Below are 56431 nucleotides of genomic sequence, written 5' to 3'. Positions count from 1 at the left end.
TCGTCAACATGACCGTGGTGCCGCCGCTGGTCATCGTGTCGTCCTCGGTGGTCGAGGACGCGATCGCCGTCGACCCGGCGGGCGAGCGCTTCCACGACGAGGCGGGCCCCTACGAGGAACGGGTCGAGCGGCTGCGGGCGCTGCCCGGGCGCCGGGCCTGGTACGTCGTCGACAGCACGGTGGCGCGGGAGAAGGAGACCCTGATCGGGCAGATGCCCGAGCCACCCGTGCAGGCCCCGACCCTCGCCGCGCTCGCCGGGCTCATCGGCGTCCCCGCGACCGCGCTGGAGGACACGGTGCGGCGCTGGAACGCCTTCCTCGACGGCGGGGCGGACGCGGACCCGGACTTCGGCCGGGTGGTGCTGCCCCCGGGCCGCCGTCGCTGCGAGACCGGGCCGTTCACGGCCGTCCCGATGACCGAGGGCATCAACTTCTGCTGTGGCGGCTTCCGCATCACCACCGAGCAGCGCGTGATCGACGTGTTCGGGCGGACCGTGCCGGGCCTGTTCGCGGTGGGCGACTGCGTGGGCGGCCTCAACCCGGTGTCGGATCTCGGGGGGATCCACATCTGCGGCGCGCTGACGTTCGGCCGGTTGGCCGGGCAGGCGGCGGCTCTCGGCGGCAGCGACAGTGCCGAGCACGGGTCGGTGCTCCACGCCGGGCTGCCCTCGATGCTGGGTACGCGCGTCGCACTCGTCCATCTCGACGGCCGGCTCGACGCGGACACGCGGAGCTGACCCCCACGGCGCCGGCCGCCCGGCCGTGCGCCGACGCCTCCCCGAGGAGACATCGTGTCCGTCGGAGTGCTGTTCACCCAGGGCCTGGTCACCGGCGAGCCCCGCCGCGTCCTCGCCGAGATCCTCGAGCAGGCCGAGGTCGCGGACCGGGCCGGGTTCGCGGCCGCGCTGACCACCGAGCACAAGTACTCCGACGAGTACTTCGGCTCACCGCTGCCGCTCTCGTTCGCGATCGCCGCCCGGACCGAACGCGTGCGGGTCGGCACCGCCATCGCCATCGCGCCGCTCTACAACCCGATCGAGCTCGCCCAGGACGCGGCGATGCTGGACCAGCTCTCCGGCGGCCGCGCCTGGCTCGGTCTCGGCGCCGGATACATGCCGGTCGACTACTCCACGGTGGGGGTGCCGTGGGAGGACCGGGCCCGGCGGTTCGACGAGACCGTCCGGATCCTGCGGGCCGCCCACGGCGCCGAGCGCTTCTCGTTCGCCGGGGACCTCTACTCCTTCGACGACGTCGCCGTGATCCCGCGCCCGGTGGCCGCCGACGGCATCCCGCTGCACCTCGCCGCCTGGACCCCGGGCGGTCTGCGCCGCGCCGGCCGGCTGGGTGACGGCTGGATCACCAACGCGCTGATGTCGTTGCCGACGATGACCGCGATGGCCGACACCTACCGCGCCGCGGCGGCGGACGCCGGCCGCAGCCCGCACGTCACCGCCGTCCGCTTCTGCTGGCCGTACACGTCCCGGGAGGCCGCGCTGGAGAAGTTCGGGGACACCGCGCTGGCGATGGCCCGCACGCTGTTCGACTACGGGGCGATCACCGACCTGCCCGGCGTCGGCTCGTCCGCCGAGATCACGCTGGAGGAGTTCGTCCGGGACCGGTTCGTCTTCGGCACCCCCGACGAGTGTGTGGAGACGATCCGCCGGTTCTCCGACGACGCGGGCGTCGACGACTTCCTGATGGTCTTCCGGTATCCGACCGGCCCGCACCACGCCGCCGTGGTGGAGGCGATGGAGCTGTTCGCGGGCGAGGTCATGCCGCACGTGTCGGCGCCGGCGGTCCCGGCGTGACGGCGCTGCGGATCGGGGTCGTCGGCGTCAACTACGCAGAGGTGACGCACCTGCCGGCGTACCGGACGCTCGCGGCCGAGGGGCTGGTGGAGCTGGTCGCGCTGGCCACGGCGCACCCGGGGACGGCGCGGGAGGCGGCCGCCCGGCACGGTGTGCCCCGCGCCCACGTCGGGTACGAGGAGCTCTGTGTCGACCCCGAGGTCGACCTGGTCGACATCGTGACCCGCCCCAGCCTGCACCTGGACATGGCCCGCTCGGCGCTGGCAGCGGGCAAGCGGGTGCTCTGCGAGGCCCCGCTCGCCCCGACGGTCGCCGCGGGGGAAGAGCTCGCGACGCTCGCGTGCGGCCGCGGGTTCGTCGACATGCAGTCCCGCTTCCAGCCGGGACTGGCCGAGCTGCGCCGGCGGGTGCGCGACGGCTACGTCGGCCGGGTCGACAACGTGGCGGTCACCGCGTTCTACCCGACCTTCACGACCGAGGCGGCGGTCGCCGGGTCGGGCTGGTGCGCCGAGGCGGCGCACGGCGCGAGCTCGCTGCGCGTGCACGGCCTGCACACCGCGGACCTGCTGCGCTGGACCTTCGGCGAGCTGAGCGACGTCCGGGGCAGCGCGACGACCCGGCAGCCCGCCTGGCTCGGCCGGGTCCCCGCCGACAGCGTCGACTCCGCGGCCTGGACCGCACGGACCGCCGAAGGCGCGGTGTGCTCGGTGCACACCTCGTGGGTGGCGCCGCTCGGCGCCGGCTTCCGGATGGTGGTGCACGGCTCCGAGGGCGTGCTGCGGGCCGAGGCCGACGGGCACACCGGTCACTTCCCGGTCCGGCTCGCCGGAGCGCGGAGCGGCGACGGGGCGGTGCGCGACCTGGTGCCGGCGAGCGGGGGACCGGCGAGCGCCTTCGAAGCGCTGGCCCGCGCGCTGGCGGCCGGGGACACCGCGCACGTCCCGACCTTCGACGACGGGCTGGCCGCGCTGCGGGTCGCTTCCGCGGTCGAGGACGGCGACACGGCCTGACCCGGCGGCGACGACGAGCGTCGGACGGTCGGAATGCCGCCACGCGGCCGCGTCATGCCGGGCCGGGGCCGGCCGCCGCCGCGAGCCCGTCCAGGTAGTGCCCGAGAGCGAGCTCGAACGCGGCGTCGAGACCCTCGAGGCCGGAGGCTCCGGCGGCGAGGGCGTCGATCTCGCGCAGCCGGGGGAAGCCGGCACCGCGGAGGAGGTCGGACGCCTCGGTCTCGACCGTGTCCCACCACTGCTCGTTCCGCAGGTGTGTCTCCTGCTCGGCACGGACCTCGTGGAGGGCAGCGAGAGCGAGCCCGTGCACCAGGGCCGGGAGGGCGAGCCCGACCCCGGCCCGGGCCGGCGGATCGAGGGGGAGGGCGGTCAGCGCCTCGAACGTCCACTCGCTGTGCAGCATCGCCTCCGGCGCCAGTGGCGGACGCGTCGTCAGCGTCAGCTCCGCCAGCCACGGGTGTGATCGGTACAGCCGCCACTGCAGCCGGTACACGGTTTCGAGGCGCTCCCTCCATCCAGCGGGCATCGGCCGCGGAAGCGGATTCCCCCGGAAGACGGCGCGCACCATGAGGATCTCCAGCTCGTCCCGCCCCGCGACGTGCCGGTAGAGCGACATGGGTGCCACCTTCAGTGCACCGGCCAGCCGGCGCATGGTGAGTGCCGCCAGCCCCTCGCGATCGGCGATGCGGACGGCGACGGCGAGGACGCGGTCCCGGGTCAGCGTCGTGCTGCCCGGTCCGCGCCTGCCGGTCACCACCGTCCCCGAACCCGTCCGGGTGGCCACCAGGCCCTCGTCCCGGAGCAGCGCCAGGGCACGGCTCGCCGTGGCCATGGCCACGCCCCAGTCCCGGACGAGCTGACGCGTGGAGGGAACCCGGTCACCGGGTGCGAGATCGCCGTGGGCGATCCGCTCCCGAATCGCTGCGGCGATGCGGTGCGACGGTAGATCACCGGTGTCGGACACGGGGGAAGCGTACTAGTGCACCAGATCGGTCGTCACGTCGTCGACCTGAAACTCCCGCTGGACAACGAGCGGAAAGGGGGAAAGTGCACTGCAACGGCGAGGGTGGTACGTCCGACGGTGCATACGTTGTACGCATGATGCAGCCCAGCACGCGTGCCTACGTCGGCGTCACGGTGATCGACCCGACCGGCCTCCCGCCCCGACCGGACCAGACGGTGATCGTCACCGGCAGCACGATCACAGCGGTGGGACCTGCCGCGCAGGTCCCGGTACCGGCCGACTCCCTGCGCCATGACCTCAGCGGCAAGTTCGTCATCCCGGGCCTGGTCGACATGCACGTGCACAGCGAGGCGGAGACCGACGATCCCCGGCACTTCGCCGGTCTGTACATCGCCAACGGTGTGACGGCGGTCCGCGAGATGTGGGGCAGGCCCGCGCTGCACGAGATCCGCCGGAGGATCGAGTCCGGGGAACTGATCGGCCCGCGGATGACCATCGCCAGTCCGCTCCTCGACGGCAGTCCCGCTCTCTGGTCCGACGTCCCCGACGCCCCGGTCGTGCCGGTCACCTCCCCGGACCGGGCTCGTCGGGCGGTCTCCGAGGCGATCGACGGCGGAGCCGATTTCATCAAGGTCTACTCGCGACTCTCGCCGGAGGCCTATCGGGCCGTGATCGCGGAGGCGGGCAGGAGGAACGTCGTCGTCGCCGGTCACCGATCGGACAACGTACCGTTCCTCGACCAGATCGAGTCGGGGCAGCGCTCGTTCGAGCACCTGTTCGGCGGAATCTGGCCTGCCGCGTCCGCGGACGTCGAGCGGCTCGAGGCGGCGATGGCCTCGATCCGGACGTCGCCGGAGTTCCATCTCGGTAGCTGGTTGAAGCAGGTCGCCCAGGTGGAGTGGGACGCGGTCACCTCGTACGACCGCAGGAGGGCGAGCTCGGTGTTCGACCGGCTCGTCGCCGCCGATGTCGCCTACACCCCGACGCTGGCGGTGCACGCGGTCATCGACCGGCCGGAGTCGATCCGTCTCGACGACCGGCGGATGGACTACCTGGTCCCCGGCACCCCGGAGTCGTGGGATTTCCTGCGAGCGCAGATCTACTGCGGTGGGGGCCGGTCGGACGAGGAAGCCTCCCGGCACCGTGATCTGCTCGACCGGCGACGGGCGACCGTGGCCGCCATGGACCAGGCGGGCGTACGGCTGCTCGCCGGCACGGACTCGGTCGGGCCCGGCCTCTTCCCCGGAGCCAGCCTGCACCTCGAGCTCGAACAGCTGGTCGCCGCCGGCCTGACCCCGCTACGAGCCCTCCGGTGCGCCACCGTCGAGCCGGCCCGGTTCCTCGGCCGCGGCGGGTGGGCCGGCACGGTCGAGGCCGACCGGGTCGCCGACCTCGTCGTCCTGGATGCCGATCCGCTCGCCGACATCCGCAACACCCGGCGGATCCATGCGGTCGTCGTCGACGGCCGGTACATCGGGCCCGACGAGCGCGACGGTCTGCTGACCACGGCGCAGCGGATCGCCGGAGGCAACCGGTGACCGACGTGGTGCCCCGGGCCCGCGCGACCGCTCGTGACCGGCTCGGCGTGGTGGTGCTGGCACTCCCGGCGCTGCTGACCTCGATGGACCTGTCGGTCCTGTTCCTGGCGTCGCCGTGGATCAGTGCCGATCTGGGTCCCACGTCCGGCCAGCTCCTGTGGGCCATGGACATCTACGGCTTCATGATGGCGGGCCTGCTCATCACGATGGGCACCGTCGGCGACCGGATCGGCCGGCGAAAGCTGCTCCTGATCGGCGCCCTCGCTTTCGGGGGCGCATCACTGCTGGCCGCGTTCGCCACCAGCGCCGAGATGCTCATCGTCGCGCGGGCTCTCCTCGGCGTCGCCGGCGCGACACTCGCGCCGTCGACGCTGTCGCTGATCCGCGGCATGTTCGACGACGAGGACCAGCGCCGCACCGCGGTCGGGGTCTGGACCGGTGCGTTCCTCGGGGGCGTCACGATCGGCCCGATCGTCGGCGGGCTGCTCCTGGAGCACTTCTGGTGGGGCTCGGTGTTCCTGATCAACGTGCCGGTCATGGCCGTCCTGCTGATCGCCGCCCCGATCGTCGTCGACGAGTCCCGTGATCCGGACCCCGGCCGGTTCGACGTGCTCGACGCCGCACTCTCGCTCGGGGCCGTCCTGCCCGTCGTCCACGGTGTCATGACGATCGCCGAGGACGGTGTGCGGTGGACGTCGGTCGCCGGCATCGCCGTCGGGACCGGTCTCGCCGCGGTCTTCGTCGCCCGCCAGCTGCGAAGTGCGAGCCCGATGATCGACATGCGCCTGTTCGCCCGGCCTGCGTTCAGCGCTGCGGTCCTGTCCAACGGCGTCATCGTCTTCGCCTCCGCGGGCATGGGGCTGCTCGCCGCGACCTACATCCAGACGGTCCTCGGACATGCACCGTTCGTGGCGGCGCTGTGGATGCTGCCCACCGTCGCCGGGACGGTGGTCGGTGTCGCCATCGCCTCGCGGGCGGCACGAACCGTCTCCTCCACGTTGCTCGTCCCGCTGGGGCTGCTGATCTCCGCGAGCGGATTCGTCGCCTTCTGCCTCGTCACCCCGGACTCGCACATCGGCGTGCTGATCACCGCCTACAGTGCGCTGACCCTCGGTGTCGGCGTGACCGCCACCCTGGTGACCTCCCTCGTCCTGGCTGCGGCCCCACCGGAGAAGGCCGGTGCGGCCTCGGCTCTCGCCGAGGCCACCGGTGAGTTCGGCGGAGCCCTGGGGATCGCGGTCCTGGGTACCCTCGCCGGAACGATCTACCGCAACAGGACGGACACCGACACCCTCGGACATGCCGTCGCCGCCGCCCGGGAGCTCCCGGACGAGGCCGCCGACCTGCTGATCGAGCGAGCCTTCGACGCCTACACGAGCGGGTTCACCGCGGCCGCGGTCGTGGGCGCCGTCCTCCTCACCGCCTCGGCGGTCGCGGCGGGACCGCTGCTGCGCGCGGGGGCGACTCCGCGCAGCACCGGGACCCGACGACAGCCGCAGTGACCGGCACGGTTCCGGCCCGTCCGGGAGGTCGCGGCCGCCTACCCCATCTTCTGCGCGGCGCTCTCGATCGCCTGCCGGATGCGGAAGTAGGTGCCGCACCGGCAGACGTTCTCGATCGCCCGGATGTCCTCGTCGGTCGGCGACGAGGTGCGCTTGAGCAGGTCGACCGCCGCCATGATCTGGCCCGGCTGGCAGTACCCGCACTGCGGGACGTCCTGCTCCAGCCAGGCCTCCTGCACCGGGTGCAGGGTGTCGCCGTCGGCGAGCCCCTCGATCGTGGTGACCTCCCGGCCCTCGGCCGTGGAGACCTTCACCGAGCAGGGCCGGACGGCCTCGCCGTCGAGCAGGCTGGTGCAGGCCTTGCAGACGTCGATGCCGCACCCGTACTTCGGGCCGGTGACGCCGAGCTTGTCGCGCAGCGCCCACAGCAGCGGCAGGTCCTCCGGCGCGTCGACCGTGACGTCGGTGCCGTTGAGCGTGAATCCGTACACGGGCATGGGGTCACCCCTCGGGGAAGGCCGGCGGCGGGAGCAGGCCGGGCGGGACCGGGTCGAAGTCGACCGGGTGGTTGATGGGGAACGTGTGCGGCCGGATGCCGGTCGCGCGGGTGTAGGCGTTCGCGATGGCGCCGGTCGGCGCGGCCATCCCGACCTCGCCCGCGCCGCCCATCGGGTCCCCGGCGGGCGGCATGATGATGATCTCCAGGTCGTCCGGGAAGTCCTTCTGGCGGGCGAAGTGGTACTGGCTGTAGCTGCCCTCCAGCGGCAGCCCGTCGACCACGTGCAGCCCGGCCTTCAGGGTCAGCGAGATCGCCTCGGCGAGCCCGCCCTGCATCTGGGCCTCCAGGCCGAGCGGGTTGATCACCCGGCCGACGTCGACGGCCATCACCGCCCTGGTGACCTGCGGGTTGCGCGGGTCGCGGCAGTCGAGCTCGATCAGCGCCGCGGTGTGGGAACGGCTCTCCACGTGCACCCCGATGCCCTGCGCGCATCCCTCGGGCATCCGTCGGCCCCAGTCACCGGCCTCGACCACCGCGTCGAGCACGGCGCGGGTCCGTTCCGAGCGCAGCGTGGAGTGCCGGAACTCGACCGGGTCGACGCCCAGCCGCTCGGCGACCTCGTCGACGAACATCTCCTCGCTGCCCCGCGCCGGCTGGTTGGGGACACTGCGGTAGCTGCTGGTCGGGATGCCGAGCGGCAGCTCGAGCAGCTTCTTGTCATAGACCCCGAAGTGGTACGGCGACGAGACGAAGGTCAGGAACACGGCCTGGCCGAACGCGTCGTTGACCAGCGCCTGCTGGGCGCCCTCGGGCAGGCTGGTCGCGGTGGCGCTGAAGATCTCGCCGAGGCCGTGCCGGAAGTCGGTGGACACCCCGGTGACGCGTTGCTCCAGCGTGGCGACCTCCCCGGCGACGATCGTGGCCCGGAAGCGCTGGACGCTGGCCGGGCGGCACCGGCCGTGCCGCATGTCGTCGGCGCGGTGCCACATCAGCTTGATCGGGTGCCCGACCTGCTGGGAGATCAGCGCGGCCTCCAGGGCCGTGTCGAAGAAGACCCGGCGCCCGAAGCCGCCGCCGCACGGCACGACGTGCGCGGTCACCGACTCCTGCGGCAGGCCCAGCTCGACGGCGATCTTCTGCTGGGCGACGATCGGGGCCTGGAACCCGCTCCAGATCTCGGCCCCGTCCGGCCGGACGTCGGCCACCGCGCACTCGGTCTCGAGGAACGCGTGCGCCGCCGCGGGCCACTCGTAGGTCGACTCGACCGTCACCGCCCCGATCGGGGGCGCGAGGAAGGGCAGCGACGTCGCACGGAGCTTCTCCATGATCGACTCGTTGTCCTCGTGCGGCACCGGACCCGGGGTGAAGGAGGCGTCGACCTCGCACACCGCGGCCCGGGCCTGCTCGAAGGTCTCCGCGGCGACCGCGACCCCGCTGGAGATCGTCGTGACCGCGACGACCCCCGGCATCGCCTCGATGTCGGCGCGGTTGGCCAGCGAGACGAACTCGCCGTTCCAGGTCGGTGCCCGGCGGACCATCGTCGGCAGCGCACCGGGCACGTCCAGGTCCATCGTGAACTTCTTGGCACCGGTGACGATGTCGCGCCCGTCCACCCGGGGGACCGGGGTCCCGATCAGCCGGTGGTCGGCCTCGGGCTTCGGGACGACCTCGCCGACGTCGAGCCCCGGGTCGGCGGCCGCCGCCGACAGCGCGCCGAAGCCGGCCGAGCGGCCGTCGTCGGCGGTCACGGTGCCGCCGGAGGTCGTGAGCACCGACACCGGCAGGCCCCACTGCGCGGCGGCGGCCGCGAGCATCCGCGCCCGCGCGGTCGCGGCCAGGACCCGGACCGGGTCGTAGAACGCGCGCAGCGTCGACGACCCGGCGGTCATCTGGTTGAGCAGCAGCTCCGGGCGGGCGTCGGCGCAGGTCACGACGACCCGCTCCAGGGGCAGGTCGAGCTCCTCGGCGATCAGCATCGCGACCGAGGTGGTGATGCCCTGGCCCATCTCGATGCGCGGCAGCTCCATCCGGGCGACGCCGTCCTCGCCGATCTCCAGCGTGACCAGCGGCATCGTCGGCGCGGACGCCACGACGAGCGCCTCGCCGATGTCGAACATCTCCTCCACGCTCGGCGGGGAGGGGAGCGCGGCGGCGGCCGGTTCACCGGCCAGCGAGTCGTAGGTGATGTGGGTGGCGACGGCGAGCGCCGGCACACCCAGGAGATAGGTCAGGAACCGCCGCCGTCCCATGTCGACCTCGAGCAGGCGAGGCCGTTCCGGGGTCGTGGCGGGTGGTCCGTCGTGTCGAGTCATCAGATCGCTGTTCCTCCGGGTGGGGAGCCGAGAGCCCGTGCCGCACGCAGCGCGTGGCGGACCGGCTCCGAGTGACGACCCCGCGACCTCGGGACTGTGGGCCGCGGCGTCCGGATGGTCACTCGCTGTGAGGAACGTCTCAGGGAGGCTGAACGGCGTCAAACAGCTAGCGACGAACGTTTCGGTGAGGTCGTCACGGGACAGTGGCTCGCGAACAGGGGCGGGTTCACGCTCGTCACCCACCCGGGCGTACGTCGCGCCTGCTTCGTGGCGCAGTGCTGATCAGAAGCGGCGCCGGTGGGCGACCGAGGTCATCGGATCTGCACGAATCCACCCGAACGGATGCTCGTGTCGCGGCGTCGGCGGGCGGTCGCGGCCCGCCGTCGAGCGGTCGCCGCGACGGCCGCCCGCGCGACGATGGACCACGTCCGCGTGACGGCGTACCGTAGTTAAGAACTGAACGCCGACCCCTGGCGTCGATGCCGGGGCATGGAGGAGGCACGCGTGGCCGAGAAGTGGGCGGTCGTGACGGGCGCGGGCAGCGGCATCGGCGCGGTCGTGGCGGGGGCGGCGGTCAAGAACGGCTACCGCGTCGCGGCGTGGGACCTGAATCGCGAGGGCCTCGAGGCGCTCGCCGCCGGGATCGGGGACGGCTGCGAGACCCGGGTCTGCGACATCACCGACGAGGCGGCGGTCGAGGCCGCCGTCGCCGCGCTGCCGGGCGCCCCGGCCGTGCTGGTCAACTGCGCCGGCGTGGTGCGGTTCGGGCCGTTGCTGGAGCTCCCGCTGGAGAAGTGGGAGCTCGCGCTGCGGGTGAACCTCACCGGAACCTTCCTGGTCGGCCGCACGGTCGCGCGGCGGATGGCGGCCGCCGGCCGGGGCAGCATCATCAACATCGCCTCGATCAACGGCATCGCGGCGGCCCCGCACGCGGGCGGCTACACGGCGTCGAAGGCCGGGGTCGTCCGGCTGTCCGAGCAGCAGGCCATGGAGTGGGCGTCGCTCGGGATCCGGGTCAACACGGTCGCGCCCGGGCTGATCGACGCCGGGATGTCGGACGCCATCTACGCCGACGCGGAGGTCCGGCGGGTCCGGGAGGGCGCGGTGCCGCTGCGGCGCCTGGGCACCTCCGACGACATCGCCGACACGGTGCTCTTCCTCGCCTCCGAACAGGCCTCCTACATCACCGGCCAGTGCCTCACCGTCGACGGCGGGCTCACCAAGTCGACCCTGGCGAACCTGCCGCGCCCGGCCGCGGTGGACGCCGTCGGCCCGGACGCCACCTGACGTGGAGCGCGTCGCCCGGCGTGGCGCCGCGGCCGGGTGGGAGCATGACGGGGTGTCTGCGCAGACGGTCATCGACGAGCTCCAGCGCCTCGGCATGACGGGGTACGAGGCCAAGGCGTACGCAGCCCTGGTCGCGGCCGGCGGCCCGCTCAGCGGCTACGAGGTCGCGAAGCGTTCCGGGGTGCCGCGGAGCACCGTCTACGAGACGATCGCGAAGCTCGCCGGGCGCGGCGCCGCGTACGAGGTGCGGGCGGGCGAGGACAACGTCAGCTACATCGCGCTGCCACCGAACGCCCTGCTCGACCGGATGAGCCGCGAGTTCGACGCCTCGGTCGACTCCCTGCGTGAGGCGCTGCCCCAGCTGGCGGCACCCGCGCAGGTCCGGATGATGCACGACCTGCCCGACCGCGGGTCGCTGCTGGCCCGTGCGGAGGACGTCGTCGGCGCGGCCCGCAACGACCTGTTCGTCTCCGGCTACCCGGAGGAGGTCGAGGAGCTCAAGCCGCTGATCCGCAAGGCCGAGCAGGAGGGCGTCGAGGTCACCGCCGTCGTGTTCGGCGAGGACGACGACCCGGTCGGCAACACCTTCACCCACCGGTTCTCCTCCCCCGAGGTGGTGCTGGAGAACCTCGGCTGCCGGCTGCTGGTGCTCGTGGCGGACCGGGAGCAGGCCGTCATCGGCGGCGCCGTGGAGGGCGAGGGCTGGGGCGCGTTCACCGACGACCCGGCGGTCGTGCTGGTCGCGGTCGAGTACGTCCGGCACGACATCGCCATGCACCTGATCGCGGAGCGGTTCGCGACGGCCGACGAGTTCGACTCGTTCTGGCGCAGCGACCCGACGCTGCGCCGGTTCCGTTCCGACCACGGTGCGCCGGGGGCGCTGCTCAAACGGATCGGCGTCGGCGGGTCGCAGCCGCGCGCGGTGCGCGGGCGGCGCCGGCGCGAGCCGCGGATCTCCTGACCCGCGGTCCCGCGCCGCGACCCCACCCGGGGCGGGCCCGGGTGCGGTGACGCTCCCCGCCGGCAGGGTCCCGGCCCAGGTCGGCGGGTCGAGCCGAGTCGGGCGTGACGCCGCAGCCCGTCCACGATCGCGTGCAGCTCCACGGCCGGAGGCCGGCGGCATCCTCATCCGGGTACCTGATTCGTGGCCCGGGACAGACGGGCACGGTCGGTCATGAGGCAGGAGCGTGGTAACCGGTCGACCTCGGTGGCACCCTGTTGCAATGGGTACGTTGCGGCGAATGGCCCGGGGCGTGGGCACTGTGGTCGAGGTCGTGGGCCGCACCGTGGATGTGATCGTCGGGTTCGGTGGCGTCCGGTCCCGTGGAGCCAATGCCCGCGCGCGGAAGCGCCGGGATGCCGGGCTCGAAGAACTGACACGGCTGCACGCGTCCGGCCGGATCGGCACCCAGGAGTTCCAGCACAGGAAGCGTCGACTTCCCGGATGATGCACAGGTCTGAGGACGCCCGAGGTGCGGAGCCCTGCCGGCACTGCCGGTGAACGCGTCGCTGCCGACCTCGGCGTGTCGTGGACGACATGACCAGCACGCTCATCGGTCGGCAGGGCCAGGGCGAGCAGTAGCTCCTCGGCATCACCGCAGCCGTTTCCGGCGCGCCGGAAACGGCCGTGACGAACCACGGGATCATCGCGAGCGTGCACGTCCCGGAACGGAACGGAACGGGACCGGTCCGGTGCACCGGGTTCAGGCCTGGGTCACGCCGAGGCCGAGCCCGCCGTCGATCGTCAGCACCGAGCCGGTGTACCACTCGGCGCCGAGCACGTACTCCACGGCCTCGGCCACCTCGTCGACCGTGCCCGGCCGGCCCAGCGCGTGTGCCGGGCCGAGGCTCGTCATCCGCTCGGCCGCGGTCGCGTCGTCCATCAGGCCGGCCCGCTGGTTGATCTCGGTGAGCACGCCGCCGGGCCGGATGCAGCTCACCCGCACGCCCTGCGGGCCGAGCTCGGCGGCGAGCACACCGGTCAGCGTCTCGAGCGCGCCCTTGGTGGCGGCGTACGGCGAGGCCCCGGGGAACGCCCGCTGGGTGTGCACCGAGCCGAAGAACACCACCGACCCGCCGGTCTCGCGCAGGTGCGGCAGCGCCAGGCCGGTGAGCAGCATCGGCGCGACCGTGTTCGAGGCGAAGACCTCGGTCAGCCCCTCCTCGGTCAGCTCCTCCAGGGCACCGCGGTACATGTTCCCGGCCGCGTGCACGACGGCGTCGAGCCGGCCGCCGTGCGCGACCGCCTCCTGCACCAGGGTCGCCCGGTCGGCGGCGTCGGTGATGTCCGCGGGCACCGCGTGCGCACGGGGGCCCGCCTGCCCGGCGACCGCGCGGACCCGGTCGGCCCGGCGGCCGGCGAGCGTCACCGCGGCGCCGTGGCCGGCGAGCCGGTGGGCCACGGCGGCGCCGATGCCGGAGCCCGCCCCGGTCACCAGCACGGACATCTCCTCGAGGGAACGGCTCATGGACAGGCCTCTCGTCGCAGAAGTAGGGCGAAGGCTAGCGACGCCACGGAACATGCGGCAACATGCAAGGCCTTCGTGTGGTTTCTCGGGCCGGACTCTAGTCGGTATATTCCTTACCACTACCGGTGACGCAAAGGAGCGGGCCATGGATCGTGCGGCGGCATCCGCCGACACCGACGCCGACGCCGGCACGGACACGGGCGCCGGCACGGACACCGACGCCGTCGTCGTGCTGGACACCTACGACGAGGTCCGGGAGGCGCTGCGGCAGCGGGACCTGAAGCAGGCGCTCTACGACGCCGGGGGAGCGGTGATGGCCGACTCCCTCATCACCCTGCACGGCGAGGCGCACAAGCGCCGCCGCCGGGCGGAGAACCGGCTGTTCCGGCGGGGCACCTTCCGCTGGTGGGAGCTGAACCTGGTGCCGGGCACCATCGAGGAGGGCTACGCTGCAGCACTCGCCCGCGGCCGCACCGACCTCGTCCACCTCGGCCGGCGGACGATCATGTACCTGACCGCGCTGGTCGCCGGGATCGACCCGCCGTCCGACGACGCGGCCGCGGACCGGCTCGAGGACCTCGCCCGGGTGTTCAGCGCCGGCGCCACCGCGGTGCACTCCACGCGCGACCCGGGCGAGCTGCGCGCCGAGGTCGAGCAGGCGATGGCGGCGTTCGAGGAGGAGTTCCTCGCCCCGGCCCGGCGGCGCCGCGAGGACCTGCTCGCCCGGCTCGCCGCCGGGGACGCGGCCGAGGAGGACCTGCCCCGCGACGTCCTCACCGCGGTGCTGCGCAACCGCGACGAGCTGGGGATGACCGACGCCCAGATCCGCCGCGAGGTGGCGTTCTACCTGCAGGCCGGCTCGCACAGCACCGCCAACCTGTTCACCCACTCCGTGCACCGGATCTTCAGCGAGTGGGACGACCCGGCCTTCGCCGCCCGCCTGACCGACCGCCGGTTCGTGCAGCGCTGCGTGCTGGAGACGCTGCGGCTCAACCCGGCCTCGCCGGTCGCCTGGCGCCGGGCCCAGGCCCCGATCACGCTGCGCAGCGGCCGGACGATCCCCGAGGGGGCGCTCGTCGAGCTGGACCTGCGCGCCGCCAACGCGGACCCGGCCGTGTTCGGCCCGGACGCCGCCTCCTTCGATCCGGACCGGGACCTGCCCGACGGCGTGCAGCCGTGGGGACACTCCTTCGGCGGCGGGACGCACGCCTGCATCGGCATGGAGCTCGACGGCGGCGTCCACTCCGGATCCGCCGACGACCAGGAGCACGTCTACGGCACGGTGACGCTGATGGTCGTCGCCCTGCTCGAGGCGGGCGTCCGGCCCGACCCGGACGAGTCGCCGACCGAGGACCGCGCCTCGAGCCGTCCCAACTTCGAGCGCTACCCCGTCGTCTTCGACCCTGCCGCGCGCACCGCCCACGAGGAGGTTCCGGTATGACCACCACCGAGCAGCTCACCGAACCGGTCGTCGTGACCCGTTACGACGAGGCGAAGGAGGTCTACCGGCAGAAGGACCTGCGTCAGTCGCTCTACGACGAGGGCGAGGTCGTGATGGCCGACGTCCTGGTCAACCTGCACGGCCAGGACCACCGCGCCCGGCGGCGGGTGGAGAACCGCATGTTCCGCCGCGACGTGTTCGAACGCTACGAGCGCGAGCTGTTCCCGCAGGTCATCGAGCGCACGCTGACCCCGTACCGGGCGGCGGGACGGGTCGACCTGGTGGCCCTGGGCCACGAGCTGCTGCTCAACCTCGCCGCCCTGACCGCGGGCATCGACCGGCCGCGCGGGACGGCCGAGGAGACCCACCACCTCTACGCGTACACGATGCTGTTCATCGAGGGCGCCACCCTCGCGCACGCGACCGGGGACAAGGAGGAGCTGCGCGCCCGCATCCGGTCCGGTCTCGAGGAGTGGGACGCGGAGTTCCTGCAGCCCTCGATCGAGCGCCGGCGTGCGCTGCTGGCCCGGGCCGCCGCGGGCGAGGAGGTCGACCCGCCCCGCGACGTGCTGTACACGCTGCTGGAGAACTGGGACGAGCTCGGCCTGACCCACGAGGTGCTGCGCCGCGAGATCGCGTTCTTCCTGCTCGCCGGCGCCCACACCACCGCCACCGCCTTCACCCGCTCCATCGACCACATCCTGGGCTGGCTGGAGCACCACCCCGAGGACGCGGCCGCGGTGCGCGACGACCCGATGTTCGTCCAGCGCTGCATCCACGAGACGCTGCGGCTCAACCCGTCGAGCCCGATCGGCCGCCGCCGCGCGCTGGCCCCGCTCGAGCTGCGCTCGGGGGTGAGCGTGGCCGAGGGGCAGCTGGTCGTGCTGGACCTGCAGCAGGTCAACCGGGACCCGGAGGTGTTCGGGGCGGACGCCGCCGAGTTCAACCCGCGCCGCGAGCTGCCCGCGGGGATCGCGCCGTTCGGCCTGAGCTTCGGCGCGGGCATCCACGTGTGCATCGGGCAGGACCTCGCGGCGGGGGTGATCCCGCGGGAGGGCGCCGACCCGGCGGGGCACCTGTTCGGGCTGCTCACCGGGTCGGTGCAGTGCATGCTCTCCGCCGGGGTCCGCCGGGACCCGGACAACCCGCCGGAGCGCGACCGCAACACGCAGCGCCCGTACTGGGGGAGCTACCCGGTCCTGCTGGGGAACTGACGCGCCGGGCGCCGGGGCGGGATCACCGCTCCGGCGGCCTGCGCCGCACCCACACCCAGTCGATCTCCGGCCGGTTCTCGACGAGTGCCGCCTCGACCCGGCGCTCGGCGAGGGCCCACCGGTCGCCGTCCCGGCACAGCACGTCGACGTAGCGCAGGTGGGCCCGCCACACCCGGCCGTCCCACTCCTCGTGCGTGGCCGTGACGTAGGTGGTGCCGCGCGCGCGGCCGGGGTCCTGCGGATCGAAGGCGATCCGGCTCTGCCCGAGCTGGTGGTGGGTGCGGCGGAACGCGGCCTGACCGGCGGCGATCCGGTCCCGGACGGCGGAGCGGCCGGTCACCCGGCCACCGCGGCCGGGGCCGTAGTCGGTGACGCAGTCGGCGGTGAACAGGGCGGCGACGGCGTCGATGTCGTACTCGTCGACGCGCTCGCAGTACTCCGCCATCAGGTCGGCGATCACCGCCCGGTCGGCGGTCCGGGCGGCGTCGTGCGGGGGCGGGACGGGACTCACGGCGGACCCCTTTCCGGGGCGGGTGCGGGGAAGCGGCACGATCGGCCTGGAACCGGCCGTCGTCACAAGGCTAGCGTCGGGTCAGGGAGTCGGGGGCTCCCGGATCGTCGCAGCATCGAGGAAGGACGTGGGAATGGATCTGGGGATCCGGGGCAGGCGGGCCGCCGTGGCGGCCGCCGGGGGCGGTCTGGGCTACGCCTGCGCGGAGGCGCTCGTGGCCGAGGGCGCCGCCGTGGTCGTCTGCGACGTGTCGTCCGAGCGCGCGGCCGCGGCCGCCGAACGGCTCGGCGGCGGGACCCGCTGGCTGGTCGCCGACCTCACCGACCCCGAGGCCGCGGGCCGGTTCGTCGAGCAGGCGGCCGACGCGCTGGGCGGGCTCGACATCCTGCTGGTCAACGGGCCGGGCCCGCCGCCGGGCACCGTGCTGGAGACCCCGGCCGAGGCCTACCAGGCTGCGCTCGACCGGAGCCTGCTGGCCGTGGTCCGGATGTGCCTGGCCGCCGTGCCCCGGATGCGCGAGGGCGGGTGGGGCCGCATCGTCGCGATCACCTCCCTCGGGGTGCGCCAGCCCTACCCGAACCTCGCGCTGTCGAACACCGCGCGAGCCGGTGCGACCGGCTTCCTGCGGACCCTGGCCCGCGAGATCGCCGCTGACGGGATCACCGTCAACTCGGTGCAGCCCGGACTGCACGCCACCGACCGCGTGCAGTCGGTCTACGGCGACGGCGAGCTGCTCACCGAGACGCTCGCGACGATCCCGGCCGGCCGGCTCGGCGTACCGGAGGACCTCGGCGCCCTGGTCGCGTTCCTCTGCTCGGACCGGGCCGGTTACGTGACCGGCGCGGCCGTCCCGGTCGACGGCGGCGCCTACCAGGCGCTGCTGTGACCGCTGCTGCGGGCGCTGCGGCGAACGCCGGCCCGGGCCCGCGGCTCGACCTCGGTGTACTGATGATGGAGCCGCTCACCGGGGCGGCGCAGTGGCGCGAGCGGGTCCGCCGGGTCGAGGACGCCGGGGCGACGACCCTGCAGGTCTCCGACCACTTCGACCGCTCGCCGGTGAGCCCGCTGGTCGCGCTCGCCGCCGCGGCCCAGCACACCGACCGGCTCCGGCTCGGCACCCTGGTGCTCAACAACGACTTCCGGCGCCCAGCCGTGCTCGCCAAGGAGGCCGCGTCGGTCCAGGCGCTCTGCGACGGGCGTCTCGAGCTGGGCCTGGGCGCCGGCTGGATGACCGACGACTACACCGTCTCCGGCATCGTCCGCGAGCCCGCGGGCCGCCGGATCGACCGGCTCGCCGACACGCTGGCCCTGCTGCACGCGTTGCGCGACAGCGCGGGCGGGCCGGTGGACCTGGAGCGGGGCTCGGTCGGGGTCGCGGCGTTGCGGGACGTCCCGGCCGTGCCGCGCCCGCCCACCCTGCTGGTCGGCGGCGGCGGGCCGCGGGTGCTGGGGCTCGCCGCGACGACCGCGGACGTCGTCGGGATCAACTTCGACGTCCGGGAGGGGCACGTCGGCGGCCGGGCCGCCCGGTCCGCGTCGGCCGCGGCGACCGACGAGAAGGTCGCGCTGGTGCGCCGGGCCGCCGGTGACCGGCGGCCGGTCCTGCACCTGATGCTGTACTGGGCGGCGGTGACCGAGCAGCCCGAGGAGGAGGCGGCCCGGCGGATCGCCGCGGCCGGCCTCGAGCTCGAGCCCGCCGAGCTGCTGGCGTCGCCGCACTGCCTGATCGGACCGCGCTCGGTGCTGCGCGAGCGGCTCTGCGAGCTGCGCGAACGCTGGGGGTTCGGCTACGTGAGCTGTTACGAGGCGGACGCCGGCGTGGTGGCGCCGCTGGTCACCGCGGGGTGACCGGCGCGCGCCGGTGCGCCAGCCGCGGGAGGACGTCGCGGCCGAGCGTGCGGATCCGGGCGAGCTGCACCGCGGGGTCGGGTTCGGGGAACAGCACGCGCAGGATCACGTGCACCCGGGCCCACCCCGACAGCCGCTCGAACACGGCGTCGATGCCGCGCACGACCTCGTCGGCGGAGCCGGCGACCTGGACGTATTCGTCGACCGACCCGAGCAGCAGGCCGCCCCCGGCGCCGTCCCCGTCCTCGCCGCCGCCCCCGGTGCCGGTTCCGGTCAGGCCGGAGTAGACGTTCCGGCCGTCCTGGATGGACTCGTACATGCGCTGCTGGGCGGCGAACGCGGACCGGGCCGACGCGGCGCCGCCACCGGGCTCGTCGAGTACCACCGTCACGATCACCGCGCGGGTGAAGCCGGGGTCGGCGGGGTCGCGCACCGCGCCGAGGTGGGTCGTGGCGTCGTCGATCACGCCCGGTTCCCCGCGGCCGACGAGGTGGCCGTCGGCGAGGCGGCCCGCCCGGTCGACGGCCCGCGGCGCGTAGCCGCCCAGCCAGACCGGGATCCGCCCGGCGGGCGTGGGCGTGACCCGCACGTCGTGCAGGCCCAGCCCGGGGGCGGAGAACGGCTCGCCGGTCCAGGCCTGCCGCAGCATGCCCAGCAGGCTCTCGAGCCGGTCGCCGCGACCCGCCGCCGGGACGCCGAAGGCCCGGTACTCGTGCTCGGCGTAGCCCAGGCCGAGGCCGAGGACCAGCCGCCCGCCGCTGAGCCGGTCGACGACGGCGGCGTCCTCGGCGATCCGCAGCGGATGGTGCAGCGGGGCGAGCAGCAGGCCGGTGCCCAGGCGGATCCGGCTGGTCGCGCCGGCCAGCGCGGCGAGCAGCACCAGGGGTGCGGGCAGGCACCCGTCGGGGATGCCGTGGTGCTCGCTGACCCAGAAGGAGTCGAAGCCGGCCTCCTCGGCGGCGGCCGCGAGCGCGGGGGCGTCCCGCAGGTCGCCGGCCTGGCCGGTGTAGAGGGCCACGCCGACCTCGTGCCGCGCGGTCGCCGGAACAGCACAGCCGTGTCGATCCACACCCGGAGTGTAGCGGCTAGCGGCGACCGTTCCCGGTCTCGTGATCGCAGGGTGTGCACGTCGTCACTGGCCACGCCAGTTCGCGGAGTGATACGGCTCCCGGCGGTTGACTAGTAGTAGTCATGTTTATAGCGTCGCAGAAGTGGCGTCCGCCACGACAACGCCGTCGGTCCCCCCTGGAGTGCGCAATGAACCCTGTCGACGCCCCGGTGGGGGGTGACACCGACCGCGCCGTGCGCCGCACCGTGCTCGGCGGTGTCGTCGGCTCGTTCGTCGAGTTCTACGAGTTCTCGGTCTACGCGGCACTGGCCACGACGCTGGCGGTGGTGTTCTTCCCGACCGCGGCGCCGTCCACCGCGCTGCTGTCCACGCTCGCGATCTTCGCGGTGGCGTTCTTCGCCCGGCCACTGGGTGGCTTCGTCTGGGGCGCGGTCGGCGACCGGATCGGCCGCAAGCGCACGCTCGCGCTGACCGTGCTGATGATGTCGCTGGCGACCGCGCTGATGGGCGTGCTGCCGGGCTACGCGACGCTCGGCGTGCTCGCCCCGATCCTGCTCATCACGCTGCGCTTCCTGCAGGGCTTCTCGGCAGGTGGCGAGATCTCCGGCGCGGTGTCGTTCGTCGCCGAGCACTCCCCGGACGAGCGCCGGGGGTTCCTGGTCGGGCTGATCCCGGTCGGCGCCGTGTTCGGCACCCTGCTCGGCAGCGTGCTGCCGGCCGTCATGCTGCTGAACCTCAGCCCGGAGCAGATGCAGTCCTGGGGCTGGCGGATCCCGCTGCTGCTGGCGCTGCCGATGGGCATCATCGGCCTCTACGTGCGGAGCAAGCTCGACGAGACCCCGCACTTCCAGGCCCTGCGGGCCGAACGGGCGCGTTCGGCGAACCCGGTCGCCGCGGTGCTCAGCGGGAGCGAGCAGCGCCGGCTGCTGCTGCGCGCGTTCCTGGTCATCGCGGTGAACGCGTCGTCGTTCTACATGATCGTCGGGTACCTGCCGAGCTTCGCCACCAGCAGCCTCGGGCTGTCGGGCTGGCAGGCGTTCGCACCGTCGGTGATCGCGCTGACCGCGTGCGTCGTGGCGCAGATCGCCGCCGCCCGCGCCTCGGACAGCCTCGGCCGGCGCCCGGTGCTCGCGGGCAGTGCCGTGGCGCTGTTGGTGCTGTCCTACCCGGCCTTCGCGCTGATCACGTCGGGCTCGTTCGGGCTGATCGTGATCGGTCTGGTGATCTTCGGGGCGTCCGCGGGCGCGTGCGCGTCGGTGATCAACCCGACGGTGATCGAGATGTTCCCGACCCGGGTGCGGGTCAGCGGGCACGGCATCACCTACAACCTGTCCGTCGCCCTGTTCGGCGGGTCGGCGCCGTACGTGCTGACCTGGCTCGGCGGGGTGACCGGCAGCTCGATGGTCGGTGCCTTCTACGTCATGGTGCTCGCGCTGGTCTCGCTGCCGGCGATCCTCGGGCTGACCGAGACGGCCCGCCGCCCGCTGCGCGCCACCTGAGACACGCCGTCGCGACCCGGCCCGGCCCGCACCCGAGGGGATGCGGGCCGGGCCGGGCGCGTCAGACCGCGTGCGCGCGGAAGCTGCGCAGCCGCAGGCTGTTGGTGACCACGCAGACCGAGCTGAACGCCATCGCCGCGCCCGCGATCATCGGGTTGAGCAGGCCGAGGGCGGCGAGCGGGATCGCGGCGGTGTTGTAGGCGAACGCCCAGAACAGGTTCGTCCGGATCGTGCGCAGGGTCCGCCGCGAGAGCCGGACCGCGTCCGCGGCGGCGCGGAGGTCGCCGCGGACCAGCGTGATGTCGGAGGCCTCGATGGCGACGTCGGTGCCGGTGCCCATGGCCAGGCCGAGGTCGGCCCGGGCGAGCGCGGCCGCGTCGTTGACCCCGTCGCCGACCATCGCGACCGTCCGGCCCTGCTCCTGCAGCCGCTCGATCACCGCCAGCTTGTCGGCGGGCAGCACGTCGGCGATCACGGTGTCCGGCCCCGGCTCGATCCCGACCTCGGCGGCGACCGCCTCGGCGGCGGCCCGGTTGTCGCCGGTGAGCAGGATCGGCGTCAGGCCCAGGCGGCGGAACTCGGCGACGGCCTCGGCCGAGGTCTGCTTGACGGTGTCGGCGACGACGAGCACCGCGCGGGCCCGGCCGTCCCAGGCGACGGCGACCGTGGTCGCGCCGCGCGCCGCCTGCTCCTCGGCGGTGCGGGCGAGCCCGGGGCCGAGCGGCACCGACCACTGCTCGAGCAGCCGGGGCCGCCCGACGAGCACGGTGTGGCCCTCGACGGTGCCGGAGACCCCGAGGCCCTCGTGGTTGGCGAAGTCGTGCACCGCAGGCAGGTCGTGCACACCGGGCAGGCCCGCACCGCCCTCGGCGGCGGCCGCGGCGATCGCGGCGGCCACCGGGTGCTCGGAGGCCTTCTCCAGCGCCCCGGCCAGCCGCAGCGCCTCGGCCGGGTCGACGCCGTCGTCGGGGTGGACCCCGGTCAGCGACATCCGCCCGGTGGTGACGGTGCCGGTCTTGTCGAGGACGACGGTGTCGACCGTGCGGGTGGACTCCAGGACCTCGGGACCCTTGATGAGGATGCCCAGCTGCGCGCCGCGCCCGGTCCCGACCAGCAGTGCGGTCGGGGTGGCGAGGCCGAGCGCGCACGGGCAGGCGATGATCAGGACGGCGACGGCGGCGGTGAACGCCGCGGTGGCCCCGGCGCCCGCGCCGAGCCAGAACCCGAGCGTCACCACCGCGATGACGATGACGACGGGCACGAACACGGCCGAGATGCGGTCGGCGAGGCGCTGGACGGCGGCCTTGCCGTTCTGGGCGTTCTCGACCAGCGCCGCCATCTGGGCGAGCTGGGTGTCCGAACCGACCCGCGAGGCCCGCACGACGAGCCGCCCGCCGGCGTTGACGCACGCGCCGACCACCGTGTCGCCCACGGTCACCTCGACCGGCACCGACTCCCCGGTCAGCATCGAGGTGTCCACCGCCGAGCGGCCCTCGACCACCTCGCCGTCGGTCGCGATCTTCTCCCCGGGCCGGACGACGAAGCGGTCGCCGACCGCGAGCTCACCGACCGGGACGCGGCGCTCGGCGCCGCCGGCGTCGAGCACCGCGACGTCCTTGGCGCCCAGCTCCAGCAGCGCCCGCAGCGCGGCCCCGGCACGGCGCTTGGAGCGCAGCTCGAACCAGCGCCCGGCCAGCACGAACGTGATCACCCCGGCGACGACCTCGAGGTAGATGTTGCCCGCGCCGTCGCCGGGGGAGACCGACAGCTCGAACGGGTGGGTCATGCCGGGGATCCCGGCCGTGCCGAGGAACAGCGCATAGGTCGACCAGGCCATGGCGGCCGTGGTCCCCAGCGAGACCAGGGTGTCCATGGTGGCCGCGCCGTGACGCAGGTTGGTCCAGGCGGCCCGGTGGAACGGCGCCCCGGACCACGACCAGATCGGCACGGTCAGCACGAACGCCGCCCACTGCCAGTTCACGAACTGCCACGCCGGCACCATCGACAGCGCGATCACCGGCACGGCCAGGACGGCGGCGATGACGAGCCGGTCCCGCAGCAGCAGTGCGGCGGCGTCCCCCTCCTCGGCCGCGGCGGCGTCACCGGTGCCGGCGTCCGGCGGAGCCGGCGGTGTCGCGGTGTAGCCGGCGGCCTCGATGGTGGAGATCAGCGTGCCGGTCGCCACGCCGCCGGGCGCGGTGACCTTCGCCTTCTCGGTGGCGTAGTTGACGGTCGCGGTGACGCCGTCGAGCTTGTTGAGCTTGCGCTCGACCCGGTTCGCACAGGAGGCACAGGTCATCCCGCCGACGGCGAGCTCGATCTCCTGCACCGTGCCTGCGGTGCCGCCCGCGCCGGAGGGCTGCGGGATCGTCGTGGCCATCAGTGGCCTCCCTCGGCGTGCTCGTGGCCGGGCGCCTCGGGGGCGGGCGCCTCCGGGGCGGGCACGGTAGCGGGCGCACCGCCGGTGGGGTGACCGGCAGCGGTGGGGACGGTGAACTGCACGGTGCGGACCTCGTCATCGTGCCGGAAGTCCAGGAACAGCCGGTAGCTGCCTGCCGAGGGGACCTCGGCGTGGAAGGTGATCGCCGGGCCCGGCGCGGTGCGGCCGTCGCCGGGGGCGCCGTCCGGGTGGACGTGCAGGTACCCCAGGTCCCCGCCGCGCAGTGCGACCAGGTGGCCGAAGGCACCGAGGTAGGGCTGCAGGTCGGTGACCGGGGCGCCGTTGCGGGTGACGGTGAGCGTGACGTCGCCCGGCCGCCCCGGGACCAGCTCGCCGTCGAGGGTGACCTCGTAGCCGCCCGGTGCGGTGGCCCTCCGGTTCGGCTGCGGGTCGACCGGGCTGAACTCGCCCGGGACGAACAGGTCGACGCCGAGCGTGGTCGGGGTGCCCCCGGTGGGCGCGATGTCGGCGAAGGCCCGGTAGGTGCCGGCGCCGGCCAGGGTCACCGGGGTGCGCCACGTCCCGTCCGCCGACATCGTCGGGTGCAGGTGCTGGAAGCCGGCGGTGTCGCGCCGGACCAGGATCAGGTGCAGCCGCTTCTCGTGGGCGACGTCGAACGCGGTGACGGGGCGCCCGTCCGGGCCGTTGACGTGGAACGCCAGCTCGGTCGGGGTCCCGGCGGGCAGCGTCGTCGTCGCGGGGACGAGCGTGTACCCGTTCTCGCTGGTGGCGAGCCCGCCCGGGGTCTCGGCCGGGACCGGGGGCGGCGCCGGCGGGGGACCGGTGTCGGCGGCCGCGGGACGCAGGTGCCCGGTGGGGGCACCGAGGGTGGCGCCGGCGACGAACGCGACGGCCCCGAGCAGGACGACGACCGCGCCGTACGCGGACAGTCGTGCGGCTGTGCTCATGGCAGGAGGTCCTTCTCCTCGGACCCGGCGCGGGTGGACGGGCTCGCACAGCGGGCTCGTGGAACACCGTGACCCGTGCCGGGTGGAACGGACGGGCGGGGCTCAGGCCCCGGCGGTGACCTCGTACCCGGCTTCCTCGACGGCCGCGCGGACGGCCTCGGGGGCGACGTCGCCGTCGCTGGTGACGGTGACGGCACCGGTGGGCAGGTCGACGGCGACACCGGTGACGCCGGCGATCTCGCCGACCTCCTCGGTGACGGAGGCGACGCAGTGCTCGCAGGTCATGCCGGTGACGGTGTAGGTGGCGGTGCTCATGGGGTGCGTACCTCCTGTGATGGGTCTGCGGTGTGCCGGCCCGCGGTGCGGGCGGTTCCTCCCGGCCGGGACGGTCAGGACCGGACCAGGCGCGCGATGGCGGCGCTGGCCTCCTCGATCTTCTGGTCGGCGACGGCCCCGCCCTCGGCGGCGGCATCGGCGACGCAGTGCTTGAGGTGCTCGTCGAGCAGGCCGAGCGCGACGGCCTCGAGCGCCTTGTTGACCGCGGAGACCTGGGTGAGGATGTCGATGCAGTACTTGTCCGACTCGATCATCTTGCTGATCCCGCGGACCTGGCCCTCGATCCGGCGCATCCGCTTGACGTGCGCTTCCTTGTTGTCGGCGTATCCGTGCATCGCCCACCTCCTCGATCGAGGCCCACTATACCCCTAGGGGGTAGCCGTATCCACACGGGCGCCGTCGAGCAGTGACCGGGCATGGGTTGCGGCCCGGTCGAGCGCGTCCGGGGTGCCGTCGAGTCCCCGCTGGAACGTCGCGCCCTCCAGGAGCAGGGCGAGGTGGTCGGCGAGCCCGGCGCGGTCCCCGCCGAGGTCCTCGACCAGCAGGCGCTCGATCTCCGCCCGCACAGCCGCCTTGTGGGCGACGATCACGGCCCGGCCCGGGTGGTCCCCGGCCAGCTCGGCGGCGCCGCGCTGGAACGCGCAGCCGAGCTCGAGCGGAAGCTCGCCGTGGTCGCGGTAGGCCGCGAACACGGCCAGTGCCCGGGGTGCCGGCGCCGCGTCGACCCGCTCCTGCAGTGCTGCCCACCAGGCGCGGTGTCGCTCGGCCAGATACGTCGCGACCAGCGCGGACTTCGAGCCGTAGCAGTCGTAGAGGGTCTTCTTGGTGACCCCGGCGGCGGTGGCGATCCCGGCGACGCCGACCGCGGTGATCCCGTGGCGGTAGAAGAGCTCGGCCGCCGCGGTGAGCAGCCGGCGTCCGGCGTCGGTGGTCGGGGCGGGGACGTCCAGCACGCCATCGACTATACCGACCGGTGGGTTGACCTCGCGGCCGGTGTCTGCTGTGCTCGTCCATGTATACCGATCGGTTTACTTCGAGGAGGACGACATGGCCGGGTTCCGTGCACTGACCTTCGACGTGGTCGGCACGTTGATCGACTTCGAGACCGGGATCCTCGACGGGGTCCGCGCGCAGGGGGTGACCACGCCGGACGAGCAGGTCCTGGCGGGGTTCGCGGCCGCCGAGGACCTCCAGCAGCAGCTCACCCCGGAGCTGCCGTTCACCCAGATGCTCGACCCGATCTCGCGGCGGATGGGACTGCCGGAGCCGGCGGCGCTGCGGGCGTCGATCACGACGTGGCCGGCGTTCCCGGACGCGCCCGGCGCGCTGGCCCGGCTGCACCGCGGGCACCGGCTGGTCGCGTTCACCAACGCCGACCGGGCCGCCACCGCCGCGTTCGCGCGGACCCTGGGCGACCCGTTCGACGACGTCGTCACCGTCGACGACGTCCGCGTCAACAAGCCGGACCCGCAGTTCTTCGCCTGGGGGCTGGCCCGGCTCGACGCCGCCGGGATCGGCCGGGAGGAGGTCCTGCACGTCGCCCAGAGCCGCTACCACGACATCGGCACCGCACACCGGCTCGGCCTCGCGACCTGCTGGGTGGAACGGCGCCGCGGCCGGGCCGGCACCGGGGCGACCCCGGCACCGGCCGCGGCGGTGGAGCCGGACCTGCACGTCGCGGACCTGGCCGAGCTCACCGGGCTGCTCGGCGTCCCGGCATGACACCTCGGCTCAGTCGAACGAGATGTGCACGTGGTCCATGTGGTTGGCGGTCGCGCCGCCGCGGTCCTCCTGCATCTCCCAGCCGTCGCCGGTGTTGATGCGCTGCTCCCAGATCACGTACTTCACGCCGAGCGCGTCGGCGTTGGCCAGCGCGTACTCGGCGAGCCGGTCGCCGGTGGCCGAGTCGACCATGAAGTCGAGCGCCTTGCCGCTGGGGTGGTCGGAGGTGCCGCCGCGGCTGCCGATACCCAGGACGGTGTCCACGCCGAACATGCACCGCAGCGTCTCGCCGGCCTCGGCGACGTTCGACGCGACGCCCTCCATGCCCTCGGTGCCGGCCGCGCAGCTGCTCGGCCCGGTGCCACCGCCTCCGTCTGTGCTGTCGCCGCCGCCGGAGCCGGAGGGGGCCGAACCCGAGTCCTCGTCGTCGTCCGGCCCGCCGGCCTGCGCGGCGGCTGCGGCCGCCGCCTCGGCGGCCCGGCGTTGCTCCTCGCGGGCCTGCAGCGCGTCGTCGACCGCGCCGGTGGCGGCGCCGACGATCTCGTCGACGTCCACCGGGGGCGGGGGCTCGGCGAGCGCCCGCAGTGCCCCCGCCGATGCGGTGGGGGCGGCAGTCGCCGCGCCCTCCGGTGCGGGGGCCTCGGGCACGGAGAACGACTGCAGCGCGAGCTGGTCGACCTCCGGCGCGGTGACGCCGGTGAGGAGCGGGCCGGCGGCCAGCCCGCCACCGGCGAGCGCGGAGGTCAGGACGCCGACGGCACCGGTCCGCCTGCGGCGGGTGGGAGCGGGGCCGTGGACGTCACGGGTCACGACAGCGCGGGACGGCTGCGGCCGGCTCGGGGAGCGCCGGACGCGTGCCGTGCCGCCGGGGGTATGCCTCGGCACAGGTGTGTCCTTCCTCGGTCGGAAGCGGCCGCGCCCGGAGCGGGGAGCGAGGGCGCGAGGCGTTGCTGGGGATCAACGCCGTTACCGTTCCGAGACCGACCGTACGGCCGCGTCCGTCCGCGGTTGACCCCTCCGACGGCCGCTCGCGGTCACCGGACGCCGGCCCGCTGTGAGCGGTCCGCCGCCCCGATCGTGCTGCGCCGGAAGGATCAACGCGGCTGGGCCGGACGGCTCACCCCTGCGGCGCGTCGGCGATGTGCCGGCAGGAGAGGACTCCTCGCGCCGGGTGTCACGCAGATGCAGCGTCCCGAGCACCTGCGTGACACTCGGTGGGCTCAGCCCTTGGCGGCCGCCACGAACGCCGCGATGCGGGCGTGGTCCTTGCGGCCGCGTTCGGACTCGACGCCGCTGGAGACGTCCACCCCCCAGGGGCGCACCCGGTCCACCGAGGCGGCGACGTTGTCCGGGTCGAGCCCCCCGGCCAGCAGCCAGTTCCCGTCCGGGCGCCGGTCGAGGGCCTCGGCGTCCCAGGTCTCGCCGGACCCGGCGCGCGGGGAGTCGAGCAGCAGCACGTCCTCGCCGTAGCGCCCGACGTGCAGGTCGGGGTCGTGCGCGAGCGAGGTCGCCCGCCACAGCCGGATCCCCTCGCGGGCGGCGACCGCGAAGTCGTCGGCGGTGTAGCGCCCGTGCAGCTGCAGCACGTCCGCGCCGATCTCCCGGGTGATCCGCGCGGCATCGGCCGCGGTGTGGTCGGCGACCACGACGACCGAGAGCACCGGTGGCGGCACCAGGGCGACGAGCGCGCGGGCGGCCTCCGGCTCGAGGTGCCGGGGACTCGGCGGGTAGATCACGAACCCGACCGCGTCGGCCCCCGCCGAGCAGGCCACGGCGACGTCGTCGGCCGTCCGCAGGCCGCACACCTTCACGAACACCGTCGTGACCCTACGGGTGCCGGTGTTCCGGATCGGAACACCACCGGCGGTGCGACGGCGGTCACAGTCGTGATCGGCAGCAGCACGATCCCGGACCGACACGAAGGAGTGTGGGGATGAGCGAGTCGCCTTCCGCGGGGGCGGAGACCCTGCGGGCGCTGTACGCGGACTGGAGCGCCGTGATGACCGCCCGGCCGGACCTCGACATCCGGCTGCTGCGCAGCCTGTTCGACGAGTGGCACCAGGCCACGACCGAGCCCGTCGACGTCAGCTACGCCGAGGACGTCGTCGGCGGGGTGCCGGGGATCTGGGCACTGCCGGCCGGGGCCGACCGCGGCCAGGTCGTGCTCTACACCCACGGTGGCGGGTTCGCGGTGGGCTCGGCGGCCAGCCACCGCAAGCTCGCCGGGCACCTCGCGGCGGCCCTCGGGGCGACCGCGTTCGTGCTCGACTACCGGCGCGCACCCGAGCACCCGCACCCCGCGCAGGTCGACGACGGGGTGGCCGCGTTCCGCGGCCTGCTGGAGCGGGGGATCGCGGCAGCCGACGTCACCACCGCGGGCGACTCCGCCGGCGGCAACCTGGCGATCGCGATCCCGCTCGCCCTGCGCGAGCGCGGCGGCCCGCTGCCCGGCCGCGTCGTCGCGTTCTCGCCGTGGCTGGACATGACCAACTCCGGCAAGACGCTGGAGGCCAACGCCGACAGCGACGCCCTGATCACCGTCCCGCTGCTCGAGGGGATGATCGCCGGGGTGCTGGGCGACACCGGTGCCGGCCCCGCCGTCGACCCGACGACGCCGCTGGCCAACCCGCTGCACGCCGATCTCGCCGGGTTCCCGCCGGTGTACCTCGACGCGGGCGGGGCCGAGGCCCTGCTCGACGACGCCGTCCGGTTCGCCGAGCGGGCGCGGGTGGCCGGGGTCGACACCACCCTGTCCGTGGTCGACGGCCTGCAGCACGTGTTCCCGTTCGCGGCCGGGCGCGGTGGCGAGGCCGACGCCGAGCTCGCCGCGATCGCCGACTGGTACCGCGCCCGTCGCGCCGGATGAGGAGGGATCCCGTGTCCGAGAACGAGATCGTCACCCCGGACGTCGACGCCGTCGTGATCGGCGCCGGGTTCGGCGGCATCTACATGCTCAAGAAGCTGCGCGACGAGGTCGGCCTGTCCGTGCTGTGCGTGGACCGGGCCGGCGGGGTCGGCGGCACCTGGTACTGGAACCGCTACCCCGGGGCCATGTCCGACACCGAGAGCTTCGTGTACCGGTACTCCTTCGACGAGCAGCTGCTCCAGGAGTGGGGGTACCCCCGGCGCTACCTGGACCAGCCGGAGATCCTGCGCTACCTCGAGGCCGTCGTCGAACGGCACGACCTCGGCCGCGACATCCGGCTGCACACCGGGGTCGAGGCGATGCACTTCGACGAGGCCACCGAGCTGTGGACGCTGCACACCGGCACCGGCGAGCGGATCGTCGCCCGCTACGTCGTCACCGCGCTCGGGCTGCTCTCGCGGATCAACACCCCGGACATCCCCGGGATCGACACGTTCGCGGGCACGCTCGCGCACACCGGCGCCTGGCCCGAGGACCTCGAGATCGACGGACGGCGGGTCGGGGTGATCGGCACGGGGTCGACCGGGACGCAGTTCATCTGCGCCGCCGCACCCCGGGTGGAGCACCTGACGGTGTTCCAGCGCAGCCCGCAGTACAGCGTCCCGTCCGGCAACGGGCCGGTCGACCAGGCCTATCTGGACGACGTCCGCTCCCGCTACGACGCGATCTGGGACCAGGTCCGCAACTCGGTCGTCGCGTTCGGGTTCGAGGAGAGCGCCGTCCCGGCGATGAGCGTGTCGGCCGCCGAGCGGGAGCGGGTGTTCCAGGAGAACTGGGACATCGGCAACGGCTTCCGGTTCATGTTCGGCACGTTCTGCGACATCGCCACCGATGCGCAGGCCAACGAGGAGGCGGCCCGGTTCATCCGGGGCAAGATCGCCGAGATCGTCGACGACCCGGAGACGGCCCGGTTGCTCACCCCGACCGACCTCTACGCCAAGCGGCCGCTGTGCAACAGCGGCTACTACGAGACCTACAACCGGGAGAACGTGACGCTGCACAGCGTCAAGGAGAACCCGGTCGCCGCGGTCGAGCCGGGCGGGGTGCGGCTGGCCGACGGCACGTTCTGCGAGCTCGACGTGCTGGTGCTCGCGACCGGGTTCGACGCCGTCGACGGCAACTACGTGCGGATGGACATCCGTGGCCGGGGTGGACGGTCCATCCAGGACCACTGGGCCGACGGTCCGGCGAGCTACCTGGGCGTGACCACGGCCGGGTTCCCGAACATGTTCATGATCCTCGGACCGAACGGCCCGTTCACCAACCTCCCGCCGAGCATCGAGTCCCAGGTGGAGTGGATCGCCGGGCTCGTCGCGGACGCCCGCGGCCGCGGGGCCCCGACGATCGAGCCGACCGCGGAGGCGGAGCAGGCGTGGAGCCGGACCTGCGGCGAGATCGCCGACGCCACGCTGTTCCCGAAGGCCGACTCGTGGATCTTCGGGGCGAACATCCCGGGCAAACGGCGGGCGGTGATGTTCTACATGGCGGGCATCGGCGCCTACCGCGGCGAGCTGGCGAGCGAGCGGGCCGAGGGCTATCCGGGGTTCGCCCTGAGCGGCGCCTGACCCGGCGGTCCCGGTGCCCGCGCCGGGCGGGCACCGGGATCACCGCTTCCCCCGCGGGCGGGCCGTGCGGCACGGTGGGACGGGCACACGGCCGGCAGGGACACGGTGGACGCGGCGGCCCGGGGCGCGGGTGCCGCGGGCCGCCCGCGGAGCGACGGGGCGACCGACCGACGGAGCGACGATGCGTGCAGACGGAGACCGACCGGCACCGGGCGGGGCCGCGGGCCGGCCGCCGGTGCTCGACCCCGCGCAGCGGGACCGGACACGGCGCAGCCGCGAGGCCCTGCTCGACGGCGGCCTGCTGGTGGTGCCGCCGGGTGCCGCCGGCGTGCCGCAGCTGATCGAACGCAGCTGGCGGCGCTGCGTGGGCGAGCAGGTCCCGGTCGGTCCGGCGACCATCGCCTACCGCGAGCCCGAGGACGTGTCGCCCGCCCTGTTCCGGGCGGCCGAGCCGGTGCTGGCGCGGCTGCGCGACAGCTTCGCCGACGTGCCGGTGGCGATGGTGCTCTCCGACGCGACCGGGCGGATCGTCGTGCGCCACGTCGAGGTGCGCCGCCAGCGCGACGCCATGGACCGGGCGTACGCGGCCGAGGGGTTCGACTTCTCCGAGCAGTCGATCGGCACCAACGGGCTCGGGACAGTGCTGGTGGAACGCCGCCCGGTGCTCGTCCGCGGCCCCGAGCACTACCACCCGCTGCTGGAGGACCTGACCTGCGCCGGGACCCCGATCGTCGAACCGGGGACCGGGCGGCTGCTGGGCTCGTTCTCGCTGGCCTGCTCGGTCCGCGACGTGCACCCGCTGATGACCGTGCTGGCCGGCGACATCGGGCGCCAGATCGAGGCGCGGGTCGCCGAGGAGGGCGGGCAGCGGCGGCGCCGCCTGGTCGACGCCTACCTCGCCGTCGAGCGGGCCGGGACTGCGGCGCTCGTCGTCGACGAGGACACCGTGCTGGCCAACGGCGCCGGGCTGGCCCACAGCGGTCCCGAGCTGCACCCCGTCCTCTGGCCCTTCCTCGCCGAGCACGCACGCCCCGGCGTCGCGCGGATGCGGGTGCCGCTGGCGGACGGCCCGCACGACGCCGTCGTCGAGCGGCTCGACGACGGCGGGCCGCCGGCGTACTGCGTGCGGCTGCTGCCCGGACGGCGCCCGGCCGACGACCCGGCGCCGGCCCGCGTCCTCACCGGTCCGGTGCCCGCGCCCCTGCACCCCGATCCGGCGGTCGCCGGCGCGCTGCACACCGCGCTGGACCTGGGCGAGCGGGTCGTGGTCGCCGGCGCCGCCGGTACCGGGAAGGCGCACACCGCCCGCCGGGTGCTCGCCCGGCTGGGAGCCGGGGAGCCGCTGGTGCTCGACGCCGGGACGGACCCGGACTGGACCGGCGCGCGCGGTGCGCTCGCGCAGGGCCGCGGGCTGCTGGTGCGCCGGCTGCAGCAGCTGCCCGCGGCCGCGTTGCCGCAGGTCCGGCGGCTGGCCGAGACGCCGGGGCCGCTCGCGTTCACCGTGGACCCGGCCGGGGCGGACGACGGTGTGCTGGGGCTGCTCGGCGGGGTCGCGACGACGGTGGAGCTGCCCGCGCTGGCCCGGTGCCGCGACCGGCTCCCGGTACTGGTCCGCGAGATCCTCGCCGGGCTGCCCGCACCGGAGCGCGGCACCCGGTTCGCCCCGGCGACCTGGGACCGGCTGCTGGCCTGGCACTGGCCGGGGGAGGTCGCGGAGCTGGCCACGACGGTCATCGCGCTGGCCCGCCGGGCCCGCGGCGGCGTCGTCGAACCGGTGGACCTGCCCGCGGCACTGGCCGGACCCGGCCGCGCCCCGTCCGGCCTGCTCGCCTCCGCCGAACGGTCCGCGGTCGCCGAGGCGCTGCGGGCCGCGGGCGGCAACCGCAGCCGAGCCGCGGCCGCGCTGGGCATCGGACGGACCACGCTCTACCGCAAGATCCGCGAGTTCGGGCTGGGGTGAGCGGCCGTCGGGCCACGCCGCGGCTCGGCAGCGCCCGGCCGGTCGGCGGTCGCCACCCGGGGTGGCGAGCGGGCTCGCCTCAGCGGCGGTCGTCCACGGCGGCGACCTCCGGCGAGGCGGTGTCCAGCGGCACCTCGTCGGGCTGCACCAGTCCGAGGTGCACCCGCTGGCGGGGCAGCACCCGGTCCAGCAGCCACTCGACGCCGGTCCGGATCCGGTTGCCCGGCATCGCCATCAGGTGGTATCCGCTGGTCACGGCCCGGGCGGGCGGCCCGGCGAGCGGCACGTGCAGCGGGTTGGCGGCCGCGTCGCGCCCGCCGAGGTCGACCACGAAGCCCAGGTCCCGGTGCCGGTACGGCGACCGGGTCCCGTGCCCGAGCGACGCGGCGACGTTGCGGGCGGCCGTCCGGCCGTGCCGCACCGCGTGCTGGGCGGTCATCGGCGTCGACGAGCCGGGGTTGCCGGGATCGGGCACCGCGGCGGCGTCACCGCAGGCGTACACGTCCTCGTGCCCCTCGACCTGCAGGTACGGGTCGACCACGATCCGTCCGTGCTCGACCGGCAGCCCGAGGTCGGTGACCAGCGGGTCCGGCCGCACCCCGACGCACCAGATCAACGAGCGGGTCGGCAGCGACTCGCCGGTGCTCAGCCGTACCCCCTCCGCGGTCGCCTCGGCGACCGAGGTGCCGGTGCGGAGCTCCACCCCGCGCCGGCGCAGCACCCGGGTCGCGGTCCGGGACAGCCGTTCGTCCAGCTCGGGCAGCACCCGCGGCTTCACGTCGAGCAGCAGCCAGCGGATCGGCTGCCCCTCCAACTCGGGGTGGTCCCGGGCCACCTGCTCGGTCAGCAACGCGCCCTGCGCGGCGACCTCGGTGCCGGTGTAGCCGGCGCCCACCACGACGAACGTGCACCGCGCGGCGCGCTCGACGGGGTCCTCGGTGTCGACGGCCATCTCGAGCTGGCCCAGGATGTGGTCGCGCAGGTACAGCGCCTCGGGCATGCCCCGGAAGCCGTGCGCGTGCTCGGCGATGCCCGGCACCGGCAGCAGCTTGTTCACGCTCCCGATCGCCACGACCAGCCGGTCGTACCCGAGCTCGTGCTCACCGCCCTCGGGGTCGGTGTAGCAGACGGTGTGGCCGTCGAGGTCGACCTCGCGGACCTGGCCGAGCTTCACGCGCACCCCGCGCAGCGACGCGGCCAGCGGGACCGTGATCCGGCGCGGGTCGAGCACGCCGGAGGACACCTGCGGCAGCAGCGGCAGGTAGAGGAAGTAGTCGGTGGAGTTCACCAGCACGATGTCGGCCTTGCCGCGCAGCCGGCGGGAGAGCGTGCGTGCGGCGTGGAATCCGGCGAACCCGCCGCCGAGCACGACGATGCGTGGGGTTGGTGTGGACACGTCGGGCACCTCCAGGGGTCTCCGCTCGCCTACCCACCCGCCCACCCGCCCACGCCACCCGTGAGTGGTTATCGTGGCTCCAACCGCGATAACCACTCACGGGCCGTCAGGCGTCGTAGTCGACGGTCACGGTCCCGGACACCGGCCGCGTCTGGCAGGTCAGCACGAAGCCGGCCTCGACCTCGTCGTCCTCCAGTGCGAAGTTGCGTCGCATGTCGACCTCGCCGGCGGTCACCCGCGCCCGGCACGTCCCGCAGACCCCGCCCTTGCAGGCGAACGGCAGATCACCGCGGACCCGCTGGGCGGCGTCCAGCACGGACTCCTCCCGGGGCAGCGACAGCGTGGTCGACCGTCCGTTGAGGACGACGGTGACCTCGGCGTCACCGGCCCGGGCCACCCGCTCGTCGGGGCGGACGAGCTCCGGCGGCGGCTCGTCGACGTAGAACAGCTCGCGGTGCACCCGCCTGCGCCCGACACCGAGCTCCCCGAGCACGGTGACGGCGTCCTCGGTCATCCCGAGCGGCCCGCACAGCCACCACTCGTCGACGCCGTCGACGTCCACCAGGGCTGTCAGCAGCGTGCGCAGCCGGTCGGCGTCGAGCCGGCCGTTGACGATCTCGGCCTCGGTGGGCTCACGGGACAGCACGTGCAGCAGGTGCAGCCGCGGGCCGTGGGCGTTCTTGAGGTCGGCGATCTCCTCGGTGAACATCACCGTGTCGCTGCGGCGGTTGCCGTAGATCAGCGTGACGCGGGTGTCGTCGTGCGCCGCGAGCAGCGACGCCGCGATCGACAGCACCGGGGTGATGCCCGAGCCCGCCGCCACCAGCCCGTGGTGCGTGCCGGCGGCGAGGTCCGGGGTGAACCCCCCGGCCGGTGGGCCGACCTCGACGATGTCGCCCGGCGCGGCCTCGTCGACCAGCCACGCCGAGAACAGCCCGCCGTCGACCCGGCGCACCCCCACCCGCGGGGCGCTCCCGGCCGGCGAGCAGATCGAGTACGACCGCCGCTCCTCGCCGTCGGCGGTCCGCATGCGCAGGGTCAGGTACTGGCCTGGGCGGAACGTGTAGTGCTCGCGCAGGTCGTCCGGGACGTCGAACGTGACCGCGACCGCGTCGTCGCACAGACGGTCCACCTCGGACACGACGAGCCGGTGGAAGCCGGCCGGGAGGGGCTCCGGGGCCGCCAGGAGCGCGCCACCGGTGGAATTCGCACGCACCCTCAGACCTCCTTGTCCGTCGGGTCGATCCGAGGGTGCGCTGCGCTCCTCGCTCGCGGGGTCCGGCTGCTCCTCGCTCGCTGGAGCTCGCTGTGATGCTCGCGCACCCTCAGATCTCCTTCATGTGCTCGAAGGGTTCCCGGCACGCCGTGCACCGGCGCAGCGCCGTGCAGGCGGTCGGGCCGAAGCGGGAGAACTCCTCGGTGGCCGGCGACCCGCACTGCGGGCAGCGCACCACGGTCGAGGGGGCCTCGAGGGTGAGCGGGACCGGCCCGTCGACCTGCGCGGGCGCGCGGCCCGGCGGGGCGACACCGGCCTCGGCGAGCCTGCGCCGCCCGGCCTCGCTGATCCAGTCGGTGCTCCACGCGGGGGACAGGACGGTGCGCACCTCGACCGGCCCGTACCCGGCACCGGTGAGGGCACGGGTGATGTCCGCACGCATCTCCTCGATCGCCGGGCAGCCGGAGTACGTCGGCGTGATCGTCACCGTCACCCCGCCGTCCTGTTCGGACACCGAGCGGATCACGCCGAGGTCGTCCAGGGTGAGCATCGGCATCTCGGGGTCGACGACCTGCGCGACGACGCCGCGGGCACCGAGGTCGAGACCGGTCACCATGTCGCCCCCGGGTGCTTGCGGGCGAGGCTCTGCATCACCAGCACTGCGTGCTCGAGCTTCTCGGTGTGCACGCCCTGGCGCCCGCCGAGGCCGCCGATGGTGCCCATGCCGGGGGCCTCCGGGCGGGTCAGCGTGGCGCGGTCGAGCACCCGGTCGAGCACCTCGTCGACCTCGGCACGCGTACCGGCCGGGTCGACGGCCACACCGGCCGCGACCAGGCGTCGTTCCTCGTCACTGGTGCGGAACAGCTCCTCGAGGAACGGCCACACCCACTCCAGCGCGTCCTGCATCCGCGCCCGTGACTCCGCGGTGCCGTCGCCCAGGCGCAGCGTCCAGCGGGCCGCGTGGTCGCGGTGGTAGGTGACCTCCTTGACCCCCTTCGCGGCGACCGCGGCGATCACCGGGTCGGCGGAGTCGCGCAGCGGGTGCAGCAGCGCGATCCGCCACGTGGAGAACACCAGCAGCCGGGCGATCGCGCGGGCGAAGTCGAGGTCGTCGGACGGCTCGGCGAGCGCGACGTTGCGCAGCTCGCCGACCTCGCGCCAGTAGGCCAGCGCGTCCTCGTCGCGGGCCGTGCCGCCGGGGACGAGACCCTCGACGTGGCCGGCCCGGGCCAGCAGCACCCGGGCCTGGCCGAGCAGGTCGAGCGCGGTGTTGGCCAGCGCGACCTCCTCCTCGAGTTCGGGCGCGTGCGAGACCCACTCGGTGAGCCGGTGGCTGTAGACCAGCGCGTCGTCGCCGAGCATCAGGCAGTACGCGGCCAGGTCGGCCGGGTCGGCGCCGTCGGGTACGGGGGCCGTCAGGTCGGCCTCCATGTCCTCGAAGCCGGAGCCGAACGCCCAGCGCGGGTCGTCGTGGTCGACGCTGCCGGCGAGGGACTGGTACGCGTTGGTGGCGTCCTCGTCCTGCACGTGGGCGCTCACAGGTGGGGCACCTCCTCCGGGATCGCGTAGAAGGTCGGGTGCCGGTAGACCTTGTCCGCGCTCGGGGCGAAGAACGGGTCCTTCTCGTCCGGGCTCGACGCGGCGATGGCGTCGGCGCGCACCACCCAGATCGAGACGCCCTCGTTGCGGCGGGTGTAGACGTCGCGGGCGTTGTGCAGCGCCATCTCGTCGTCGGCGGCGTGCAGCGAGCCGACGTGGACGTGGTTGAGCCCGCGCTTGCCGCGCACGAACACCTCGTAGAGCGGCCAGGTCCGGCGGGCCGGCTTCGTGTCGGCGCCGGTCTCGACCCCCGCGGTGGGCACGGCTCCGTGCCCACCCTCCGGGGTCACGTCCTGCGGGTTCATGTCCTGCCCACTCATGCCCCGGCCTCCGCTCGTGCCGCCTGCTTGTCCGCGTACGCCCGGGCCGCCTCGCGCACCCAGGCCCCGTTCTCGTGGGCGCGGCGCCGGTGCGCCAGCCGCTGCCGGTTCGCCGGGCCGGCCCCGGAGATCACCGCCTTGAACTCCGACCAGTCGGGTTCGCCGAAGTCGTAGGCGCCGCGCTCGTCGTTCCACCGCAGGTCCGGGTCGGGCAGCGTGACCCCGAGGGCCTCGGCCTGCGGGACGGTCATGTCCACGAACCGCTGGCGCAGCTCGTCGTTCGTGTGGCGCTTGATGCCCCACTCCATCGACTGGCGGGTGTTGGGGGAGTCGCCGTCGGCCGGCCCGAACATCATCAGCGACGGCCACCACCACCGGTTCGTGGACTCCTGCACCATCTCCCGCTGCGCCTCGGTGCCGTTCGCCAGCGCCAGCAGCGACTCGTAGCCCTGCCGCTGGTGGAACGACTCCTCCTTGCAGATCCGGATCATCGCGCGGGCGTAGGGACCGTAGGAGCACCGGCACAGCGGGACCTGGTTGCAGATCGCCGCGCCGTCGACCAGCCAGCCGATGACGCCGATGTCGGCCCACGACAGCGTGGGGTAGTTGAAGATCGACGAATACTTCTGCCGCGAGTCGATCAGCTTCTCGGTGAGCTCCTCGCGGTCCACCCCGAGCGTCTCCGCCGCCGCGTAGAGGTACATGCCGTGCCCGGCCTCGTCCTGCACCTTCGCGAGAAGGATCGCCTTGCGCCGCAACGACGGGGCCCGCAGCAGCCAGTTGCCCTCCGGCTGCATCCCGATGATCTCGGAGTGCGCGTGCTGGGCGATCTGGCGGATCAGACTCTTCCGGTACGCCTCGGGCATCCAGTCCCGCGGCTCGATCCGCTGGTCCGCCGCGATCGTCGCGTCGAAGCGTTCCTCCAGCTCCGCCGGGGATGGCGCGGTGCTCGTCACTGGACACCTCCGTACCGAATGTTCGTTCGGCTACGAGTGTGGCTCACCGCCGCGGCCCGCGCAACCCCACACCGAATGTCACGCAGATGCTCGAGCCACGACCCCTGCGTGGCATTCGGCAGGTCCCGCTGCTGGACGGCTCGGCGAATGTCACGCAGGTGCTCGTCGTCCGACATTGGCGTGGCGCTGGGTGAGTTCGTGAGCGACGTGGCCGGCGACCCGGGGCGGATGGTGGATGGTGTCCTCGGCGGACGGGCGCAGGATGTGCCAGCCCCGGGCCGTCAGGAACTGTTGGCGGGCGAGGTCCACGCGGGCCTGCCGGGGATCGCGGTGGTGTGCGCCGTCGTACTCGATGCCGAGGAGTACGTCGGGGTAGGCCAGGTCGAGCCGGTACTCGCCGACCGGGAACTGGAGCACGGGTGCGGGTAGCCCGCCGTCGTGCAGCGCGAGGCGTACTCGGGTCTCCATCGGCGACTCGGCGAGCGGGTCGGCCAGTGCGACCAGCTCGGGAAGCCGACGGACACCCCGGGCGAGGGGATGGTCGTGGACGAGTTCGAGGACCTGCACGGGAGCGAACCCGCCGACCCGTGCGAGGGCGTCCAGCGCGATGATCGCCTCGATCCGTCCCTCGCGGGTCGCGAGATCGAACGCGGTGCGCAGCGGCGAGAGGGTGCGTACCGTCCGGCCGGCGACGTAGCGGCGCCGACGTCCGGGGATCGGGATGCGGACGCCGCTGCGGATCTCGTGGGGGAGTGCGCGTGCCCGGTGGACGACGAGTCCCGGTTGGGCCCGCCGGTTCCCGACGCCGATGAGCACCTCCGCCGGGACGCCGGCGGGCGCACAGGCGGCCCCGAGCATCTCCGCGGCCGACCAGCCGGCGAGGGCGCCGGCACCGACGTCCAGCGGGCCGGTGCGCGAGTCGCTGGTGGCGTGCACCGCCAGTGCCGCCGCCTCGCACCACAGCAGGTAGGTCAGCTCGACCTCGGCGTGGAGGTAGACGTCCTGGAACAGGCGGCGGAACCGCGCGCCGCGCAGTGCTCCCTTGCTGATCTCACCCGCGGCGATCGCGTGCGTCCCGCGGAACGGTCGTCCGAGTTCCATGCGTCCTTGGACGATGCCCGGCTCCGCCCGGTTCCCTCTGATGTCGGGTGTCACCTGAGTGCACGCATCACTGCACTCGGGTGACACTCGGTCGCTCAGGGGGCGGGGACGATCCCGGCGAAGGCGGCGCGGACCACGTCCTCGGGCAGCGAGGCGGTGCCGGGACGGTTCGGGCGGTACCACTCGACGATCGAGTTCACCAGGCCCGAGAGCAGCCGGGCGGCCAGGGCCGGGTCGATGTCGGCGCGGACCTCCCCGGCGTCGACGGCGTCGCGCACCAGGGCCGTGATCGCCGCGTCGAACGAGCGCCGGCGCTCCAGCGCCCACCGCTCGGTCTCGGTATTGCCGCGCACCCGCAGCAGCAGGGTCACGTACGGCAGCTCGGTCATGAGGACCCGCACCTGCTCGGCGAGGATCACGTGCAGCCGTTGCGCCGGGCTCCCGTCGCGGGCGGCAGGCAGGTCGAGCACCCCGAACAGCCCGTCCACCGCGCGTTCGAGGGCGGCCCGCAGCAGGGCCTCCTTGCCGGCGAAGTGGTGGTAGAACGACGACTTCGTGATCCCCGCGGCGCGCGAGAGGTCCTCCATCGAGGTCGCGTCGTAGCCACGGGTGATGAACTCGCCGACCGCGGTCTCGAGCAGCTGCTCGCGTCCGCCGCTGGGGCGGCGCGCCCGCTTCGCCGGTGCCTGGCTCACGCGTCCTCCTCGCCGGTGCCGGCCGGCGGCGTCCGGTGCGGTGCCGCGGTGCCCGGTGTCGCGGTGCCCGGTGCCGCGGTGCCCGGTGTCGCGAAGCCCGGTGTCGCGGTGCCCGATGGGGAGCTCACTCAGCGGCCCTCGAAGGTCGGCTTCTTCTTGGCGAGGAAGTCCGCGACCGCGCGCTGGTGGTCGGCGGTGGTGGCCAGCCGGGCCTGGGCGTCGGCCTCGTGCTCGAGCACGGCCGGCAGCTCGTTGACCGCGCCGAACCGGATCGCGCTCTTCACCTCGGCGTAGGCGCGGGTCGGCCCGGTCGCCAGCGTCCGGGCGAGCACCAGCGCGGTCTCGAGGACCTGCTCGGCCGGGACGACGTCCCGCACCAGCCCCCAGTTGCGCGCGTCGTCGGCGGTGAACTGCTCGCCGAGCAGCAGCAGCTCGGTCGCCCGCGAGACACCGACCGCGTGCGCCAGGCTCGCCGACAGGCCGGTGTCGGCGGTCAGGCCGATCGCGGTGAACGCCGTGGAGAACTTCAACCCCTCGGCGGCGACGCGCAGGTCGGCGGCCAGCGCCAGCCCCAGCCCGGCGCCGACGCACGGCCCGTTGATCGCGGCGATCACCGGCTTCGGCGCCCCGCTGATCGCCAGGGCCAGCGGGTTGTAGTGCTCGCGGACGGTGTCGAACGCGGTGGCCGCGTCGCGCTCCAGCGCGCTCGCGTGCTCGCCCAGGTCCTGCCCGACGCAGAACGCCTTCCTGGACCCGGTGAGCACCACGGCGCGGACCGACTCGTCCCCGGCCACCTCGGCGATCGCCGGGAGCAGCGCCTCCTTGAGCTCGACGGACAGCGCGTTGTACTTCGCGGACCGGTTCAGCGTGACCACGGCGACGGCGGGGTCGGTGTCGTCGCGGGTGACGAGGACGGCGGGCTCGGGGGAGGTGTCGGCCATCCGGTCACCCTAGCTGCCGACCGAACGATCGGTCTCGGGTCCGCGCCGCGAAGGGCCTCCCCAACGGCCGTCCGGAGTGCTAGCGTCCCCAGCCGAACGAACGGTCGGTTCAGTGAAGAGCGACGACGGAGGCCCTGCCGATGGCGCAGCCGATGACCCTGCTCCGCAGCCACCTCTCCGGTTCCTGGCGGACCGGGACCGGGGACGGGCGCCCGCTGTACGACGCGGTGACCGGGGAGGAGATCGCCCGGACGAGTACCGACGGCCTCGACCTCGGCGGGGCCCTCGAGTACGGCCGCCGCACCGGCGGGCCCGCGCTGCGCGCGCTCACCTTCCACCAGCGTGCGGCGCTGCTCAAGGCGCTCGGCGGACACCTGCGTGAACACCGCGAGGAGCTCTACGCCGTCTCGAAGCGCACCGGGGCGACGCTCGGCGACTCGAAGTTCGACGTCGACGGCGGCATCGGTGTCCTGCTGGCCTATGCCTCGAAGGCCAAGCGCGAGCTGCCCAACGACACGATCCACGTGGAGGGTGACGTCGAGGCGCTGGGCCGGGGCGGGACGTTCCTCGGCCAGCACGTCCTGACCCCGCTGCACGGGGTCGCGGTGCAGGTCAACGCGTTCAACTTCCCGGTGTGGGGGCCGCTGGAGAAGCTCGCCCCGGCGTTCCTCGCCGGCGTGCCCACGCTGATCAAGCCGGCGACGCCGACCGCGTTCCTGACCGCGAAACTGGTCGAGCTGATCGTCGACTCCGGACTGCTGCCGGACGGCGCGGTGCAGTTCGTCGCGGGCGGGCTGGGGGACTGCTTCGAACACCTCACCGGACAGGACCTGGTGTCGTTCACCGGGTCCGCGGCGACCGCGCAGACCCTGCGCAGCCACCCTGCGCTGGTGCGCAATGCGGTGCGCTTCTCCGCCGAGGCGGACTCGCTGAACCTGGCCGCGCTCGGCCCGGACGCCTCGCCCGGGACCGAGGAGTTCGACCTGTTCGTCAAGGCCCTGACCACCGAGATGACGGTCAAAGCCGGGCAGAAGTGCACCGCGATCCGCCGGGCCTTCGTACCCCGCGACCGGGTGGACGCCGTGGTCGAGGCGGCGTCGGAGCGACTGGCGAAGATCGTCGTCGGCGCGCCCGATGCCGAGGGTGTCCGGATGGGTGCGCTGGCGAGCCTCGACCAGCGCGAGGAGGTCCGGCGCAGCGTGAAGGCCCTGCGCGACGCCGGTCGGGTCGTGTTCGGTGACCCCGACCGGGTCGAGGTCGTCGGGGCCGACGCCGACCGCGGCGCGTTCGTCTCGCCGCTGCTGCTGGTCGGCGACCCGGAGCGGGGCGAGCCGCACGAGGTCGAGGCGTTCGGCCCGGTGGCGACGGTGCTGCCCTACGACTCGACCGCGCAACTGATCGACTACGCGGCCCGCGGGCAGGGCAGCCTCGCCGGGTCCGTGGTCAGTGCCGACCCGCAGTTCGTGCGCGAGGTGGTGCTGGGGATCGCCCCGTTCCACGGCCGCGTGCACGTGCTCAACGCCCGCGACGGCGCGGAGTCCACCGGGCACGGCTCGCCGTTGCCCCAGCTCGTGCACGGCGGGCCCGGCCGGGCAGGCGGCGGCGAGGAGATGGGCGGGGTCCGCGGCGTGTTCCACCACATGCAGCGCACCGCGGTCCAGGCCGACCCGGACTCCCTGGCCGCGATCACCGGCCGCTGGGTGGCCGGCGCACGACGCCACGACGACGGCGTGCACCCGTTCCGCAAGCACCTCGAGCAGCTGCGCCCCGGGGACTGCCTGGTCGCCGGCCCGCGCCGGGTCAGCCAGGCCGACGTGGAGCATTTCGCCGAGTTCACCGGGGACACGTTCTACGCGCACATGGACGACGAGGCGGCCGCGGCGAACCCGCTGTTCGGGCAGCGGGTCGCGCACGGCTACCTGGTCGTGTCGCTGGCGGCGGGGTTGTTCGTCGACCCCGACCCGGGGCCGGTGCTGGCGAACTTCGGCGTCGACGGGCTGCGGTTCCTCACCCCGGTCCGGTTCGACGACGAGCTCACCGTGACCCTGACCTGCAAGCAGATCACCCCGCGCGAGTCCGCCGGCTACGGCGAGGTCCGCTGGGACGCCGACGTCACCCGGCAGGACGGCGAGTCCGTCGCCCGCTACGACGTCCTCACCCTCGTGGCGAAGCAGGACCCGGAGGCGGCACGGTGACCATCGCGACGAAGCGCCCGGGCCAGGCGCCGCCGGCCGAGCTCCTGGACCCGGCCGAGCGGATGTCGGTCGACGAGCTCCGGGCGCTGCAGCTGAGCCGTCTGCAGTGGACGTTGCGGCACGCCTACGACAACGTCCCGCACTACCGCGCCCGGTTCGACGCGCACGGCGTGCACCCGGACGACTGCCGCGAGCTCCGCGACATCGCGAGGTTCCCGACGACGACCAAGGCCGACCTGCGCGAGACCTACCCGTTCGGCATGTTCGCGGTGCCGCGGGAGCGGATCGCGCGGATCCACGCGTCGTCCGGGACGACCGGGCGGCCCACGGTCGTCGGGTACACCGCGGGCGACATCGACAACTGGGCGACGCTGGTGGCCCGCTCGATCCGGGCGGCGGGCGGGCGGCCCGGGCACCGGGTGCACGTCGCCTACGGGTACGGGCTGTTCACCGGCGGTCTGGGTGCGCACTACGGCGTGGAGAAGCTCGGCGCGACGGCGATCCCCGTCTCCGGCGGCATGACCCCGCGGCAGGTGCAGCTGATCACCGACTTCGAACCCGAGGTGATCATGCTGACGCCGAGCTACATGCTCACCCTGCTCGACGAGTTCGACCGGCAGGGGATCGACCCGCGCGCGACGTCGCTGCGGATCGGCATCTTCGGCGCGGAGCCGTGGACCGAGCGGATGCGGGCCGAGATCGAGGAGCGCACCGGCATCCACGCGGTCGACATCTACGGCCTGTCCGAGGTGATGGGGCCGGGGGTCTCGCAGGAGTGCGTGGAGACCAAGGACGGCCTGCACATCTGGGAGGACCACTTCCTGCCCGAGGTCGTCGATCCCCTCGACGGTGATCCGCTGCCGGACGGGGAGGAGGGCGAGCTGCTGTTCACCAGCCTCACCAAGGAGGGGCTGCCGATCATCCGCTACCGCACCCGGGACCTGACGACGCTGCTCCCGGGCACCGCCCGGCCGCAGATGCGGCGAATGGCCAAGATCACCGGCCGGTCCGACGACATGATCATCCTGCGCGGGGTGAACCTCTTCCCGACCCAGATCGAGGAGATCGTGCTGCGCACCCCGGGCTGCGCGCCGCACTTCCAGCTCGAGCTGTCGACCGAGCAGCGGATGGACGTGCTGTCGGTGCGGGTCGAGGCGCGGCACGACACCCCCGCCGAGCGGCGCGAGGCGGCCGCGGCGGAGCTCGTGCGGGCGGTGAAGGAGACCATCGGGGTGACCGTGACCTGCTCGCTCGTCGACCCGGACACCCTGGAGCGGTCGGTCGGCAAGCTGCAGCGGCTGGTGGACCGGCGCCGGTCCTGACGTCCGGACCCCCCTGGGGCAGGACTGGGCATTCGCCCGGGGCACGCGCCGGGACGATCGTGTGCACTACCGGGCGACCACGGGAGGGGTTGCACGGGGCATGAGTACGGAGCCGCGCTTCGAGCGCCCGCCGCGCGCCCTGCCGGGGCCGCGGCAGGTGCTGCGTGATCTGGGGCCGCAGTACGCGGCCAACGGCCTGATCGGGCTGATCTTCGCGGCGACCGGGCCGATCGCCGTCATCCTGGCCGCCGGTGTCCAGGGTGGACTCGGCGGCCGGGAGCTGGCGTCCTGGCTGTTCGGGGTGTTCTTCGCCAACGGCCTGCTCACGGTGCTGATGTGCTGGGTCTACCGGCAGCCGCTGGGGTTCTTCTGGACGATCCCCGGCACCGTCCTGGTCGGACAGGCGCTGGGCCACCTGAGCCTGGCCGAGGTCGTCGGCGCCTACCTCGTGACCGGCCTGCTGATGCTGGTGCTGGGCCTGTCCGGCTGGATCCGGACGGCCATGGCCGCCGTCCCGATGCCGATCGTGATGGCGATGGTGGCCGGGGTCTTCCTCGGGTTCGGCACCGGGCTGGTCGACTCGGTCACCGACGACGGCGCCGTGGCCGTCCCGATGATCGCGGTGTTCGTGCTGCTCGCCGCCTGGCCCGCCGCGGGACGGCGGCTCCCGCCGGTGCTCGGGGCGCTGCTGGCCGGGGTGGCCGCGGTGCTGCTGACCGGCAGCCGCGGTGCCGGCGGCGGCGACCTGAGCGGCTGGGTCGCGGCCCCGCTGCTCGTCACCCCGGCCTGGTCGTGGCAGGCGATGGTGGAGCTCGTGCTGCCGCTGGCGATCACCGTGCTGGTCGTCCAGAACGGGCAGGGCGTGGGTGTGCTGCGCGCGGTGGGGCACCGGGCCCCGGTGAACGTGGTGACCGCGGCCTGCGGGCTGTGGTCGATCCTCGTGGCCGGGGTGGGCGCGGTGTCGACCTGCCTGACCGGTCCGACGAACGCGCTGCTCACCGCGTTTGGCACCCGGGAACGCCAGTACACCGCCGGCATCGTGTGCGGGATCCTGGCGATGGTCTTCGGGCTGTTCGCCCCGGTGGTGGTGCGGCTGATGCTGGCCGCGCCGCCGGCGTTCCTCGCGACCCTCGGCGGACTCGCGATGCTCAAGGTGCTGCAGTCGGCGTTCGTGGCGGCGTTCGGTGCCCGCGTCACGCTCTCGGCGCTGGTGACGTTCGTGGTCACCGTCTCCGGGATGACCGCGTTCAACATCGGCGCCCCGTTCTGGGGGCTGGTCGCCGGCGTGGCGACGGCGTGGCTGCTCGAGCGCGACGACCTGAGGCGCGACCGCCTCGAGAACGGTGACAGCGAGAACGACAGGGCGGCGGCGTCCGGCTCCCAGCGCGATCCCGACCCCGAGGCCGGCGCGGTGGACTCAGCCCCCCGGTGACGGCGCGGGCAGCGTCGTCCAGGCCGGGTACTTCGCGGGCCGGCCGTCCCCGGACGAGTGGCCGCGCAGCCGTCGTCCCACCCAGGGCAGGACGTGCGTGCGGTAGTACGCCAGCTCGGCCGTCACCCCGCGCCGCACCTCCGTCGCGGCGCCCAGCGCCGGCAGCGCGCCACGGACGCCGAGCGCGTCCAGCACCAGCCCCGCCGTGCGCATGTGCCCGGGCGCGGCCAGGTGCAGGCGGTCCTCCGACCAGTAGCCGGGGCGGCGGATCTCGGTGTCGCCGAAGACGTCCACCAGCGTCAGACGGTGCCGGTCGGCGAGGTCGCGCACCATCGCCGTCAGCGCGGCGGCCCGGCGGTTCACCACCCGGCCCAGGGGCAGGCCCCCCGACGGGTCCGCGCCGCTGATCAGCACCAGCCGCACGCCCGCGTCGGCGCACCGGCGTACCGCGTGCGCGGTCAGCTCGCCGAGCCGGGCGAGGTCGGTGCGCGGGCGCAGCATGTCGTTCCCGCCGCCGTTCAGCGTGATCATCGTCGGGGCCGGGTCGAGGGCGAGCGCGGCGTCGAGCTGGTCGGTGACGACGTCGGCGAGCAGCTTCCCGCGCACGGCCAGGTTGGCGTAGTGGATCGGCTCGCCCGCCGCCCCGGCCAACCCGCCGGCGACCCGGTCCGCCCAGCCGCGGGGCACCCCCGCGGCGTCCTCGTCGCCGACCCCCTCGGTGAAGCTGTCCCCGATCGCCACGTACCGCACGGGCCCCATGATCCGCCCCGCGCCGCCGGTGACGGGGAGCGGGGGAGGTGAGCCCTGTTACCCTGGGCCCGTGCGCGGCCAGATCATTATCCGGCGCGCCGGCTGAACCCAGGTCGCCGGCGCGCGCACCGTGCTGCCGCCCGGACCTGGCCGGATCCCTCGCCGTCCGCGATCGCAGGAGATCCGATGACCACGCTCGCCACCGCCCACCCGGCCACGCCGGCCACACCCGGCTCGACCTGCCACCACGTCACCCTGCTCGTCACCGGCGGGGACGACGGGCTGATGAAGGTCCTGACCACCCTGCGCTCCCGCCGCTACGCGGTGCGCGAGCTGCGCGCCGACCTGTCCGGTGAGGTCGGACGGCTCGACCTCGCCGTCGAGCCGGACGGCCGTGACCCGCAGCTGCTGGTGGAGCAGCTGCGGCGGGTGGTCGCGGTCGTCCGGGCCGAGCGCGGCTGACGCCGGCCGCCTATTCGCGCGGGGTGAGCCGGGCGTTCGGCAGGGGCGGGGCGGGCAGCGTCGCGTCCCAGGCCTGCGGGAAGGGACCGAACCGCCCGTCGGCCGCCCCGCCGGCGGCACGCTCGGCCTGCCACTGCTCCCGGTAGCCGGCGATCTCCTCGTGGGAGGCGCCGATGAAGTTCCACCACATGACGATCCGCTCGCCCAGCGGCTCCCCGCCGAGCAGCAGCAGCCGGGCCCCGGCCTCGCCGGCCCGCACCTGGAGGCTGCCCGGGCCGGGCGGGAGGTAGAGCAGCTCGCCGGAGACCGCGGTCGTCGCGTGCACGGTGACCGACCCGGTGTCGACCAGTACCCCGTGCTCGAAGCCCGCGTCGACCGGCAGCGTCAGCCGGGCGCCCTCGGGCAGCACGATCTCCGCGCCCAGCAGTGGCGACCAGGTCGGGACCGGCGAGGTCGCGCCGGCCAGCGATCCCAGGAACACCCGCACCGCGCAGCCGTCGACCTCCGCCCGGGGCGGCGCGTAGTGCTCGAACGCCGGGTCGATCCCGCGGTGCGCCGACGGCAGCACCGCCCACAGCTGCACGCCGTGCAGCACGTCGGTGTCCGGGGTGGAGAACTCCGAGTGCGCGATCCCGTGGCCGGCGGTCATCAGGTTGAGCTCGCCGGGGCGCACGACGGCGTGCGCGCCCGTGGTGTCGCGGTGCTCGATCTCGCCCTCGAACAGCCACGACACCGTCTGCAGGCCGGTGTGCGGGTGGCCGGGGACGTTCATGCCGCCGGTGTCGGCGACCCGGTTCGGGCCGTAGTGGTCGACGAAGCACCAGGCCCCGATCAGGGACCGGGCGCGTCGCGGCAGCGTCCGGCGGACGGTCATCGCCCGCGGTCCGCCGAGCGGCACGTCGCGCGGCTGCACCAGCTCGACGGCGGCGCGGTCACCGCCGCAGACGAGCTCCTCGGGGGCGACCTCGACGTTGCTCACGTCCGTCCCCCGGCCACGGCCCGGCCCTCGGCGTCGCGCACCGGCACCGGGTGCCGGGACAGGATCGAGATCCGGTTGTAGGAGTTGATGGTGATCGCCGCCCAGATCAGCATCGACGTCTCGTCGTCGGTGAGGCCCGTGCGCACGGCGGCGTACTGCTCGTCGTCAAGGTGCGGGCCGGCCGCCGGCGAGGTCACGGCCTCGGCGATCGCCAGGGCGGCGCGCTCGCGGTCGTCGTAGAGCTGCGAGTCGCGCCAGGCGGGCAGCAGCGCCAGCTTCTGCGGGGTCAGCCCGGCCGCCGTGCCGGCGCGCCAGTGCGCGTCCAGGCAGTTCTCGCACCCGTTGATCTGCGAGGCCCGCATGTTCACGAGCTCGATCAGTGCGCGGTCCAGCCCGGCCGCGGTGGCCTGCTCGCGCACGACCTTCACCACCCGGTTCATCGCCGAGTAGACGTCCGGGGACTGCTGGTCGATGCGGACGCGGGCGCTCATCGCAGTGCCTGCTCGACGGTGGCGATCGCGTCCGGGGTCACCCGGTCCACGGCGTCGGCGACGTCGTCGTGCGAGCCGACCCACCTGCGCACGTACGGGCACACCGGCACGATCCGCAGCCCGGCGTCGCGGGTGGCGGTCAGTGCGCCGCGCACCAGGGTGCTCGCGAGCCCGCGCCCGCCGTAGGCGTCGTCGATCTCGGTGTGGTGGAAGATCCGCCGGTCGCCGTCGTCGACGTAGGCGGCCAGCCCGACCCGGGGGCCGCCGAGGGCGATCTCGAAGCGGCTCCGTCCGGGCTCGTGGGTGACCACGGGCTCCTCGTTGTCCGACATGCCCGGTCCAACCCGTCTCGCGGACGTGTTGTTCCGGTCCGGTGGGCCGTCACCCGGCGGTGCGGGGGCCGAGCCGCGGTGGGCAGCCGTCGGTCGACACCTCGCGCAGCGCGTTCTCGAGCACCTCGGTCAGCGCCGGGTGGATCCAGTGCTGGACCTCGGTCAGCCGCCGGGCGTCCACGCCCAGCGCCATGGCCTGCACCAGCTGCTGGACCAGCGTGGGCGCCTGCGGGCCGAGCAGGTGCGCGCCCAGCAGCGTCCCGTCCGGGGCGGTGATGACCTTGCAGAAGCCGCGCTCGTCCTCCATCGCCCAGCCGTAGGCGACATCGGCGTAGTCGTGCAGGCCGACCCGGTGGTCCAGGCCCTCGTCGCGGCACTGCTGCTCGGTGCGGCCGACGGTGCCGATCTGCGGGACCGTGAAGACCCCGGCGGGGATCAGCTCGTGGCCGAACGTGCGCAGGTCGCCGGGGTGGGCGAGGTTGTGCCGGACGATGTCGGCCTCGTGGTTGGCGACGTGCTTGAGCGGGTGTGCGCTCGCGATGTCGCCGAGCGCCCAGACGCCGTCGGCGCTGGTCCGGCCGTGGGCGTCGACCTGCACCCGGCCGTCGTCGTGGGTCTCGACGCCGCCCCGGTCGAGATCCATGCGGTCGCTGTTGGGGGTCCGGCCCGCCGCGACGAGCAACCGGTCGGCGCGGATCTCCGTGCCGTCGTCGAGCTGCAGCCGGACGTCCCCGGCCGAGCCCGTCACCGTCTCCACCGATCGTCCGGTGTGGATGGTGAAGCGTTCCCGCGCCGCGTCGGTGAACCGCTCGACGATCGTCTCGTCCATGCTGCCGAGCAGGGTGTCGGCGGCCTCCACGATGGTGACCTCACAGCCCAGGCCGCCGAAGACGTGTGCGAACTCGGCGGCGATGTAACCGCCGCCGATGACGGCGAGGTGGCGGGGCAGCTCGTCGATCCGCATGATCGTGTCCGAGGTGTCGAACGGGACACCGGAGTCCGCGACCGGTGGCGGCACCACCGGGCGGCCGCCGTCGGCGAGCACGATCCGGTCCGCGGTGAACGCGGCCGTCCCGCCGTCGTGCAGGTCGACGGCGAGCGCCCGCGGGCCGGTGAACCGGGCGTACCCGTCGTGCACGGTGCCGTGCTCGCGGCGGTGCTCGCGGCCCGAGTCGCCGATCGGGTCGAACCGGCCGAACACGCGGTCGCGGATGTCGGCCCAGCGGATCCGGTCGATCCGGGCGTCGACGCCGAACCGGGTGGCCGAGCGCACCGTCTCGGCGACCTCGGCGGTGTAGGCGAGCATCTTCGTCGGGATGCAGCCGACGTTGAGGCAGGTGCCGCCGAAGCGGGTGGCCTCGACGTGCACCACGTCCAGGTCGGCGAACTGCTCGTCGACGACGGTGTTGCCGGAGCCGGTGCCGATGACGGCCAGATCGTGATGGACCACGTGACGAGGCTAGGAGGGACGGGCGGGTCCTGCTCGTCGGCGGAGCCCTGCGGCAGCCCTCTCGATCCGGCGCGACAGAATGGCTGTGGCGACCAGCGTCCCGAGCCGTTGATCGTCCTGTCGAGCTGGTCCGCGGTGCCGCATCCCTGCACGCCGCGGTGCACGTGGTCCGGGCCGTGCCGAGAAGACGAGCCCAGGGACTTCTCGAACGTGGGGGAGGTCGTCATCCCGGTCGATGTGCCGAGCAACGGTCGGGTCACGCGGGGAGGTCGCGCACTGGCCGTCGTCTCCCTGCTGGCCGCCACGTTGTTCTGGTCGGGCAACTACATCGTCGGCGCCGAGGCGGTCCGGACGGTCGACCCGCTCAGCCTGGTCTGGCTGCGATGGGTGGTCGCGCTGATCCCGCTGGTGGTCGTGGCGCACCTGGCGGAACGTCCGGACTGGCGCCGGTTGTGGTCGGCCTGGCCCCGACTCCTGCTGCTCGCGGCGTCCGGGTTGCTCGCCTACAGCCTCTTCCTCTACGCCGCGCTGGAGTACACGAGCGCGTTCAACGCCTCGCTGATCAACGCGTTCAACCCGGCACTCATCGCGGTCGCGGCGGCGATCGTGCTGCGGGAGAGGCTGACCCCGATCGCGGTGGTCGGTGTACTGGTCGCGTTGGTGGGGGTGCTCGTCGTCATCTGTGACGGGGACCTGTCGGCCCTGCTGGGCACCGCTTTCGGGACGGGCGACCTACTCATGATCGGGGCCGTCATCGCCTGGACGGTCTACACGTTGGCGGGTCGCCGGACCGCCGGCCTTCCGCCGATCGCCTCGACCGCGGCGCAAGCTGTGCTGTCGGTCGTCGTGCTCGCACCGGTGGTCTGGTCGGTCGGTGGGCCGACGCTGCCCGACGGCCCGGGGCCGCTGGGGTCGTTGCTGTTCATCGCCGTGTTCCCGTCGGTCCTGTCGTACCTGCTGTGGAACCGTGCGCTGCGTGTCCTGCCGGCCGGGAGTGCCGGGGTGTACCTCAACCTCATCACCGTGTTCACCGCGATGTTCACGGTCCTCACCGGTCAGCCGTACTCCGCTGCGCAGGTCGTCGGCGGAATGATCGTGATCGTCGGGGTCGTGGGTACCTCCGGCGTCAAGCGTCGGGCGGCCCCGGGTGCAGGTTCGTGAGGCGGGCGAACCGTCCCGGAATGCTCCGCGTCGGCGACGACCGGCAGTTACGACGACGGTGACGACACCGCCAGGGACCGAGGAGTGCCCCGGCCACCTGCTGGGGGTTCCGTCGAAGCGCGACAGGCGAGTATTTAATTAAACATCCGGCACGACTGCCTGCTCACTCGACACGAACAAGCCTGCTATCTGGGCTTTAACGCTCTGCCTGACGGTTGGGTTACGACCTACGTTGACAGACCGTATACATATCTCTTACCGTCTCGCCTGCTTCGAGCGTCAGCAGGCAGATCCGGTGCTGTGCGGACCACGTCGTCCAGGGCAGCACCGGCGAGGAAAGAGAGAGTGCATGCGGCAACCCACGGCAATCGTCTGCGGCGGCGGGATCGGCGGCACCACGGCCGCGCTGGCGCTGCGCCGGGCCGGCCTGGCCGTGACCCTGGTCGAGCAGGCGCCCGAGATCAAGGAGATCGGCACCGGCCTGCAGCTCGGACCGAACGCGGTACGGGCACTGTTCGACCTGGGCCTCGAACCGGAGCTCCGGGCGCTCTCGCCGGTCACCCAGGAGATCATCCGGCGGCGTTGGGACGGCGGCGTCCTCAACCGGACCACGCTCGGTGCGTCCGCCGAGCAGCGCTACGGAGCGCCGTACCTGCAGGTGCACCGGGCGGACCTGCTCGACCTGTTGCTGCAGGCTGCGGTCGGCGCGACCGGTGCGGGCACCCCGATCGAGGTCGTGACGGCCGCCCGCGTCACCGCGATCGAGGATGTCGACGACGTCGCACCGGTCGCCGTCACCGCCGGTGGCGTGCGGTTCCGGGGTGACCTGCTGGTCGGTGCGGACGGCGTGAGGTCACTGGTGCGCGAGGCGATCGGGTGCACCGTCCCGATCGTCAACTCGGGGGACATGTGCTTCCGGGCGCTCATCGACGGTGCCCGCGTCCGGGAGAACGACGACCTGCGGTTCCTCACCGAGCAGCAGGCTGCCCACTTCTGGTTCGGCGAGGACAAGCACCTCGTCGCCTACCCGATCCGGCACGGCGACGCCGTCAACATCGTGGGCGTGGTGCCGGAGGACGCCGAGGTCGCGTCCGCCGGGCAGCGACCGAGCTCGACCGCCGAGATGGTCGAATCCTACCGCGGCTGGGACCCCCGGCTCACCGCGCTCCTCGGTACCCCGGCCCTCGGTGATGTCAGCCTGTGGACCCTGCAGCGGCAGGATCCGCACGAGACCTGGACCCGTGGCGCCGTCGCGCTGGTCGGCGATGCGTGCCACGCCATGCTGCCCTACGTCTCGCAGGGGGCGTCCCAGGCGATCGAGGACGCCGTCGTCCTGGCCGAGGAGATCGGCACGGTGGAGATCGGCGGCGCGGAGCACGGTGCCCCGGCCGCGGCGCTGGCGCGCTACGCCGCGCGGCGGGCCCCGGACGCGCACCGGGTGCAGCGGGAGGCACACGTCAGCCGCGATCTCTACCACCTGCCCGACGGCCCGGATCAGCAGAGCCGGGACCAGCGCTGGCACGAGGCCTCCGGCGAGCCGGCGGGCCCGATCGACCGGATCTACACCGGGACCAGCCGGAGGACCGGCGCCGTCGCCTGAACCGGCACGCACACCCAGCAGGACTGAGGAGATCCCGGGCCCTGGGGCCGGGATCGCCCCCGAACCGAGGACGAGGCTGCAATGACGCAGGGTCACACCACATCACCGACATCACCGACCCCCCGGCGGACACCCTCGTACAGGACGTTGTGGTTCGTCCTGTTCGGCGGCTGGCTGTTCGCCTATGCCGACCGGGCGATCACCGGCCCGGTCGTGACCTGGATGATCGACAATGACATCGACTTCATGGGCGCGGCCCAGAACCCGCACGCGCTCGGCGGGCTCATCGGCAGCCTGTTCTTCGCGGGATACATGCTCACCCAGCTGCCCAGCGGACGCCTGGGCGACCGGTACGGGCACGCGACGCTGCTCTCGGTCTGCTTCGTGTGGGCCGGCCTGGCGACGATCGTCAGCGGACTGATCACCGGTCTGATCACCTTCGTCGCCCTGCGGGTCATCACCGGCCTGGGCGAGGGCGCGTTCTACTCGAACGACCGAGCGCTGATCGTCGCCCACACCCCGGCGCGACTGCGGAGCCTCGGCCTCGGCGTGGCCATCACCGGCCTGGCGTTCGGGCTCACCGTCGCCAACATCTTCGCGGCACCGTTGCTCAACTTCGGCGTCAGCATGCTCGGCAAGGACGACGCCTGGCGGATGCCGTTCCTGGTCTTCGGTGGGCTGACCCTGGCGTTCTCGGTCGTCATGTGGTGGTTCATGCGCCGGCTCGCCGGGCCGATCCGCCCCGGGCCTCCGCTGCGGAACCTGATGGCGGTCTCGGCCGTGTTCTGCGTGCTGATCATGGCGCTGTTCTGGCTGTGTGACAGCGTGGGCCTTCCCGAGTGGGCCTCGGCGACGATGCAGGTCGTGCTCGCCGCGTGCATCGTGCTGGTGATGCGGCGCCGCGGGTCCCTCGGCGCAGCGGTGTCGCTCAAGGACCGCGACACCACCCTGATCTACGTCGCGGCCATCGCGATCCTGTGGAGCATCTGGCTGTTCGGTTACTGGTCGGTGGCCATCGTCTCCTCGGCCGCGCACTCCTCGCTGACCACCGCCGGTCTGATCGCCGCGTTCAACGCCGGCGCGGGCATCATCGGTTTCCCGGTCGGTGGCTGGTTGTCGGACAAGGCGTCCCGGTACCGGATGGGCCGGCGCAACTACCTGATCGTCGCGACCGTCGTCCAGGGTGTCCTGGTCCTGCTCTTCGGGATCTACCTGCAGTTCACCGAGATGCCGTCGCTGTGGGTCATGGGTGTCCTGATGTTCTGCACCGGGCTGTTCCTGAACGCGGTGCAGCCGATGTCCCAGGCGCTCACCGCCGACCTCGTCGGCCCGGAGGAGCGCGGCTCCGCATTCGGCATGTGGAACCTGATCGCCGAGGTCGGTGCGCTGGCCAGCCCGGTGTTCAGCGGCGTGGTCCGGGACGCCACCGGCAGCTGGTCGGCGGCGATCTACCTCGACGCTGCACTGGTCATCGGTAGCGCCCTGCTCTACTTCGGTGTCCGCCGTTCCGGCCCGGTGGCCGACGGGGCGACGACCGCGACCGGAGCGGCCTGATGACGAGTGAGACGACGGGCACGACCTACGACCGCGCCGGGTTCGGCCGCGCCGTGCGGCGCGGCCGGCGTCCCGCGGTGCTCGTCGTGGACTTCAGCTACGGGTTCACCGATCCCGGGTACCCGACCGGCGCCGACATGAGCGGCCCGGTCCGGGCCACTCGGCGCCTGCTCGACACGGCCCGTGCCGCAGGACTGCCGAGGGCGTTCACCACCATCGCCTACGGCCCCGGCGAGGCCCGCACACTGACCTGGCTGGACAAGGCCACCGGGATGGCGGCGCTCACCGCGGGCAGCAGGCTCGTCGAGATCGACTCCGCACTGGACCCGCGTCCGGACGAGCCGGTCTTCGTCAAACACGGTGCGTCGGCGTTCTTCGGTACCCCCGTCGCGTCCTATCTGGTCGCGTCGGGCGCCGACACCCTGGTGGTGACCGGCGCGACGACCAGCGGCTGCGTGCGGGCCAGCGTCGTCGACGCGGTCCAACTCGGTTTCCCGGTCCTGGTCCCGCGGGAGGCCGTCGCCGACCGGGCACCAGAGCCGCACGAGGCCAACCTGTTCGACATCCAGCAGAAGTACGGCGACGTCGTCGAGATCGACGACGCGCTGACCTACCTGGCCGCACCCGGCCGAGAAGGTGATCGATGATGACCGTGGACGAGATCCGGGCACAGCGCCGGACCGTCGACACCAACGGACTGCGGCACAGCGTCCTGGACTACGGCGCCGGGGCCGCCGCCGCGCGGGACCTGCTCGTGCTCCCCGGGATCACCACCCCGGCGGTCTGCGCCGACTTCCTGGCCACCCGGCTGACCGCACTCGGGTTCCGCGTGGTGGTCCCGGACGTCCGGGGCCGGGGGGAGAGCGACCGGGCGGCCCCCGGCGGCTACCGCCTCGTCGACTACGCCGCCGACGTCGCCGGGCTCGTCGACGTGCTCGACCTGCGCGCCCCACTGGTCCTCGGCCACTCGATGGGTGCCCGGATCGCGGCCGCCTACGCCGTCCATCACGCACCCGACGACCACGGGCCGCTGGTGCTGGTCGACCCGCCTACGTCCGGCCCCGGCCGCGCGCCGTACCCGACGACCCGCGAGGCGTTCCTCGACCAGCTGCGGGCGGCGCAGGCCGGGACCACCGCCGACGGTGTCGCCGCGTTCTATCCCGGCTGGCCCCGCCGTGAGCTCGAGCTGCGCGCCCGCCACCTCGCCACCTGTGACGAGACCGCCGTCGTCGAGACCCATCGGGGTTTCGAGACCGAGGACTTCTTCCGCTACTGGACCGAGCTGCGCGGCACCGTGCTGCTCGTGCACGGGGCCGACAGTCCCGTCGTCCCGCCGGACGCCGTCGACGAGCTGCGCGGCAGTCGCCCCGACATCCCCGTGGTCCCGGTCACCGGCGCCGGGCACATGGTGCCGTGGGACGAGCTCGACCAGTTCCTCGACCTTCTCACCCCGCACCTGCTCACCTATCGCGAGAACCAGGAGTGACCGCCATGGACCAGAACCTGTTCAACGACATCTGCCTGCAGCAGCTGACGCTGTCGGGGGTGCACGAGGGTGAGACCGTCGTGGTGCTGACCCGGGGTGGGGAACGTGGCGAGTACGCGGACGCGTTCCTGTGGGCGATCCAGCGCCTGGGCGCGACCGGGTATCA

55 protein-coding genes (1 of these 55 cut by a window edge) are annotated in these 56431 nt (G+C 73.8%); 27 read left to right on the top strand and 28 right to left on the bottom strand.

What is annotated here, in order from left to right; genetic code table 11:
- The 3 genes in view from BM093_RS16690 to BM093_RS16680 are tightly spaced (at most 54 nt apart) and all read left to right on the top strand, a layout consistent with a single transcriptional unit that may run on beyond the window.
- On the top strand, positions 1 to 737 hold the 3' portion of the coding sequence (locus BM093_RS16690) for an FAD-dependent oxidoreductase (RefSeq protein WP_245773574.1). It extends 733 nt beyond the left edge of the window; 737 of the gene's 1470 nt are visible here — the last part of the coding sequence; its start codon lies off the left edge, out of view; its stop codon occupies positions 735 to 737.
- Positions 738 to 791: 54 nt separating this feature from the next.
- Positions 792 to 1808, top strand: a complete 1017-nt coding sequence (locus tag BM093_RS16685) for an LLM class flavin-dependent oxidoreductase (RefSeq protein WP_093344134.1) — start codon at positions 792 to 794, stop codon at positions 1806 to 1808.
- Positions 1805 to 2818: a Gfo/Idh/MocA family protein gene (locus BM093_RS16680; RefSeq protein WP_093344131.1), complete on the top strand. Its 1014-nt coding sequence runs from the start codon at positions 1805 to 1807 to the stop codon at positions 2816 to 2818. Before BM093_RS16685 ends, BM093_RS16680 begins: the two co-directional genes overlap by 4 nt.
- A 52-nt stretch (positions 2819 to 2870) precedes the next feature.
- Here BM093_RS16680 and BM093_RS16675 read toward each other — a convergent pair whose 3' ends face one another.
- Positions 2871 to 3782 carry a GntR family transcriptional regulator gene (locus BM093_RS16675; protein ID WP_093344127.1) on the bottom strand — a complete coding sequence of 304 codons (912 nt, stop codon included), beginning with the start codon at positions 3780 to 3782 and terminating at the stop codon, positions 2871 to 2873.
- A gap of 134 nt (positions 3783 to 3916) precedes the next feature.
- Between BM093_RS16675 and BM093_RS16670 the strand changes: the two genes are divergently transcribed.
- Entirely contained in the window at positions 3917 to 5320 is a 1404-nt protein-coding gene (locus tag BM093_RS16670) for an amidohydrolase family protein (RefSeq protein ID WP_218162801.1), read from the top strand.
- A complete protein-coding gene (locus tag BM093_RS16665; protein ID WP_093344124.1) occupies positions 5317 to 6822 on the top strand; it encodes an MFS transporter in 1506 nt (501 codons plus the stop codon). The genes BM093_RS16670 and BM093_RS16665 overlap by 4 nt, the downstream gene beginning before the upstream one ends.
- Positions 6823 to 6860: 38 nt before the next feature.
- Here BM093_RS16665 and BM093_RS16660 read toward each other — a convergent pair whose 3' ends face one another.
- Both BM093_RS16660 and BM093_RS16655 read right to left on the bottom strand, forming a co-directional pair.
- Positions 6861 to 7319 carry a (2Fe-2S)-binding protein gene (locus BM093_RS16660; RefSeq protein WP_093344122.1) on the bottom strand — a complete coding sequence of 153 codons (459 nt, stop codon included), beginning with the start codon at positions 7317 to 7319 and terminating at the stop codon, positions 6861 to 6863.
- 4 nt (positions 7320 to 7323) lie between these two features.
- A complete protein-coding gene (locus tag BM093_RS16655; RefSeq protein ID WP_177238522.1) occupies positions 7324 to 9633 on the bottom strand; it encodes a xanthine dehydrogenase family protein molybdopterin-binding subunit in 2310 nt (769 codons plus the stop codon).
- A gap of 504 nt (positions 9634 to 10137) precedes the next feature.
- Between BM093_RS16655 and BM093_RS16650 the strand changes: the two genes are divergently transcribed.
- The 3 genes from BM093_RS16650 to BM093_RS35170 all read left to right on the top strand — a co-directional run bounded on the left by BM093_RS16650 (position 10138) and on the right by BM093_RS35170 (position 12368).
- Entirely contained in the window at positions 10138 to 10920 is a 783-nt protein-coding gene (locus BM093_RS16650; protein WP_093344375.1) for an SDR family NAD(P)-dependent oxidoreductase, read from the top strand.
- Positions 10921 to 10972: 52 nt separating this feature from the next.
- Positions 10973 to 11881, top strand: a complete 909-nt coding sequence (locus BM093_RS16645; RefSeq protein WP_245773573.1) for a TrmB family transcriptional regulator — start codon at positions 10973 to 10975, stop codon at positions 11879 to 11881.
- A 262-nt stretch (positions 11882 to 12143) separates the two neighbouring features.
- The gene (locus tag BM093_RS35170) at positions 12144 to 12368 is read left to right on the top strand and encodes a hypothetical protein (RefSeq protein ID WP_177238520.1); all 225 of its coding nucleotides are present in this window, start codon (positions 12144 to 12146) and stop codon (positions 12366 to 12368) included.
- Between the two features lie 255 nt (positions 12369 to 12623).
- On the opposite strand, the gene BM093_RS16640 is transcribed toward BM093_RS35170, so the two are convergent.
- Positions 12624 to 13388, bottom strand: coding sequence for an SDR family NAD(P)-dependent oxidoreductase (locus BM093_RS16640; protein WP_245773572.1), 765 nt, complete (start codon positions 13386 to 13388; stop codon positions 12624 to 12626).
- A 145-nt stretch (positions 13389 to 13533) separates the two neighbouring features.
- On the opposite strand from BM093_RS16640, the gene BM093_RS16635 reads away from it, so the two are divergent.
- Both BM093_RS16635 and BM093_RS16630 read left to right on the top strand, forming a co-directional pair.
- The gene (locus tag BM093_RS16635; protein WP_093344120.1) at positions 13534 to 14829 is read left to right on the top strand and encodes a cytochrome P450; all 1296 of its coding nucleotides are present in this window, start codon (positions 13534 to 13536) and stop codon (positions 14827 to 14829) included.
- Positions 14826 to 16043, top strand: a complete 1218-nt coding sequence (locus BM093_RS16630; protein ID WP_093344117.1) for a cytochrome P450 — start codon at positions 14826 to 14828, stop codon at positions 16041 to 16043. The genes BM093_RS16635 and BM093_RS16630 overlap by 4 nt, the downstream gene beginning before the upstream one ends.
- 22 nt (positions 16044 to 16065) lie before the next feature.
- On the opposite strand, the gene BM093_RS16625 is transcribed toward BM093_RS16630, so the two are convergent.
- The gene (locus tag BM093_RS16625) at positions 16066 to 16554 is read right to left on the bottom strand and encodes a nuclear transport factor 2 family protein (RefSeq protein ID WP_093344115.1); all 489 of its coding nucleotides are present in this window, start codon (positions 16552 to 16554) and stop codon (positions 16066 to 16068) included.
- A gap of 133 nt (positions 16555 to 16687) precedes the next feature.
- Between BM093_RS16625 and BM093_RS16620 the strand changes: the two genes are divergently transcribed.
- Positions 16688 to 17440, top strand: coding sequence for an SDR family oxidoreductase (locus BM093_RS16620; protein WP_093344112.1), 753 nt, complete (start codon positions 16688 to 16690; stop codon positions 17438 to 17440).
- Entirely contained in the window at positions 17437 to 18402 is a 966-nt protein-coding gene (locus BM093_RS16615; RefSeq protein WP_093344108.1) for a TIGR03621 family F420-dependent LLM class oxidoreductase, read from the top strand. The genes BM093_RS16620 and BM093_RS16615 overlap by 4 nt, the downstream gene beginning before the upstream one ends.
- Here BM093_RS16615 and BM093_RS16610 read toward each other — a convergent pair.
- Positions 18389 to 19471: an LLM class flavin-dependent oxidoreductase gene (locus BM093_RS16610; RefSeq protein WP_177238519.1), complete on the bottom strand. Its 1083-nt coding sequence runs from the start codon at positions 19469 to 19471 to the stop codon at positions 18389 to 18391. The genes BM093_RS16615 and BM093_RS16610 overlap by 14 nt on opposite strands.
- 188 nt (positions 19472 to 19659) lie before the next feature.
- Here BM093_RS16610 and BM093_RS16605 point away from each other — a divergent pair, with 188 nt between their 5' ends.
- Complete coding sequence (locus tag BM093_RS16605) at positions 19660 to 20970, top strand: MFS transporter (RefSeq protein ID WP_177238518.1); 1311 nt, start codon at positions 19660 to 19662, stop codon at positions 20968 to 20970.
- A gap of 61 nt (positions 20971 to 21031) precedes the next feature.
- Here BM093_RS16605 and BM093_RS16600 read toward each other — a convergent pair whose 3' ends face one another.
- The 5 genes from BM093_RS16600 to BM093_RS16580 form a co-directional block, all read right to left on the bottom strand.
- On the bottom strand, positions 21032 to 23350 hold the full coding sequence (locus BM093_RS16600) for a heavy metal translocating P-type ATPase (RefSeq protein WP_093344097.1): 2319 nt from the start codon (positions 23348 to 23350) through the stop codon (positions 21032 to 21034).
- The gene (locus tag BM093_RS16595; RefSeq protein WP_093344094.1) at positions 23350 to 24318 is read right to left on the bottom strand and encodes a hypothetical protein; all 969 of its coding nucleotides are present in this window, start codon (positions 24316 to 24318) and stop codon (positions 23350 to 23352) included. The genes BM093_RS16600 and BM093_RS16595 overlap by 1 nt, the downstream gene beginning before the upstream one ends.
- Positions 24319 to 24420: 102 nt before the next feature.
- Complete coding sequence (locus tag BM093_RS16590; RefSeq protein WP_093344092.1) at positions 24421 to 24633, bottom strand: heavy-metal-associated domain-containing protein; 213 nt, start codon at positions 24631 to 24633, stop codon at positions 24421 to 24423.
- Between the two features lie 74 nt (positions 24634 to 24707).
- Positions 24708 to 24989: a metal-sensitive transcriptional regulator gene (locus tag BM093_RS16585; RefSeq protein WP_093344090.1), complete on the bottom strand. Its 282-nt coding sequence runs from the start codon at positions 24987 to 24989 to the stop codon at positions 24708 to 24710.
- A gap of 33 nt (positions 24990 to 25022) precedes the next feature.
- Positions 25023 to 25607 carry a TetR/AcrR family transcriptional regulator gene (locus BM093_RS16580; protein ID WP_093344088.1) on the bottom strand — a complete coding sequence of 195 codons (585 nt, stop codon included), beginning with the start codon at positions 25605 to 25607 and terminating at the stop codon, positions 25023 to 25025.
- A gap of 94 nt (positions 25608 to 25701) precedes the next feature.
- On the opposite strand from BM093_RS16580, the gene BM093_RS16575 reads away from it, so the two are divergent.
- Positions 25702 to 26376 (top strand): HAD family hydrolase, encoded by a 675-nt coding sequence (locus BM093_RS16575; protein WP_093344086.1) that lies wholly within the window; start codon positions 25702 to 25704, stop codon positions 26374 to 26376.
- A 9-nt stretch (positions 26377 to 26385) separates the two neighbouring features.
- Here the strand turns inward: BM093_RS16575 and BM093_RS37345 are convergent, their stop codons facing one another.
- Positions 26386 to 27186, bottom strand: a complete 801-nt coding sequence (locus BM093_RS37345) for a VldE C-terminal domain-containing protein (RefSeq protein ID WP_245773571.1) — start codon at positions 27184 to 27186, stop codon at positions 26386 to 26388.
- Between the two features lie 410 nt (positions 27187 to 27596).
- Complete coding sequence (locus tag BM093_RS16565; RefSeq protein ID WP_093344084.1) at positions 27597 to 28193, bottom strand: phosphoribosylanthranilate isomerase; 597 nt, start codon at positions 28191 to 28193, stop codon at positions 27597 to 27599.
- Between the two features lie 116 nt (positions 28194 to 28309).
- On the opposite strand from BM093_RS16565, the gene BM093_RS16560 reads away from it, so the two are divergent.
- From BM093_RS16560 to BM093_RS16550, 3 genes are all read left to right on the top strand, one after another.
- Positions 28310 to 29242: an alpha/beta hydrolase gene (locus BM093_RS16560; RefSeq protein ID WP_093344082.1), complete on the top strand. Its 933-nt coding sequence runs from the start codon at positions 28310 to 28312 to the stop codon at positions 29240 to 29242.
- Between the two features lie 11 nt (positions 29243 to 29253).
- Complete coding sequence (locus BM093_RS16555) at positions 29254 to 30867, top strand: flavin-containing monooxygenase (protein WP_245773570.1); 1614 nt, start codon at positions 29254 to 29256, stop codon at positions 30865 to 30867.
- Between the two features lie 181 nt (positions 30868 to 31048).
- Positions 31049 to 32827 (top strand): sigma-54-dependent Fis family transcriptional regulator, encoded by a 1779-nt coding sequence (locus tag BM093_RS16550; protein WP_093344078.1) that lies wholly within the window; start codon positions 31049 to 31051, stop codon positions 32825 to 32827.
- Positions 32828 to 32906: 79 nt separating this feature from the next.
- Here BM093_RS16550 and BM093_RS16545 read toward each other — a convergent pair whose 3' ends face one another.
- The 10 genes from BM093_RS16545 to BM093_RS16505 all read right to left on the bottom strand — a co-directional run bounded on the left by BM093_RS16545 (position 32907) and on the right by BM093_RS16505 (position 41051).
- On the bottom strand, positions 32907 to 34223 hold the full coding sequence (locus BM093_RS16545) for an NAD(P)/FAD-dependent oxidoreductase (RefSeq protein ID WP_093344367.1): 1317 nt from the start codon (positions 34221 to 34223) through the stop codon (positions 32907 to 32909).
- Between the two features lie 106 nt (positions 34224 to 34329).
- Positions 34330 to 35439 (bottom strand): 1,2-phenylacetyl-CoA epoxidase subunit PaaE, encoded by a 1110-nt coding sequence (paaE, locus tag BM093_RS16540; RefSeq protein WP_245773569.1) that lies wholly within the window; start codon positions 35437 to 35439, stop codon positions 34330 to 34332.
- 109 nt (positions 35440 to 35548) lie between these two features.
- Positions 35549 to 36055, bottom strand: coding sequence for a 1,2-phenylacetyl-CoA epoxidase subunit PaaD (gene paaD, locus BM093_RS16535; protein ID WP_093344076.1), 507 nt, complete (start codon positions 36053 to 36055; stop codon positions 35549 to 35551).
- Positions 36049 to 36978 (bottom strand): 1,2-phenylacetyl-CoA epoxidase subunit PaaC, encoded by a 930-nt coding sequence (gene paaC / locus BM093_RS16530; RefSeq protein ID WP_093344074.1) that lies wholly within the window; start codon positions 36976 to 36978, stop codon positions 36049 to 36051. The genes paaD and paaC overlap by 7 nt, the downstream gene beginning before the upstream one ends.
- Positions 36975 to 37358 (bottom strand): 1,2-phenylacetyl-CoA epoxidase subunit PaaB, encoded by a 384-nt coding sequence (paaB, locus tag BM093_RS16525; RefSeq protein ID WP_245773568.1) that lies wholly within the window; start codon positions 37356 to 37358, stop codon positions 36975 to 36977. The genes paaC and paaB overlap by 4 nt, the downstream gene beginning before the upstream one ends.
- Entirely contained in the window at positions 37355 to 38314 is a 960-nt protein-coding gene (gene paaA, locus BM093_RS16520) for a 1,2-phenylacetyl-CoA epoxidase subunit PaaA (RefSeq protein WP_093344070.1), read from the bottom strand. The genes paaB and paaA overlap by 4 nt, the downstream gene beginning before the upstream one ends.
- A gap of 150 nt (positions 38315 to 38464) precedes the next feature.
- On the bottom strand, positions 38465 to 39415 hold the full coding sequence (locus BM093_RS16515; protein WP_093344068.1) for an endonuclease domain-containing protein: 951 nt from the start codon (positions 39413 to 39415) through the stop codon (positions 38465 to 38467).
- A 95-nt stretch (positions 39416 to 39510) separates the two neighbouring features.
- Positions 39511 to 40110 (bottom strand): TetR/AcrR family transcriptional regulator, encoded by a 600-nt coding sequence (locus BM093_RS16510; RefSeq protein WP_093344066.1) that lies wholly within the window; start codon positions 40108 to 40110, stop codon positions 39511 to 39513.
- Positions 40107 to 40238 (bottom strand): hypothetical protein, encoded by a 132-nt coding sequence (locus BM093_RS37935; RefSeq protein ID WP_281248712.1) that lies wholly within the window; start codon positions 40236 to 40238, stop codon positions 40107 to 40109. The genes BM093_RS16510 and BM093_RS37935 overlap by 4 nt, the downstream gene beginning before the upstream one ends.
- Positions 40239 to 41051, bottom strand: coding sequence for an enoyl-CoA hydratase/isomerase family protein (locus tag BM093_RS16505; protein WP_093344063.1), 813 nt, complete (start codon positions 41049 to 41051; stop codon positions 40239 to 40241).
- A gap of 152 nt (positions 41052 to 41203) precedes the next feature.
- Between BM093_RS16505 and paaZ the strand changes: the two genes are divergently transcribed.
- The 3 genes from paaZ (at position 41204) to BM093_RS16490 (ending at position 46000) form a co-directional block, all read left to right on the top strand.
- Positions 41204 to 43246: a phenylacetic acid degradation bifunctional protein PaaZ gene (gene paaZ / locus BM093_RS16500; RefSeq protein ID WP_093344363.1), complete on the top strand. Its 2043-nt coding sequence runs from the start codon at positions 41204 to 41206 to the stop codon at positions 43244 to 43246.
- Positions 43247 to 43308: 62 nt separating this feature from the next.
- The gene (gene paaK, locus BM093_RS16495; protein ID WP_245773585.1) at positions 43309 to 44568 is read left to right on the top strand and encodes a phenylacetate--CoA ligase PaaK; all 1260 of its coding nucleotides are present in this window, start codon (positions 43309 to 43311) and stop codon (positions 44566 to 44568) included.
- Positions 44569 to 44668: 100 nt separating this feature from the next.
- Positions 44669 to 46000, top strand: coding sequence for a benzoate/H(+) symporter BenE family transporter (locus BM093_RS16490; protein WP_093344059.1), 1332 nt, complete (start codon positions 44669 to 44671; stop codon positions 45998 to 46000).
- Here BM093_RS16490 and BM093_RS16485 read toward each other — a convergent pair.
- Positions 45986 to 46750, bottom strand: a complete 765-nt coding sequence (locus BM093_RS16485) for an SGNH/GDSL hydrolase family protein (protein ID WP_093344056.1) — start codon at positions 46748 to 46750, stop codon at positions 45986 to 45988. The genes BM093_RS16490 and BM093_RS16485 overlap by 15 nt on opposite strands.
- A gap of 186 nt (positions 46751 to 46936) precedes the next feature.
- Between BM093_RS16485 and BM093_RS16480 the strand changes: the two genes are divergently transcribed.
- On the top strand, positions 46937 to 47212 hold the full coding sequence (locus tag BM093_RS16480) for an ACT domain-containing protein (protein WP_093344054.1): 276 nt from the start codon (positions 46937 to 46939) through the stop codon (positions 47210 to 47212).
- 10 nt (positions 47213 to 47222) lie between these two features.
- Here BM093_RS16480 and BM093_RS16475 read toward each other — a convergent pair whose 3' ends face one another.
- From BM093_RS16475 to BM093_RS16460, 4 genes are read right to left on the bottom strand one after another with little or no spacing between them, the layout of a single operon-like run.
- A complete protein-coding gene (locus BM093_RS16475; RefSeq protein ID WP_093344052.1) occupies positions 47223 to 48191 on the bottom strand; it encodes a pirin family protein in 969 nt (322 codons plus the stop codon).
- Positions 48188 to 48682, bottom strand: coding sequence for a carboxymuconolactone decarboxylase family protein (locus BM093_RS16470; RefSeq protein WP_093344050.1), 495 nt, complete (start codon positions 48680 to 48682; stop codon positions 48188 to 48190). Before BM093_RS16470 ends, BM093_RS16475 begins: the two co-directional genes overlap by 4 nt.
- A complete protein-coding gene (locus BM093_RS16465) occupies positions 48679 to 49014 on the bottom strand; it encodes a GNAT family N-acetyltransferase (protein ID WP_093344048.1) in 336 nt (111 codons plus the stop codon). Before BM093_RS16465 ends, BM093_RS16470 begins: the two co-directional genes overlap by 4 nt.
- Before the next feature lie 49 nt (positions 49015 to 49063).
- Positions 49064 to 50464, bottom strand: coding sequence for a mycothione reductase (locus BM093_RS16460; RefSeq protein WP_093344046.1), 1401 nt, complete (start codon positions 50462 to 50464; stop codon positions 49064 to 49066).
- Positions 50465 to 50674: 210 nt separating this feature from the next.
- Between BM093_RS16460 and BM093_RS16455 the strand changes: the two genes are divergently transcribed.
- From BM093_RS16455 to BM093_RS37340, 6 genes are all read left to right on the top strand, one after another.
- Positions 50675 to 51625 (top strand): DMT family transporter, encoded by a 951-nt coding sequence (locus tag BM093_RS16455; RefSeq protein ID WP_218162799.1) that lies wholly within the window; start codon positions 50675 to 50677, stop codon positions 51623 to 51625.
- Between the two features lie 349 nt (positions 51626 to 51974).
- Entirely contained in the window at positions 51975 to 53225 is a 1251-nt protein-coding gene (locus BM093_RS16450; RefSeq protein WP_093344040.1) for an FAD-dependent monooxygenase, read from the top strand.
- 147 nt (positions 53226 to 53372) lie between these two features.
- Complete coding sequence (locus BM093_RS16445; RefSeq protein ID WP_245773567.1) at positions 53373 to 54779, top strand: MFS transporter; 1407 nt, start codon at positions 53373 to 53375, stop codon at positions 54777 to 54779.
- Positions 54779 to 55426: an isochorismatase family protein gene (locus BM093_RS16440; RefSeq protein ID WP_093344035.1), complete on the top strand. Its 648-nt coding sequence runs from the start codon at positions 54779 to 54781 to the stop codon at positions 55424 to 55426. The genes BM093_RS16445 and BM093_RS16440 overlap by 1 nt, the downstream gene beginning before the upstream one ends.
- Positions 55423 to 56265 (top strand): alpha/beta fold hydrolase, encoded by an 843-nt coding sequence (locus BM093_RS16435; RefSeq protein WP_218162798.1) that lies wholly within the window; start codon positions 55423 to 55425, stop codon positions 56263 to 56265. Before BM093_RS16440 ends, BM093_RS16435 begins: the two co-directional genes overlap by 4 nt.
- Positions 56266 to 56270: 5 nt before the next feature.
- On the top strand, positions 56271 to 56431 hold a 161-nt coding region (locus BM093_RS37340; RefSeq protein ID WP_483880038.1), incomplete at its 3' end, for a 2,5-dihydroxypyridine 5,6-dioxygenase NicX family protein.

Source organism: Pseudonocardia ammonioxydans (assembly GCF_900115005.1).
GTDB lineage: Bacteria > Actinomycetota > Actinomycetes > Mycobacteriales > Pseudonocardiaceae > Pseudonocardia > Pseudonocardia ammonioxydans.
This window is presented reverse-complemented; position numbering and strand designations above follow the sequence as displayed.

What these genes read in the sequence shown, in the direction of transcription:
- BM093_RS16440 (WP_093344035.1), top strand. Translation starts at nt 54,779, where the DNA reads ATGACGAGTGAGACGACGGGCACGACCTACGACCGCGCCGGGTTCGGC.
- BM093_RS16635 (WP_093344120.1), top strand. Translation starts at nt 13,534, where the DNA reads ATGGATCGTGCGGCGGCATCCGCCGACACCGACGCCGACGCCGGCACG.
- BM093_RS16630 (WP_093344117.1), top strand. Translation starts at nt 14,826, where the DNA reads ATGACCACCACCGAGCAGCTCACCGAACCGGTCGTCGTGACCCGTTAC.
- BM093_RS16480 (WP_093344054.1), top strand. Translation starts at nt 46,937, where the DNA reads ATGACCACGCTCGCCACCGCCCACCCGGCCACGCCGGCCACACCCGGC.
- BM093_RS16590 (WP_093344092.1), bottom strand. Translation starts at nt 24,633, where the DNA reads ATGAGCACCGCCACCTACACCGTCACCGGCATGACCTGCGAGCACTGC.
- BM093_RS35170 (WP_177238520.1), top strand. Translation starts at nt 12,144, where the DNA reads ATGGGTACGTTGCGGCGAATGGCCCGGGGCGTGGGCACTGTGGTCGAG.
- BM093_RS16600 (WP_093344097.1), bottom strand. Translation starts at nt 23,350, where the DNA reads ATGGCCACGACGATCCCGCAGCCCTCCGGCGCGGGCGGCACCGCAGGC.
- BM093_RS16505 (WP_093344063.1), bottom strand. Translation starts at nt 41,051, where the DNA reads ATGGCCGACACCTCCCCCGAGCCCGCCGTCCTCGTCACCCGCGACGAC.
- BM093_RS16620 (WP_093344112.1), top strand. Translation starts at nt 16,688, where the DNA reads ATGGATCTGGGGATCCGGGGCAGGCGGGCCGCCGTGGCGGCCGCCGGG.
- BM093_RS16595 (WP_093344094.1), bottom strand. Translation starts at nt 24,318, where the DNA reads ATGAGCACAGCCGCACGACTGTCCGCGTACGGCGCGGTCGTCGTCCTG.
- BM093_RS16670 (WP_218162801.1), top strand. Translation starts at nt 3,917, where the DNA reads ATGATGCAGCCCAGCACGCGTGCCTACGTCGGCGTCACGGTGATCGAC.
- BM093_RS16575 (WP_093344086.1), top strand. Translation starts at nt 25,702, where the DNA reads ATGGCCGGGTTCCGTGCACTGACCTTCGACGTGGTCGGCACGTTGATC.
- paaZ (WP_093344363.1), top strand. Translation starts at nt 41,204, where the DNA reads ATGACCCTGCTCCGCAGCCACCTCTCCGGTTCCTGGCGGACCGGGACC.
- BM093_RS16470 (WP_093344050.1), bottom strand. Translation starts at nt 48,682, where the DNA reads ATGAGCGCCCGCGTCCGCATCGACCAGCAGTCCCCGGACGTCTACTCG.
- BM093_RS16550 (WP_093344078.1), top strand. Translation starts at nt 31,049, where the DNA reads ATGCGTGCAGACGGAGACCGACCGGCACCGGGCGGGGCCGCGGGCCGG.
- paaD (WP_093344076.1), bottom strand. Translation starts at nt 36,055, where the DNA reads ATGGTGACCGGTCTCGACCTCGGTGCCCGCGGCGTCGTCGCGCAGGTC.
- BM093_RS16655 (WP_177238522.1), bottom strand. Translation starts at nt 9,633, where the DNA reads ATGACTCGACACGACGGACCACCCGCCACGACCCCGGAACGGCCTCGC.
- BM093_RS16435 (WP_218162798.1), top strand. Translation starts at nt 55,423, where the DNA reads ATGATGACCGTGGACGAGATCCGGGCACAGCGCCGGACCGTCGACACC.
- BM093_RS16660 (WP_093344122.1), bottom strand. Translation starts at nt 7,319, where the DNA reads ATGCCCGTGTACGGATTCACGCTCAACGGCACCGACGTCACGGTCGAC.
- BM093_RS16605 (WP_177238518.1), top strand. Translation starts at nt 19,660, where the DNA reads ATGAACCCTGTCGACGCCCCGGTGGGGGGTGACACCGACCGCGCCGTG.
- BM093_RS16640 (WP_245773572.1), bottom strand. Translation starts at nt 13,388, where the DNA reads ATGAGCCGTTCCCTCGAGGAGATGTCCGTGCTGGTGACCGGGGCGGGC.
- BM093_RS16515 (WP_093344068.1), bottom strand. Translation starts at nt 39,415, where the DNA reads ATGGAACTCGGACGACCGTTCCGCGGGACGCACGCGATCGCCGCGGGT.
- BM093_RS16585 (WP_093344090.1), bottom strand. Translation starts at nt 24,989, where the DNA reads ATGCACGGATACGCCGACAACAAGGAAGCGCACGTCAAGCGGATGCGC.
- BM093_RS16465 (WP_093344048.1), bottom strand. Translation starts at nt 49,014, where the DNA reads ATGTCGGACAACGAGGAGCCCGTGGTCACCCACGAGCCCGGACGGAGC.
- BM093_RS16490 (WP_093344059.1), top strand. Translation starts at nt 44,669, where the DNA reads ATGAGTACGGAGCCGCGCTTCGAGCGCCCGCCGCGCGCCCTGCCGGGG.
- paaK (WP_245773585.1), top strand. Translation starts at nt 43,309, where the DNA reads ATGTCGGTCGACGAGCTCCGGGCGCTGCAGCTGAGCCGTCTGCAGTGG.
- BM093_RS16560 (WP_093344082.1), top strand. Translation starts at nt 28,310, where the DNA reads ATGAGCGAGTCGCCTTCCGCGGGGGCGGAGACCCTGCGGGCGCTGTAC.
- paaB (WP_245773568.1), bottom strand. Translation starts at nt 37,358, where the DNA reads ATGAGTGGGCAGGACATGAACCCGCAGGACGTGACCCCGGAGGGTGGG.
- BM093_RS16450 (WP_093344040.1), top strand. Translation starts at nt 51,975, where the DNA reads ATGCGGCAACCCACGGCAATCGTCTGCGGCGGCGGGATCGGCGGCACC.